A 55,661-nucleotide genomic window follows, 5' to 3' on the forward strand; every position below is an offset into this window, starting at 1 on the left:
CGTTACCCGCCTTTGCGTAACCCCTATCCCCCGGGCCCCCACCCGGTCCCGCGGGGGGGGTTGCGTGCCCCCGCCCCGCGCGGGCCGCGGCGGCTCCCGAACGGGTCCTGTGTACTGCGATGGTGCGGTCCTGCGTGCGCGGTGTCGTGCGGTGTCGTGGGACTGCGGCTCAGTGGGCCACGACACGCGCCATGGGACCGCGGTGCGGCTGCGCCGGAACGCCACGGGCGGGTTCCGGAGCGGACCTCGCTCCCGGCCCGGCCTGACGGCCGGCGGGCGCCTGGTTGCGACGCGGCTGTGCCGCCGCGCCGTTCTGGACGTCCATCACGGCGTGCGCCACGAGTCCGCCCATCGGGTCGTGCCTGATCAGATCCCGCAGCCGGGAGCGGGACGAACGTCCCTCGTTGCCCGGGTACAGGTGCTTGCCGAGGCCGACCGCGTGCGCCAGTGCGGCGAGCGCCGCGGTCCGCGGGTCCGGCGGGACGCCGGTGCGGATCGCGGAGTCCAGCCGGGCCTTGATCTCCCGGCTGATGTCGGTGTCCGTCGCCTGGTAGCGAGTCGTCGGCAGCACTCCGCACATCTGGCCCGCCACGGCATGCACCATGCCGCACCGCTCCAGATGCGAGAGGTAAATCTGGCGTAGCCCGAGACGCGGCCCGCCGATCCAGTGGACGGCCCGTACGGGAGCGCCACGCCTTCGCAGCAACTCCAACGCGCAGTCCAGTGTCGGATCTCCAGTCGGCCGTGGGGACACCACGGCGATACGATCCCCGTCAGGGGCTATCCGCCCGGCCATCGCCAGCTCCACTAGCTGTGCTCCGGCCAGACCAAGGTCGAGCGACTGCGGCTGCGCGGTGGTACCCGTGGTCGGGTCCAACGCCAGCAGAAGAAGCTCTTCCGGAATCGTTCTGCGGCTCCTGCCCATCCATGCCTCCCCGCGTGGATGAATGACAGGGTGACCCCTCTCACATTCATCTGTCGAGGGTGCGTGACCTGTTTGTAGTGGAACCAGTAGGTATGTCGTTCTCGTCTACCGCAGGAGCCAAGCCCTCTACACAGGACACTGGTACATGGTTCGGACGGCGCCGCGAGGCGGGTCCCGGGCGGGCGGTTCACGGTTCGGCAGGCGCGCGGACGGCGTGCGGCATCAGGAGGAGGCATCGGTGGCGGGCGAGTCCCCCGACAGGTCGAAGCAGCGCGAGTCGTCGGCAGAACCGACGTCGGGGAGCGCGGGCACGGTTCCCGAGGCACGTGAGTCCGGCGACTCGCGCGAGCCCCGCGATCCGCGGGTCGCCGTGGCACGGGAGGGCGGGTCGTCGGCGTCACGCGGCGGCGTCGACACGGCGACCCGGGTCTTCTCGGTACGGGACCTCAACACCGACGAGACCGACGAGACCCACAAGGCAGGCAAGGCGGACGAGGCAGGCAAGGCGGACGCGGTCAAGGAGCCCGGCGCGGGCGAGGAGCCCGAGACCGCGGAGGAGCCCAAGACCGCCGAGGTCGCCGAGACCGCCGAGGACGCCGGGGAGGAGGCTCCGGCGGCCCGGGCGGGCGGGGCCGGGACGAGCGAGGAGCCCGCGGACGCCGAGGACGCCGAGGACGCGACGGACTCGGAGGAGGCCGCGGACGCCGAGCGCTCCGCGAAGGAACCGGAGGCCCGGGAGACCGCCCAGGACGCCCCCGCGGACGCCGAGGACGCCGGGAGCGCCTCGAAGACCCCGGAAGCCGCCCCTGAGGGCGGTGACGCGCGTCTGCGAGCGGCCGTGGCCCAGTGGGTGGCCTCGGCGGACGAGAAGACCGACGGGACGAGCGCGGCCGACGCCGACGCGGACGCGGGCACTGACGCCGGCACTGACGCCGACGCGGATGCCGACGCCGACGCCGACGCCGACGCGGAGGAACGTTCCGCGAGCGTCGCCGAGGAGGCGGACCGGCCTTCGTCCGGCGAGCCGAAGGCCGACCCCCGCTCCCCCGCGAAGCCCGCGCCGAAGTGGGCCACGGCCGACAAGGCCGACGGCCCGGAGGACGCCGACGGCCCGGATGACGCCGACGGCCCGGATGACGCCGACGACTCGGACGAGCCCGACGAGGCCGCCGCGCCCGCAGACGCCGGAGCCGGCGACGAGCCGGTCGGCAAGACGGGTGACAAGGCCGACGAGCGCCCCGTCGACCAGCCCACCGCCGTCTTCAAGACCCGCCGGCCCAAGCCCGCCGTCGACCAGCCGACCACCATGCTCAAGCTCGGCGGGGCCGCCACCGCCTCCGACGCCGAGAACGCCGGGAACGCCGAGAACAAGGACGACAAGAGCGCCAAGGACGACAAGAGCGCCAAGGACGACAGGAACGGCAAGGAGGGCAAGAGCGCCGAGGAGGGCGCCAAGTCCACGGATGAGGCTCCCGCCGAGCGGACGAGCAAGTTCGTCGCGCTCAAGCCGCTCGACGAGCCCCGCGCGCCGAAGCCCGCCGTCAAGCCGTTCACGCCCCCGCAGGCCGACGTCACCGCGCTCGTGCCGCAGGTCGGGCCCGAGCGGACCACCCAGCAGCCGCTGCCTCCCAAGCCGCCGCTGGACCTGCTGGCCGAGCTGACGAACACCCCGCCGCCCCCGCCCACGCCGCTGCGCCAGCTCGGCCGGCGGCTGAAGATCTGGACGCCGCTGGTGCTCCTGCTGGTCGTCGTGTTTGCGATCGCGCAGGCCGTAAGACCGCTGCCGGCGACGGCCCTGACGCTCACCGCGAAGGACTCCTACACCTTCGAGGGCGGCAAGACGCAACTGCCCTGGCCGGGTGAGGGGCAGGGCTGGATCGACGCCGACGGCGTCGGCACGATGGGCAGCTTCGGCAAGCAGACGCCGGTGGCCATCGGCTCGGTCGCCAAGACCATGACCGCGTACATCATCCTCAGGGAACACCCGATGAAGGCCGGGGAGGAAGGTCCCGGGATCAAGATCGACGCGACGGCGGAGAAGGAGGGCGGCTACGACGTCACCGGCGACGAGTCGACGCTCAACACCGTCAAGGCCGGCCAGACCCTCACCGAGAAGCAGGCGCTGTCGGCCGTGCTGATCCCCTCCGCCAACAACATCGCGCGGCTGCTCGCGCGCTGGGACGCGGGCTCGGCGGAGGCGTTCGTGAAGAAGATGAACGCCACGGCCAAGAAGCTGGGGATGACGAACACCACGTACACCGACCCCTCGGGCCTGAAGGAGACCACCGTCTCCACGGCCGAGGACCAGGTGAAGCTCGGCCGGGCGTTCGTGAAGGTCCCGGCGCTGGTCGCCATCTCCAGCGCGGCGAGCTGGGACGACCCGTCCGGCGAGAACTGGCCCAACTACAACACGCTGCCGTTCAACATGGGCGCGATCGGCATCAAGACCGGCAGCACCACCGCGGCCGGCGGCAACCTCCTGTTCGCCTCGCGCAAGAAGGTCGACGGGCAGACGGTGACCCTCGTCGGCGCGATCCTCGGCCAGCACAAGCCGAGGATCCTGGAGACGGTCAACGCGGTCAGCCAGACGGCGCTGCTCGCCGCCCAGAAGGCGCTGACCTCGGCGAAGATCATGAAGAAGGGCGACGTCGTCGGGTACGTGGACGACAAGCTGGGGGGCCGGACGCCCGTCGTCATCACCAAGGACGTCTCGGCGGTCGGCTGGGCCGGCATGACGGTGAAGCTGTCGTTCGCCGCGAACGAGGTGCCGCACACGGCGAAGGCCGGCGCCCAGGTGGGCACGCTCACCGTCGGGGACGGCACCAGCAGCGCGGTGAAGGTGCCGGTCGCCCTGCAGTCCGACCTGACCGAGCCGGGCTTCTCGGACAAGCTGACACGTCTCGGCTGACGCCGCAGCCGGGTCCGTACCTCTCCGCACCCCGTCGGGCAGCCGCCCGGCGGGGTGCGTGCTAGCGTCGCGAAACGGGACAGGTCGCCGGTCGTGAGGGCGCAGCCGCGAGGCGGACGCGAACAGGACGCGACCGAGAACGGAAGACGGGACACGGGGAGTGCCTTCAGGTGGCCACTGCGGAGCCGACACGCGCCGACGACACAGGTCCGGGACCGGACGTCGGCCCGCGCACGAGGCTGCCCGCACCCCAGTCGGGCGAGCACGACCGTGACCCGGTGGGAGTCGGCGCGCCCGTCGCGGCGGCAGGGCCGTCGGCCGACGGCTCCGTCGTGGACCTCACGGCCGACCCCGCGGCCGACCCCGCGGCGGGACCCGTGGTAGACGTCGAGGGCCCCGCCCGGGACCGCGAGGACGACGGCCGCGAGGGCCGCGAGGACGACCGCGCGGTCGGCCCCCACACGGATCCGCCGGGCGAGGCGTCCGGCGTGAGGGCCGCCCTGGGCCGGCTGGGCAGCCGGCTGAACCAACACCTGGTGCTGTCGATGACGGCGCTGTCCGGGGTCCTGCACCTCGTCTGGTTCTTCACGTTCGCGAACAGTGGCGGCGACCTCGCGGCGCAGGACGCGTGGGCCGAGTTCGTCGGCCGGCATCCCGACTCGGCGTACAACCTCGCCTGGTACGGCGGCATGCACCCGGTGTCGTACAGCATGGTGTCGCCGTACCTGATGTCCGTGCTCGGCGTCCGGACGACGATGATGATCGCCGGAACGCTCTCGGCGGGCCTGCTCACCCTCATCCTGCTGCGCTGCCGGCCGGTGAAGAACCCGGTGTGGCCGGCGCTGGCGGGGATCTTCGCCCTGCTGTGCAACGCCGCCTCGGGGCGGGTGACGTTCGGGCTCGGCAACATGTTCGCGCTGGCCGCGGTCGCCGTCGTCTTCTGCTGGCCGCACCGCTGGCGCTACAAGCGGTGGGCGAAGGCGCTGTGCGCCGCGCCGCTCGCCGCGCTCGCCACCATGGGCTCGCCGGTCGCCGGGCTCTTCGTGGGCATCGTCGCCGTCGCGATGTTCCTGCAGAAGCGGCGGCCGGGCGCGTGGGCGCTCGGCCTCGCGCCCACGGTGGTCGTCGGCCTGTCCGCCTGGCTGTTCCCGTTCTCGGGCACCCAGCCGATGTCCTTCGGCTCGGCCTGTCTGCCGCTGCTGTCCGCGGTGGCGGTCTTCGCGGTCGTCCCGCGCGACTGGAAGACCGTGCGGATCACGGCGGCGGTGTACGGGCTCGGGGTGCTGATGGTGTGGCTCATCAGCTCGCAGATCGGGTCCAACATCACGCGGCTCGCGATGATGTTCACCGGCGTGGTGCTGATGGCCGCGTTGCCGTTCGCCGTGCCGCGCAGCCGCAAGTGGTACGTGATCGTCCTGTCGTCGCTGACGTTCGTGGGCTGGATCGGCTTCAAGTCGGTCGACGACGTGGTCCGGACGACTCCCGCGGCCTCCTGGGCGCGGGAGCTGGCCCCCCTCGTCAACGAGCTCCAGGGGGTCGGCGCGGAGAAGGGGCGGGTGGAGGTCGTCCCGGCCCGCTCGCACCGCGAGGCGTCCGCGCTCGCGCCGTACGTCAACCTGGCCCGTGGCTGGAACCGCCAGGCCGACATGGAGCGCAACCCGCTCTTCTACGACGACACCCTGAACTCCGCGAACTACCACGACTGGCTTCAGCGGTGGGCGGTGCACTTCGTCGTCGTCCCCAAGGAGGCGCTGGACGGGGACGGGGGCGAACGGGAGCGGGAGCTGGTGCAGCGGGGGCTGCCGTATCTGGAGCAGATCTGGGGCGACGCCAACTGGCAGCTGTTCCGGGTGCTGGACCCGGGCCCGCTGGCCGAGCCGAACGCGGTCGTGCAGCGGGCCGAGCAGGGCGAGATGACGATCGACGTGAAGAAGGCGGGGCGGATCCTGATCCGGATCCCGTACTCGCCGTGGCTGAGCGTGGTCGACGCGCAGGGCAAGAGCCTGAAGCCGCCGCAGGAGACCCGGGAGTCCAAGGACCGGTCCGAGGGGGAGCCGAAGACGTTCGAGAACGTCAACGGGTGCCTGTTCGAGACGCGGGAGGACGCCGAGGGCGACAAGTGGACGGTGCTGCTCGCGCCGAAGGCGGGGACCTACCGGCTGGCGGCCCCCTACCAGCTGCCGCGCGGGACGCCGTGTCCCGACGAGCTGAAGGACCGGCCCTGATCGGCCCCGACCGCTCCGATCGTCTCGATCGCCCTGATCGCCCCGCTTGCCCCGCCACCCCACTCAACCCCGCTCGTCCCGCTCGTCCCGCTCGTCCCGCTCACCCCGCGCGTCCCGCTCACCCCGCTCACCCCGCTCACCCCGCTCGCCCCGCTTGTCCCGCTCACCCCACTCGCCCCGCTCGTCCCGCTCAGCGCAGCCGGTCCACGTACCGGTCGGTGCCCGGCACCGTGGGGACGAACGGCGCGACCAGCTCCACCCGGCCCAGGCCCGACTCCGCCGTCGCCTCCTCCAGGCCGGCGAAGTGCCGGTCCCAGCAGTCCCTCGGATCCTCCTCCAGGAACCACAGCAGGGTCAGCCGGGTGTCGACGCCCTCGACCTGCCTGACGTAGGTCATGCGGTCGCCGGGCAGGGGGGTGGGGCGGAAGACGGTGACCATGGCCGTCGGGGAGCCGGCCAGCCGCCGGGGGAGGTGGCGGGCGCGCAGCCACTCCAGGAGTTCGGCGCGCTGCGCCGCCGAGTCGGCGTCGACGACCTGGAGCACCAGGCCGGCGTAGGGGTGGTCCAGGGCGTGGAAGTCGCGCGGGCCCGCCGCGCCGTCCCGGTAGACCGTCGTCTCGTGGTCCTGGAACGCCGTGAAGACGTGGGTGCGGTCCTGGTAGACGCGGGCGTCGCGGTTGAGGCGCTTGTTGATGGCGACCGTCCACTTCATGTGGTCGTCGTAGCGGCCGTCGGTGATCCAGTAGGTGGACAGGTAGCAGCCGGCGGTGACGGGCCGGGCGACCGCCGACCTCTCGGGGCGGCGCAGGAGTTGCAGGTCGCGGGTGGCGACCCATCTGCGGCCCGCGTACATCCAGGGCATGGCCATCGCGCCCGCGTAGTAGTGGTCGTCCTCGTACCAGCGGTTGTAGGCGTACTCGTGGCCGGGGTGCGGTTCGACCATGGTGATCAGGGCGTGACCGGGCCGGACCCCGTAGGGGCCGGTGGCGGCCAGTTCGGCGTACGTCTCGCTGCGGGTCTCGTCGCTCACGCGTCTTCCCCTTCCTCGGCGGCTGTCCCATACTCTGACGCTCCGTCAGATAATGCGCCAGGGCCAGGGAGGTCCCGATGTCACTGCTCAACGGCAGGACCGTCGTCGTCTCGGGGGTGGGCGCCGGGCTCGGTCACCAGGTCGCCGCCGCGGTCGTGCGGGACGGCGGGAACGCCGTGCTGGGGGCGCGGACCGAGACGAACCTCGCGAAGAGCGCGGCCGGCATCGACCCCACGGGGGCGCACACGGCGTACCGGGTCGCCGACGTCACCGACGAGGCGCAGTGCGAGGCGCTGGCGGACTTGGCGCGGGAGCGGTTCGGGGGGATCGACGCGGTGGTGCACGTGGCGGCCTGGGACTCGTACTTCGGCGGTGTCGAGGACGCCGACTTCGCCACCTGGCAGTCGGTGATCGACGTGAACCTGCTGGGCAGCCTGCGGATGACCCGGGCCTGTCTGCCGGGGCTCAGGGCGGGTGGCGGCGGGTCGGTGGTGTTCATCGGGACGCAGTCCGCGGTGGCGGCCCCCTCGCAGGTGCGGCAGGCGGCGTACGCGGCCTCCAAGGGGGCGTTGACCAGCGCCATGTACTCCCTCGCGCGCGAGCTCGGGCCGCACCGGATCCGGGTCAACACGGTCTTGCCGGGGTGGATGTGGGGGCCGCCGGTGCAGGCGTACGTGCGGTTCACCGCGCACAGCGAGGGGGTGCCGCAGGAGGAGGTGCTCGGGCGGCTCGCGGAGCGGATGGCGCTGCCCGAGCTGGCCACGGACGGGGATGTGGCGGACGCGGCGGTGTTCCTCGCCTCGGACCGGGCGCGCTCGATCACCGGACAATCGTTGCTGGTCAACGCGGGGGAGCTGATGCGTTGAGTTCACATAGATGAACGCAGGACACCATACCGAATTCTTTTACCCTCCCTTGACTCGACGGTTACTTGTCGTGTTCACGCGGCAGCGCCCACGATGAGCGCCGAGCTGAACGCCGGGCTGAACCACGGGAGGGCGCACATGAACGGTCTCGACTGGGCCGTGCTCATCGGCTATTTCGGCGTGATGGTCGCCATCGGCGTCTGGTCGCACAAGCGCGTCGACAACGTGAGCGACTTCTTCACCGCCGGCGGCAAGATGCCCTGGTGGCTGTCGGGCATCTCGCACCACATGTCGGGCTACAGCGCGGTGATGTTCACCGGGTACGCGGGCATCGCCTACACCTACGGCGTCACCTCGTTCGTCACCTGGTCCTTCCCCATCGCCCTCGGCATCGCGATCGGCTCCAAGCTGTTCGCGCCCCGCATCAACCGGCTGCGGTCCCGGCTGCGGGTGGCCTCCCCGCTGGAGTACCTGAAGAACCGCTACGACCTCAAGACCCAGCAGGCCCTCGCCTGGTCCGGGATGCTGCTGAAGATCGTGGACGTCGGGGCCAAGTGGGCCGCCATCGCGACCCTGTTGTCCGTGTTCACCGGGCTCTCCCTCAACCAGGGCATCCTCATCACCGGCGCGATCACCGCCGTCTACTGCACGATCGGCGGTCTGTGGGCGGACGCGCTGACCGAACTCGGCCAGTTCGTCATCCAGTTGCTGGCCGGCGTGGCCATGCTGATCGCCGTCGTGCTCAAGCTGAACGACAAGGGCATCGGAGTGACCGGCGCGTGGGACGAGCCCGCGCTCCAGGGCCACGACAAGCCGCTGGTCGCCCAGTACGGCACGGTGTTCCTGCTCGCCTTCCTCTTCATCAAGCTCTTCGAGTACAACGGCGGCATGCTCAACCAGGCCCAGCGGTACATGGCCACCGCCGGCCCGAAGGAGGCCGAGAGGTCGGCGCGACTGTCGGCGGTGCTGTGGCTGGTCTGGCCGCTCGTGCTGTTCTACCCGATGTGGATGTCACCGCTGCTGGTGACGTCGAACAAGCCCGACGGCTCCGACTCCTACGCCCTGATGACCGAACAGCTGCTGCCGCACGGCCTGTTGGGGCTCGTGATCGTCGGGTTCTTCTCCCACACGATGGCCATGTGCTCGTCCGACGCCAACGCCATCGCCGCCGTGTTCACCCGGGACTGCGCGCCGGTCATCTGGGCCAGGGCACGGGCGTGGAACCAGCAGTCGGGGCTGATCGCGGCGCGCGTGACGACCGTCGTCTTCCTCGGGCTGTCCATGGCGGCGGCCACCCAGGTCAACTCCCCCGCGTTCAAGGACATCATCACCGTCGTCATCAAGTGGGTGGCCGGTCTGATGGGCCCGATGGCGATCCCGATGATGCTCGGCCTGCTGCGCCCGTTCCGCCGCTCCGGCCCGACGGCGGCGCTGACCAGCTGGTCGATGGGTCTGCTGGCCTTCTGGCTGGTCAACTACCCGATCAACTGGAGCGTCGACGGCGGAGTGCCGCTCCAGTACCAGGTGTCCATCCCGCTCGCCGTGTCGCTCGTCCTCTACATCCTCATCGGCTTCCTCAAGCCGGAGGACACCCCGGAGCGGCTCGCGGTCATCGAGACCATCAACACCGACGGGGACGGCGGCGCGGCGGCCGCGGCCGACCTGCCCGGCTCGCGGGACGAGGTCCCCGCGGCGGTGAAGGACTGAACCACCACCCGCCCGGACGCCCGGCCGACGTCCGGCCGGGCGCTCGGCCCGGCCTCCCCTCCCGTCAGCTTCCCCGGGGGTAGCGGGCCAGCCAGGCGGGGGCGGCGCCGGTGGGGTTGTGGAGCGCCGGGCCCTGGGTCATCTCCAGGGCGAAGTCGTCGGCCAGCTCCAGCATCGTGGGACGGCCCTCCAGCTCGGCCAGCCAGGCCGGCGGGAGGGCCGTCTCGCCGTGCAGCGCCCCGAGGAGCCCGCCGGCCACGGCCGCGGTGGACGCCGAGGGCGCGCCATGGTTCACGGCGAGCCGCAGCCCGTGCCGGACGTCCTGCGCGACGAGAGCGCAGTAGACCGCGCCGGACACCACCGCCTCCGCGGTCCCGGCCCCCGCCAGCTCCTCCACCTCCGCCGGTCCGGGCGGCCCCTGCCGCACCGCGTCCAGCGCCTGCCGCAGCGCCTGCGACACCGGTTCGTGCCCCGGCCGCGCGGACAGCAGGGCGAGAGCCTGCCGCACCGCGCCGTCCAGGCTCTCGCCGCGGGTCAGCGCGTGCACGGTGACCGCGTACGCGCCCGCCGACAGACACGCCGTGGGGTGACCATGGGTCTGGGCCGCGCACTCCACGGCCAGTTGCATGACGAGCTGCGGCTCCCAGCCGACGAGCAGCCCGAACGGCGCCGACCGCGGCACCACCTCCGGCCCGGCCGCCTCCGGGCTCTTGGGCACGTCGAGCGTGCCCATCACCTCGTCGCCCAGCCCGAGCAGCAGGGTCCGGGTGGGATCGCGCCGGACGTAGAGCCACTCCTCCCGGGCCAGCCAGCCGTCGTCCTCGCGGCGCAGGTCGGGCCCCCAGTCGCGCTGGGTGGCGGCCCAGCGCAGATACGCCCGGTGCAGATCGGTCGGCGGGTGCCAGACTCCGGTGTCCCGGCGCACCTGGGCGCGGATGAGGCCGTCCATCGTGAAGAGGGTCAGCTGGGTGAGATGGCTGACCGCGCCGCGCCGCCCGTGGGCGGGGGCCAGGTCCACGACGCCCTCGGGCCCGTGGTCCTCCCGGATCTCGTCGACGCCCAGCCGGTCGACGGGGATGCCGAGCGCGTCCCCGACGGCCGCGCCGAGCAGCGTGCCGCGCACCCGGCTGCGGAAGTCCTGTTGTTCGGCGCGGCCCCAGACGGGCCCGGCAGTCGCACCCACCAAGTCCTCCCGGGCACCGTCCGTACGTACGACGTCCGTCACTGTAATCGAACGCCTGCGGGTTCCCGCCCCGGGCGCGGGCTGTCGGGTGGAGGGGTCATGGAGACCTGGTGGGGTAAGGACACCCGCATGACCACCCCCCTCGCACGCAGCGCGCACACCTCACGTGTGCTTCCCCTCACCGCGGCCCTGCTCACCGGTACGGTCGCCCTCTACCTGCTGCTCGTCGCCTTCGGCAACATCACCGACTTCGGCACGAACCGGCAGTTCGTGCGGCACGTGCTGGCGATGGACGACACGTTCGGGGACGACGACCTGATGTGGCGGGCGGTGACGAGCAAGGGTCTGCAGGACGCCGCCTACGTCGCGATCATCGCGTGGGAGACGGTCGCCGGGCTGGTGCTGGCCGCCGGGACCTGGTTCTGGGCGCGGCGGGACGACATACGCGGCCGTACGGTGTCGACGTACGGGCTGGTCATGGTGATGCTGCTGTTCGGGGCCGGGTTCATCGCGATCGGCGGCGAGTGGTTCGCGATGTGGCAGTCGAAGACCTGGAACGGGCTGGAGGCGGCCACCCGGGCGTTCGTGTTCGCCGGGGTGGTCCTGATCGTCAACCAGCTGCCGTCCGGGCGGGACGGCTCCCGCGTCTGACCACGGGTCCTACTCGACGACCCTGACCTTCGTCCCCGTCTCGCCGAACGCCCACAGCGCCGTGCCGTCCGCCTTCGCCATCCGGATGCCGCCGGTCTGCGTGCCGGCGGCGGCCGGGGGCGGGGAGGAGCCGTCGACCGCGTTGGAGAAGGCGATGTTCACGCCCGACGCGGCGGAGAAGTAGACGACGTGCTCGATCGGCACGCCGTCGGAGCCCGTGACGGCGTCCTTGCGCAGCGACACCGTGTAGCTGCCCACGGCGGGGTCCACCGTGCCGGGCCAGACCGTGAAGGTGCGGCGGGCCGTGTCGTCCGCGTCGACCAGCCAGACGCGGTGCTGCGCCAGGGAGTACACGACCCGGCGGCCCGTGCCCGACCTGTCGGGGACCCGGGCGGCCCGGGGGGCGGCCGACGGCTTCGGCGCGGGCGACGGCTTCGCGCTCGCGGACGCCGAGGCGCTCGGGTTCTTCACCGCGGACGCCGTCGGGTGCGGGCCGTTCTCGGCCTGCGCCGTCAGCACGACGACTGCGGCGATCGCACCGGCGGTCAGGCCGGTGACCCAGGCCCAGGAGGGAAGCCGTCGGGCAGGCACGGGCACGCATCTCCTCAGCTACGGGGCCCCACGACCACGAGGGGTCCGATCATCGTACTGTGGGGATCCCGTAGGGCTGTCCCTCAGGGCGGTCCCAGGGCTGTCCCTCAGGGCGGTCCCGGGGCTGTCCCCCGGGACCGCCCTCAGTCCAGCACCGGCAGCAGTTCCGGCAGATGCCCGTCCGACGCCGCCGCCGCCCGCTGCCGCTCCTCGGGCACCTCGCCGTACAGCGTCGTGCGCGGCCTCGCCGGACGGCCCGCCGCGTCCGCGACCGCGATCAGGTCCTTGACCGACTTGTAGGAGCCGTACGACGAGCCCGCCATCCGCGAGATCGTCTCCTCCATCAGCGTGCCGCCCAGGTCGTTGGCCCCCGAGCGGAGCATCTCCGCGGCGCCCTCCGTCCCCAGCTTGACCCAGCTGGTCTGGATGTTGGGGATGTGCGGATGCAGCAGCAGCCGGGCCATCGCCGTCACCGCCCGGTTGTCCCGCATGGTCGGGCCGGGCCGGGAGATGCCCGCCAGGTACACCGGCGCGTTGGTGTGGATGAAGGGCAGCGTGACGAACTCCGTGAAGCCGCCGGTGCGTTGCTGGATGCCGGCGAGGGTCCGCAGATGGCCCAGCCAGTGCCGGGGCTGGTCGACATGGCCGTACATCATCGTCGAGGAGGACCGGATGCCGAGTTCGTGCGCCGTCGTGACGACCTCGATCCAGGTCGCCGTGGGCAGCTTGCCCTTGGTGAGCACCCAGCGGACCTCGTCGTCGAGGATCTCGGCCGCGGTGCCGGGGATGGAGTCGAGGCCCGCCTCCTTCGCCGCCGTCAGCCACTCGCGGATCGACAGTCCGGTGCGGGTGGCGCCGTTGACCACCTCCATCGGTGAGAAGGCGTGCACGTGCATGCCGGGGACCCGCTCCTTCACCGCCTTCGCGATGTCGAAGTAGGCCGTGCCGGGCAGGTCCGGGTGGATGCCGCCCTGCATGCAGACCTCCACCGCGCCCAGTTCCCAGGCCTGCTGGGCGCGGTCGGCGACCTGGTCGAGGGAGAGGGTGTAGGCGTCGGCGTCGGTGCGGCGCTGCGCGAAGGCGCAGAAACGGCAGCCGGTGTAGCAGACGTTGGTGAAGTTGATGTTCCTGGTGACGATGTACGTGACGTCGTCGCCTACGGCCGAGCGGCGGACGTCGTCCGCGACGCGGGTCAGGGCGTCCAGGGCCGGGCCGTCGGCGTGGAGCAGGGCGAGGGCCTCGTCGTCGGTGAGCTTCGTCGGGTCGTCGGCGGCCGTCGCGAGGGCCTGGCGGACGTCGGTGTCGATGCGCTCGGGCGCCATGCCGGGGGCGGCGGCCTCGCGCAGGGCGGCCCAGTCGCCGTACACCTCGTCGAAGTCGTCCCGGCGGTCGGAGGTGCGGCCTTCGGTGTCGATGGTGCGGTGCAGGTCGGTGCGGCCGGACGGCACGAACACCTCCTCGGGCTCCTGCCAGGGGCGGCCCTCGACGACGGCGTCCGGCAGGGCGAGGCCCGTCTCCGGGTCGGCCAGCGCGCGCACGTGCGGGAGCAGCCGCGGGTCCAGCCAGGGTTCGCCGCGCCCCACGAACTCCGGGTACACGCACAGCCGTTCACGCAGCTCGAAGCCGGCCGCCGCGGACTTCTCGGCCAGCTCCTCGATCTGCGGCCAGGGCCGCTCGGGGTTCACGTGGTCGATGGTGAGGGGGGACACCCCGCCCCAGTCGTCGACACCGGCGCCGATCAGCCGCTCGTACTCGCTGTCGACGAGGTTGGGCGGGGCCTGGAGGCAGGCGGAGGGGCCCATGATGTGGCGGGCGACGGCCACCGTCGCGACCAGCTCGTCGAGTTCCGCGTCCGGCATCCCGCGCATCGCGGTGTCCGGCTTGGCGCGGAAGTTCTGGATGATCAGCTCCTGTACACCGTGGTAGGCGCGGGAGACCTTGCGCAGCGCGAACAGCGAGTCGGCCCGCTCCTCGTACGTCTCGCCGATGCCGATCAGAAGGCCGGAGGTGAAGGGGACGGAGGAGCGGCCGGCGTCCTCCAGGACGCGCAGGCGGACGGCGGGCTCCTTGTCCGGGGAGCCGTGGTGCGGGCCGCCGGGCTCGGACCACAGCCGCCTCGCGGTGGTCTCCAGCATCATGCCCATGGAGGGCGCGACGGGCTTCAGCCGCTGGAAGTCGGTCCAGGACATCACGCCCGGGTTGAGGTGCGGGAGCAGTCCCGTCTCCTCCAGGATGCGGATGGAGATGGCGCGGACGTAGGCGATGGTGTCGTCGTAGCCGTGCGCGTCGAGCCATTCCCGGGCCTCGGGCCAGCGCTCCTCCGGCTTGTCGCCGAGGGTGATGAGGGCTTCCTTGCAGCCGAGGGCCGCGCCCTTGCGGGCGATGTCGAGCACCTCGTCGGGCGACATGAACATCCCGTGCCCGGCGCGGCGGAGCTTGCCGGGGACGGTGACGAAGGTGCAGTAGTGGCACTTGTCCCGGCACAGCCGGGTCAGCGGGATGAAGACGCTCTTCGAGTAGGTGATGACGCCGGGCCGGCCGGCCGCCTCCAGGCCGGCGTCCCGCACCCGGGCGGCCGACGCGGCGAGGTCCCGCAGCGCCTCGCCGCGCGCCTGCAGCAGGACGGCGGCCTCGGCGACGTCGAGGGCGACGCCGTCCCGGGCCCGTTTGAGCGCGCGACGCATGGAGTTCTCGGTGGGGCCGCCGGGCGGGCCGGGGGTCGGGCCGGGGCCGGTACCGGAGCTCGCGGGAGTCGTCATCCTCCGAGCATACGATCACCCTTCGCGACCGAGGGGCCTGCCCGCCGACAGGACGGACCGTCCCGGCGGCTCCGTGCCGTGACGGCGTGGCGGACGAGCACCTCGCCCGCCTGCCCGAAGGTCTGCCGGAGGTCTGCCGGAGGTCTGCCGGAGGGCCTAGAGATAGGGCGCGAACGCGTCGAGCAGCCCCAGAACCTCCGCCTCGCCCTCCGGCGGCAGCTGCACGACGACCTCCTCGATGCCGAGCTCCGCGTAGTGCGCGAGCTTGCCGGGGGACGGATGGACGGCGTACGGCACGACCTGGAGGGCGGACGGATCCCGGCCCGCGTCCGCCCACGCGGAGCGCAGCACGGGCAGCGACTCGGAGAGGCCACGTCCGCCGATCGGCAGCCAGCCGTCGGCGTACTCGCAGATGTGCGCGAACAGCTTGGGACCGGCGGCCCCGCCGATCAGGGTGCGCGGACCGGTGACCGGGCCGCGCGGCTTCTGCACCGGCTTGGGGTACGCGGTGCTGGCCCGCACGCTCCCGAAGTCGCCTTCGTAGGCGGTCGGTTCGTCCGCCCACAGCGCCTGCATCAGCCGCATCCGGTCGCGGACCAGCTCGCGCCGCGTCCGCCACTGCACGCCGTGGTCGGCGGCTTCCTCGACGTTCCACCCGTAGCCGAGGCCGAGGGTGAGCCGTCCTCCGGAGAGGTGGTCCACGGTCGCGATCTGCTTGGCCAGGTCGATCGGGTCGTGCTGGGCGACGAGCGTGATGCCCGTGCCCAGACCCAGCGTCCGCGTGACGGCCGCCGCCTGGCCGAGGGCCACGAAGGGGTCGAGGGTGCGGCCGTACTCGCGGGGCAGGTCGCCGCCGGCGGGATACGGGGTGGTCCGCTCGACCGGGATGTGCGTGTGCTCGGGCAGATAGAGCCCGGCGAACCCGCGTTCCTCCAGCTCACGGGCGAGGCGGGTGGGGGTGATCGTCTCGTCGGTGAGGAAGATCGTGACGGCGATGCGCATGGGCGGCCCTTTCACTGCGTACGGCTTCGTCGACGGCGTCGTCGCCGGCGACGCCCTCATCTGTACCGGGAGACGGCACACGTGTCCATACCGACTGGTCGGCATCGCCACGGCGGGCGCGCCGGGGACGTCCGGAGCGGGCCGGGCGCCGCGCACTCAGCACTTCGGCTCGCCCCCGCAGTCCGCCCACAGCAGCTTGCCGCCCTTCGACGCCCCCAGGTACCGCAGCACCGACACGCCCACGTCGTCCGCACACGCCTTGACCAGGTGCAGGCCCCTGCCGTGCTCCGCCTCCGCCGCCGCCTGTGGCACGACACCGGGCGGGTCGCCCCTGAAGCCGGGAGGGACGCGCGGGTCCGCGTCCCAGACGGCGACGCGCACCCCGCCCGGCCGGGTCGACATCAGGCGGAGGGCGTACGGGCCCTCGGTGTGCAGGTGCGAGTTCGCCAGCAGCTCGGCCGCGAGGAGCTCGGCCGTCGGGGCCAGACCGGGCAACCCGTGAGCGGCGAGGATCAGTCTGAGGGCGCCCCTGGCGACGCCCGGTGCACGGGGATCGCGAGGAAGGTGCAGGGTGTAGTTCCAGGACGGGGTTACGGTGGCCATCGGAAGTCTCCGGTCGCTGAGGGGAGTTGGACGGGTGCCTGGTGTCGATGCCGTGGCGTCCCACGGTGCGCTTCCGGGCGGGGCGCCTGGACAAGAAGATAGAGGTCTCGCAAAGGTCCTTTGCGGGAATCCGAAGAAACTCAGCGATCTTTCCCTCGTGTGGGTGACAAGCTCCCTGAGCGAGGAGGGCACATGACGCCAAGGCCGACGCCTACGGCCCGACGTGTGCGGCTGGCGACGGAACTACGCAAGCTCCGCGAGCGGGCGGGGTTGACGTCGACGGAGGCCGCGCAGTTGCTCGGCACCAGTTCGGGCCAACTGAGCAACGTCGAGTCGGCGCGGTTCGGAGTGAGCCCGGAACGCATCCGGGCGATGGCCAACATCTACTCGTGCACGAACCAGCCGTACGTGGACGCCCTCGCCGACATGGCCGCGGAGAAGGCACGCGGCCAGTGGTGGGAGACGTACCGAGAGGTGCTGCCCTCCGGACTGCTCACCCTCGCCGAGCTGGAGCACCATGCCACAGCCATCCGCACCGCCTTCACCGCGCACATTCCGGGCATGCTGCAGACCGCCGAGCACGCCCGGGAGATCTTCAGCCACGCGATCCCGGCGCCCACCCCTCCGGAGGTCGAACACCGCGTCTCGCATCGCATCAAGCGGCAGGACGTCGTCTTCCGGACGCGCCCGATTCCGTACCGCACCGTCATCCACGAGGCGGCCCTGCACATGCGGGTCGGCGGTCGGCAGGTGGCCCGCACGCAACTCCAGCACCTCATCGACATGAGCGAGCGCGATTCCCTCACCCTGCGGGTACTCCCCTTCGAGGTCGGGGCGTTCCCGGGGTCAGGCCAATCCATCAACTATCTGTGCGGCGCCGTACCGGAGTTGGACACCGTGCAGCTCGACCAGTTCCACGGCCCGGTGCTGTTGGACGCCGAAGCCCACCTCGAGAAGTACCGCCGCCTCCTGGACGTCGTCGAAGCGGCCGCCTTGAGCCCTGATAAGTCGCGCGACCTGATCCATGTCATCGCCCAGAACCTGTGAAGGAGCCGACATGACCACTCCCGCCTGGCAGAAGTCGTCGTACTGCCAAGAAGGGGAGGCCTGCGTTCACATATCCGCCGGCCCCGACGCCGTCCTGCTGACCGAATCCGGCGACCCCGCGCAGGTCGTCCTCTCCACCAGCGGCGCCGCCTTCGCCGCCCTGCTCGACGCCGTCAGCGCACGGTCACCCGGTAGGTGATCCGCTCCGGCTCGGGCGGCGGGGTGGGGGACGGGCTCGCGCCGCCGCCGCAGGCTGCCGTCTCCGCCGTGGGGAACGTGCAGTGCAGCAGCACGATCCGGGTGCTGCCCCTGCCGGTGGCCTCGAAGGTGAAGACGAGGGAACCACCGCCGCCGACCGACTTTCCGTCGTCCGCGGACTCGTAGCGCCGGTCGGCGGTGCGCACCACCGAGGCGTCCGGCTGTGGATCGACCACGAACCAGTGCTCGCGGGTGGAGGCGTTCTCCGGCAGGGAGAGCGTGAATCGTTCGCCGACCTCGGCGGTGACGGTGGTGTCCCGCGTGGGGTGGCTCGTGGGCTCGTCCGAGCCCGACGCGCAGCCCGCCACCAGCGTGACGGCGCACAGCGCCCCCGCGACCCCGCTCGACCTGGCTGCCATCGGCTCCCCCGTCTCGATCTTGAACGCCGGGAGAGTAGCAGCCCGCCGCTTTCGTCACGCCGACGGAGCGGGGAGCATGGACGCAACGAACCTGCCCGCGAAGGAGCCCCACGGACCATGGCCCGCCCCAGCGCACACCGGGACGGCCCACCTGATGCCCGAGGACGACCCGGTCGCCCGCCTGCGCACCCTCCCCCGGGGCAACAGCGCGGCGGTACGGGCGCTGGGGACGGGACTGCTCACGGTACGGGTGGATCTGGAGAGGTGAGGATCGTCATGGGAATCGTATGGTGACGGCAGGACGGTGAACATGACGATGAGCCTGCCCGACGACGTGGCGGCCTTCGTGAAGGCCAAGGGCAACGCCTCTGCCTACACGGCCCGCATACTGCGCCGGCAGATGCTCGAGGAGGAGCTGGGAAAGTCCGAACGGGTGCGTGCGGAGGCCGGCATATTGACGACGGCCGCTGAGCCCGCCGAAAGCGAAGAGGCGACCCTGGAGCGTTGGGTCCGGGTGGCGGGCCGGTGAAACGTGGCCATGTCTACGCGCTGTCCTTCGACGGAGGGCCGGCACACGTTCTGGTGATCTCGTCCGACGCGCTCAACACCCAGCACAAGTCGGCGACGTGCGTCCTGGTCTACCCCCAGCGGGTACGGGAGCCGACGCTCGTGGACATCCCCGTGGATTCGCCCTCGGCCGGCACGATCGTGCTCGGCGAGTTCCGGACCCTGTCCGCCGTTCGGTTCACCGACGATCTGGGCCCGGTGGGCGAGCGGGTCATGCAAGCCGTCGAGATCGGACTGCGTGCCGTGCTCGGCCTGTGAGAACGGCAGGCCGGCCCAGCGGGCAGGCGGCAGGCGGCAGGCGGGCAGGCCGCGGAAGGGCCCGTCGTCCGGTCGGGGCTCACCCCGGCCAGACGATCGCCTGTACCTCGCTGTAGGCGTGCAGCGCGTACGAGCCGACGTCGCGGCCGACCCCGCTCCTCTTGAAGCCGCCGAACGGCGCCTCCATGTTGCGGCCGACGGTGTTGACGCCGACGCCGCCGGCCCGCAGCCGCCGCGCCACGCGGAAGGCGCGGGCCACGTCGGCCGACCAGACGTAGTCGATGAGGCCGTAGTCGCTGTCGTTGGCGAGGGCGATCCCCTCTTCCTCCTCGTCGAAGGGGATGACGACGACCACCGGCCCGAAGATCTCCTCCCGGGCCACCCGCATGTCGTTGGTGCAGTCGGCGAGCAGGGTCGGGGCGACGTAGAAACCCCGCTCCAGCGCAGGGCGTTCGCCACCGGTCACCACCACCGCGCCCTCCTTGCGGCCCAGTTCGACGTACGACTCCACGCGGTCCCGGTGCGCGGCCGAGATCACCGGGCCGACCACCGTGTCCGTCTCCCGCGGGTCGCCCACCTTCAACCGGCTCGCATAGGCGGCGAGTCGCTCCACCAGTCGGTCGTACACCCCGCGCTGCGCCAGCACCCGCGTCGGCGCCGTGCAGATCTGGCCGCTGTAGAAGGAGAACGTGGTGCCGATGCCGGCCACCGCCGAGGCCAGGTCCGCGTCGTCGAGGACGACCGCCGCTCCCTTGCCGCCCAGCTCCATCAGCTGGCGTCTCATCTGCCGCCCGCACACCTCGGCGATGCGCTGTCCGACGGCCGTCGAGCCGGTGAAGCTGACCATGTCGACGTCCGGCGACGACACGGCCGTCTCACCGATCCCGACGGCGCGCCCCGAGACGACGTTGACCACCCCGCGCGGCACGCCCGCCGCCTCCAGCGCCTCCGCCATCCGGTAGACGGACAGGGGGTCCTGCGGGGCCGGTTTCACCACGACCGTGTTGCCCATCGCCAGGGCGGGGGCGATCTTCCCGGCCGGGTTGGCCCACGGGTTGTTGTAGGAGGTCACGCAGGCGACGACGCCCACGGGCTGGCGGACGGCCAGCGCGCCCATGACAGCGGCCTTCCCCATCGGGCCCGCCTCGTTGATCTGCGGCGGAACCGGCCACTCGGCGGGCTCCACGTGCGCGTACCGGCGGAAGCGGGCCGCGCCCACCCCGACCTGCATGCCGCGCGCCGTCCCGGTCGTCGCGCCGGTCTCCGCCTGGGCCAGCTCGGCGTACGGCAGCAGCCGGGCCCGGATGTGGTCGGCCGCCCGGGCCAGCACCGCCGCCCGCTCCCGCGGCGGGGTGCGCGACCACGGCCCGAACGCCTCGCGTGCCGCCGCGCAGGCCGCCCGCACCTGTTCCACCGAGGCCTCGGGAGCCCAGCCGACGGTCTCCTCGGTCGCCGGGTCGACGACCTCGTGGTGACCGCCGTCCGGCTCCGTCCACTCCCCTCCCACGAACAGCGGCTGCCCGTCGGCCGTTTCCCCGCTCACCGGGTGCTCACCGTCCTGGTGTCCCGGCCCGAGCGCAGCACCCGCCCCGGCACGGCGCCCGTCACCACGTCGTCCCGGATGGCCGCCACGCCGTTGACCCAGACGGCCCGCACGCCGATCGCCCGCGAGTCCAGCCGCGGACTGTCACCCGGCAGATCGTGCACCAGGGTGGCCTTGCCCGCGTCGATCCGCTCCGGGTCGAACAGCACCAGGTCCGCATGGAAGCCCTCCTGGATCCGACCCCGTTCCCGCAGACCGAACAGTCGCGCCGGGTCGTCGGTGAGCATCTTCACCGCCTGCTCCAGACCGACCAGCCTCCGGCCGCGCAGACAGTCGCCCAGGAAGCGCGTGGTGTACGGCGCGCCGCACATGCGGTCCAGGTGCGCGCCCGCGTCGGAGCCGCCGAGCAGGACGTCCTCGTGGCTCCAGGTCTGCGCGCGCAGCGCCCACGAGTCGGGGTCGTTGTCCGTGGGCATCGGCCACAGGACCGTGCGCAGCTCGTCGGCCGCGCAGATCTCCACCAGGCAGGCGAACGGGTCGATGCCGCGTTCGGCGGCGACGTCCCGCACGACCCGTCCGGTCAGGCCCTCGTTCGCCGCGCTGTAGGTGTCGCCGACGACGTACCGCCCGAAGTCGGCCAGCCGCCGGAAGACGCCCGCCTCCCTGGAGTCGGCGCGCCGCAGCATCTCGGCCCGCACGGCCGGGTCCCGCAGTCTGTCGATCCGCTCCGGGACCGGCAGGCCGAGGATCGGCCCCCAGCCGGGGATCAGGTTCAGCGCGCAGAACGTGCCCAGGGACATGTTCATCGGCGTGAGGATCGGCATGGTGAGCGCCACGACCCTGCCGCCCGCCTTGCGGGCCCGCTCGCTCGCCAGGAGCTGGCGGGGCACCCGTTCCGGGACGGCCGCGTCGACGGTGAGGACGTTCCAGTTCAGGGGGCGGCCGGCCGCCGCGCTCATCTCCGCGAACAGGTCGATCTCGGCGTCGCTGAACTGGTCCAGGCAGCCGGCCACGATCGCCTCGATCTGGGTGCCCTCGTGCTCGCCGACGGCCCGCGACAGCGCCAGCAGCTCCGCGGGCAGGGCGTGCCGGGAGGCGACCGGCCGCCCGTCGCCGTCGGAGTGGGTGGACGACTGGGTGGTGGAGAAGCCCCACGCCCCCGCGTCCATCGCCTCGTGCAGGAGCCGCACGATCTGGGCGAGCTGCTCCTGGCTGGGCTGTCCGCCGACGGCGTCCGGCCCCATCACGTACCGGCGCAGGGCGCAGTGCCCGACCATGAATCCCGCGTTGACGGCGATCCGCCCCTCGAGGGCGTCCAGGTACTCCCCGAACCCGTGCCAGCTCCAGGGCGCGCCCTCTTCCAGCGCGACCAGGGACATGCCCTCGACCTTGGACATCATGCGGCGGGTGTAGTCGGCGTCCTCGGGGCGGTCGGGGTTGAGCGGCGCGAGGGTGAAGCCGCAGTTCCCGGCCGCGACCGTGGTCACCCCGTGGTTGAGCGAGGGGGTGGCGTACGGGTCCCAGAACAGCTGTGCGTCGTAGTGCGTGTGCGGATCGACGAACCCGGGCGCGAGCACGAGTCCGGCGGCGTCCTCGGCGGTGCGCGTCTCCTCGGCGACGGTTCCGACGACGGCGATCCGCCCGTCCCGGAGGCCGACGTCGGCGACGAAGCCGGGCGCCCCCGTCCCGTCGACGACGGTCGCGCCCTTGATGACGTGATCGAGCATGAGAGCTCCTCCTCGACTCCCCTGCGGGCGGCGCCGCTCAGGGGCGCGGGCCGAATCGATGTGCGGCTCCGCCGCGGGGGCGCGAGCGGCCACGACGGGTCGCGGCCGCGTCTCGACCCGCCTCCCCGACGGCGACCGCGCGCCCGCAGTCCGCAGTCCGCAGTCCGCAGTCCGCAGTCCGCAGCAGCGTCACGCGCCCTGGCGGAACCGCGTGGTGCGGTGCACGGGATCCGTGTCGATCTTCGGGATCACGTGCTCCCCGATCAGCCGGATCGTCTGCAGCGTCTCCTCCTTGGGCACCCCCACCGGCAGTCCGAAGGACAGCTGGTCCGCGCCGGCCTGCTCCCACCGCTTGCACTGCCGCAGCACCTCGTCCGGGTCGCCGCAGATCAACAGCTCCTCCTCGACGAGGAGTTCGACGAACTCGGCGTTGTACTCGGGCAGCGTCTCCGGCCAGACGGGGAAGCCCTCGGGGCGCGGGAAGGTGTCGTGGTAGCGGAACACCAGGGACGGCAGGTAGTGCAGTTCGCCCTCGACGGCGATGCGGATCGCCTCGTCGTGCGTCGGCGCGCAGATCGCGGTCGTCGTCACCATGACGTTGTCGTTGACGAAGTCCCCGATCGGCTCGGCGTTGACGACGGCCGTCTTGTACTGCTCCAGGACCCACTCCATGTCGGACACCTTCTGGATGCTGAAGCCCAGCACCCCGAGGCCCTTCCTCGCGGCCATCGCGTACGACGGCGGCGATCCGGCCGCGTACCACATCGCCGGGTGCGACTTCCCGTACGGCTTCGGCAGGATCTTGCGCGGGGGGAGCTGCCAGTGCTTGCCCTGGAAGCCCGCGTACTCGTCCTGGAGCCACATCTTGGGGAACTCGGCGATGGTCTCCTCCCAGATCTCCTTCGTGTAGTTCATGTCGGTGATGCCCGGGAGGAAGCCGAGGATCTCGTGGGAGCCGGCGCCGCGGCCGGAGCCGAACTCGAAGCGATTGCCGGTCAGGTGGTCGAGCATGGCGACCTTCTCGGCGACCTTGACCGGGTGGTTGACCTGCGCGAGGGGGTTGAAGATGCCCGAGCCGAGGTGGATGCGGTCGGTGGCGTGGGCGAGGTAGCCGAGGTAGACGTCGTTGGCGGAGAGGTGCGAGTACTCCTCCAGGAAGTGGTGCTCGGAGGCCCAGGCGTACTTGAAGCCGGACTTGTCCGCCTGGATGACGTACTCGGTCTCCTCCATCAGCGCCTTGTGCTCGGCGAGTGGATCGGTCTCGGCGCGCTTGCCCACGTATCCCTGTACAAAGAGCCCGAATTCCAAGGAGGTTCACCGTCCCCGGTTCTGATGTCCCATGGTTTCTGACCGGTATCTGACACACCGTCAGTTCAGCTGGCCCGACTGTCGCACCCCCCGCACGGAGGGTCAATACCTGACGTGTGGTCAGATGATGCTGACCCCGGCCAGCCATCCTCCGTCGATCACGAACGGCTGCCCGGTGATGTAGGAGGAGTCGTCGCAGGTGAGGAACAGCGCGAGCCGCGCCACCTCCTCCGGGCGGCCGATACGGCCCAGCGGCACGAGTTTGCGGTACAGCCCGTCGATGGCCTTCGCGGTCTCCTCCCGGTCCGCGTCCGGGTCCAGCAGGGAGGGGTTGGACATCGCGGTGTCGATCGCGCCCGGGCACACGGCGTTGACCCGGATGCCGCGCGGGGCGAGCTCCAGGGCCGCGACCCGGGTCAGCCCGAGGATCGCGTGCTTGGTCGCCGCGTACGCGCCCACCGCCGCCATCCCGGTCACGGCGGTGTACGAGGCCGTGTTGACGATCGTGCCCCCGTCGGCCATGACCGGCGCGGCCGTCTTCACGCCGAGGAAGCAGCCGACCTGGTTGACCCGCACCACCTGCATGAACTCGTCGAGGGGGGTGTCGGTGAGGGCGTTGAAGCGCAGGATGCCGGCGTTGTTGACGAGCCCGTCGAGGCGGCCGTGGGCCTCCTGCGCGGCGCGCACGGCCGACCGCCAGGCGTCCTCGCTGCCGACGTCGAGCGGCACGAACAGCGCGCCGATCTCCTCGGCGAGCGCCCGGCCCTGTTCCTCCAGGACGTCGGCGACGACGACCTCGGCGCCCTCCGCCCGGAACAGCCGGGCCTCCTGCTCGCCCTGTCCCCGCGCGGCCCCGGTGACGAGGACGACCCGTCCGTCGAGCTTGCCCATGGCGGCCTCCCTGGCATCGCTTCACTGGGACCGGCATCGTAGCGCCGTATCTGACGGAACGTCAGATACGTGCGCCCGTCGATCCCGGCGCCCCCGGTGCGATCACGCGCCGAGCAAGGGAGCCACCTCGGCGCCGAACGCGGCGATCTGGTCCGTTAGTTCGGCGCGACCGCGGCACCGGAAGCGGACCTGGACCTGGTCGACGCCCATCTCCCGGTAGGCGCGCAGGGACCCGGCGAGAGCCTGCGGCGAGCCGGACAGGGTGCGGCGGCCGACGTCCCAGCCGGGCGTGCCCACATAGAGCGGCTCGGCGATGGCGCCCACGGTGAACGGCCCGTCGGCGCCGGCCTCGGCGCGCAGCCGGCGGATCCGCTCGATCTGCGCGGGCAGCCGGTCCCGCGGATCGCCCTGGGGCAGCCAGCCGTCGCCCTTGAGCGCGGCCCGGCGCACCGCGGCCGGGGAGGAGCCGCCGACCCAGACGGGTACCCGGGCCTGGGCGGGGCGGGGCCGCTGCCCGAGCTCCTCGAAGTCGTACGCCTTCCCGTGGTGGGAGGGGAACTCGTCCGGGCCGAGGGCCGCGCGCAGGGCGTCGATCGTCTCGTCCAGGACCGCGCCGCGCCGCTCGAAGTCCGCGCCCAGCGCCTCGAACTCCTCCCGCACGTGCCCCGCGCCGACGCCCAGGATCAGCCGGCCTCCGCCGAGGTGGTCGAGCGTGGCGTACTGCTTGGCCGTCAGGAGCGGATGGCGCAGGCCGACGACGGCGACGTGGCTGAGCAGGCGGACGCGGGTCGTCACGGCCGCGAGGTGGGCGAGGGTGGCCACCGGGTCGTACCAGACGGTGCTCATGGCCTCGGCCAGCCGGCGCGGGATCGCCACGTGGTCGCAGGCGGCGACGTAGGCGAAGCCGGCCCGGTCGGCGGCGCGGGCGATCTCGACCAGGTCGGCGGGGCCCGCGTCGGCCTCCCAGGGCTCGGCGTAGATCGTCGACTGGGACTGGACCGGGAGCTGGATGCCGTACGCGAGGCTCACCGGGGGCTCCACAGACCGTCCTCGGTCAGCCCGAGCAGCTCGATCGCGTTGCCCCGCACGATCCGCTCGACCACGTCCGGGTCCAGGTGGCCCATCTGGGCCTCGCCGACCTCCCGGGACTTCGGCCAGGTGGAGTCGGAGTGGGGATAGTCGGTCTCGTAGAGGACGTTCCCGACACCCACGGAGTCGAGGTTGCGCAGCCCGAAGGCGTCGTCGAAGAAGCAGCCGTAGACATGGCCGGCGAACAGCTCGGACGGCGGACGGTGGACCTTGTCCGCGACCCCGCCCCAGCCCCGGTTCTCCTCCCACACCACGTCGGCGCGCTCCAGGATGTAGGGGATCCAGCCGATCTGGCCCTCCGCGTACATCACCTTCAGGTTCGGAAAACGCTCGAACTTGCCGCTCATGAGCCAGTCGACCATCGAGAAGCAGCAGTTGGCGAAGGTGATGGTGGAACCGACGGCGGGCGGGGCGTCCTCCGACGTGGACGGCATCCGGCTGCTGGAGCCGATGTGCATGGCGACGACGGTGCCGGTCTCGTCGCAGGCCGCCAGGAACGGGTCCCAGTAGTCCGTGTGCACGGACGGCAGGCCCAGGTGCGGGGGTATCTCGGAGAAGGCGACCGCGCGGACCCCGCGCTCGGCGTTGCGGCGGACCTCGGCCGCGGCAAGCTCGGCGTCCCACAGGGGGATGAGGGTGAGGGGGATCAGCCGGCCGTGGGCCTGCGGGCCGCACCACTCCTGCACCATCCAGTCGTTGTAGGCGCGCACGCACAGCAGACCCAGCTCACGGTCGGCGGCCTCGGTGAACGTCTGCCCGCAGAAGCGCGGGAAGGTGGGGAAGCAGACGGCGGACTGGACGTGGTTGACGTCCATGTCGGCGAGCCGGGAGGGCACGTCGTACGACCCCGGACGCATCTGCTCGTAGGTGATGACCTCCAGCTTGATCTCGTCCCGGCTGAAGCCGACGGCGGTGTCCAGTCGGGTGAGGGGGCGCCGCAGGTCCTCGTAGACCCACCAGTCGCCGACCGGGCCCTCGTCGCCGGGCTCGCCCATGACGGGTTTGAAGCGGCCGCCGAGGAAGGTCATCTCCTTCAGCGGCGCGCGGACTGTGCGCGGGCCGACGTCGAGGTACTTCTTCGGCAGGCGGTCCTGCCAGACGGTGCCCGGCTCCACGGTGTGGTCGTCGACGGAGATGATCAGCGGGAGCGGTGCGGTGGCCGGCGAGGCGGCGGGCGAGGCGGTCGCTGAGGTGTCCATGAAGGCACGGTAGCGCCGATCTGACGGCCCGTCAGCCAGCCTGGGGCGTCCGCCGGCGATCGACTGTGCGCGGATGGGCGCCCGCGGCGCGCGCGAGGCGGCGAACTCCCGTGAGCCGAGCTGTGATCGGCGTCTCGCGCAGCTGACGGTCCCGGCGCGGACAGGGCAAACTGGGCTGGTACTTCGGATGCCTAAAGGGAGCCCTGATGGACGACCGCGCAGAGCACGGCGGCCCACGTGTGCCGCAGCAGAGGCGCCCCGGTTCCTCCGGGGAGCCGGCCGCGCTGCGCTTCGATGTGCTCGGTCCGGTGCGCGCCCGGCGCGGCGACGAACAGCTGGCCACCGGCTCGCCCCAGCAACGCGCCTTGCTGGCCGCCCTGTTGCTGCGCGAGGGCCGGACCGCCACGGCCGCCGAGCTGATCGACGCCCTGTGGGGCGACGACCCGCCCTCGCAGGCGCTGGCGGCGGTGCGGACGTACGCCTCCCGGCTGCGCAAGGCGCTGGACCCGGGCGTCCTGGTGAGCGAGTCGGGCGGCTACGCGGTACGCGGGCTGGGCGAGGGCGCGCTGGACCTGACCGAGGCGCAGGAGCGCGCGGCCGAGGCGGAGAAGGCGAGGGCGGCCGGCGACCTGGGCCGGGCCCGGGAGGTGCTGAACCGGGCGCTGGCCCTGTGGGACGGCGAGGCGCTGGCCGGCGTCCCCGGGCCCTACGCGGAGGCCCAGCGCGTCCGGCTGGAGGAGTGGCGGCTCGGGCTGCTGGAAGCCCGGCTGGACATGGACCTGGAGCAGGGCTGCCACGCGGAGGCGGTCTCGGAGCTGACCGCGCTGACGGCGGCCTATCCGCTGCGCGAACGGCTGCGCGAGCTGCTGATGCTGGCGCTGTACCGCAGCGGCCGGCAGGCGGAGGCGCTCGCGGTGTACGCGGACACCCGGCGGCTGCTGGCGGACGAGCTGGGGGTGGACCCGCGGGCGGGACTGCGGGAGCTGCAGCGCCGCATCCTGCAGGCCGACCCGGAGCTGGCCGAGCCGTCCGCGCCGGCCGAGCAGCCCACGGTGGTGCGGGTGCGGCCCGCCCAGCTCCCGGCCACGGTGCCCGACTTCACCGGGCGCTCCGCCTTCGTGCGGGAGCTGAGCGAGGTCCTCGCGGCGGCGTCCGGGCCGGGCGACGACGACGGGGCCGGCCGGGTCATGGCCGTCTCCGCGCTGGCCGGGATCGGGGGCGTCGGCAAGACGACCCTCGCCGTGCACCTCGCCCACCAGGCGCGCTCCGCCTTCCCCGACGGACAGTTGTACGTCGACCTCCAGGGGGCGGGGGCGCGGGCGGCCGAGCCGGAGACCGTGCTCGGCTCGTTCCTGCGGGCGCTCGGCACGGCCGACTCGGCGATACCGGACTCCCTCGCGGAACGGGCCGCGCTGTACCGCTCCGTGCTGGACGGACGCCGGGTCCTGGTCCTGCTCGACAACGCGAGGGACGCCGCGCAGGTGCGGCCCCTGCTGCCGGGCACGGCGGGCTGCGCGGCGCTGGTCACCAGCCGGGTGCGGATGGTCGACCTGGCGGGCGCCCATCTCGTCGACCTGGACGTGATGTCCCCGGACGAGGCGCTGGCCCTGTTCACCCGGATCGTCGGCGAGGAGCGGGTGGCGTCGGAGCGCAAGGCCGCCCTGGACGTGGTGGCGGCCTGCGGCTTCCTGCCGCTGGCCATCCGCATCGCCGCGTCCCGCCTCGCGGCCCGCCGCACCTGGACGGTGTCCGTGCTGGCGGCGAAGCTCGCCGACGAGCGGCGCAGACTGGACGAGCTCCAGGCCGGCGACCTCGCCGTGAAGGCGACCTTCGAGCTCGGCTACGGCGCGCTGGAGCCGGCCCAGGCCCGCGCGTTCCGCCTGCTGGGCCTGGCGGACGGCCCGGACATCTCCCTCGCGGCGGCCGCCGCCGTCCTGGACCTGCCACCGGAGGACACCGAGGACCTGCTGGAATCCCTGGTGGACACCTCCCTCCTGGAGTCCGCCGCGCCGGGCCGCTACCGCTACCACGACCTGGTGCGCCTGTACGCACGGTCGTGCGCGGAACGGGACGAGGAGTCGGCCGGCGTCGGACTGTCACCCGCGCCTCTCGGCCAGCGGCGGACGGAGGCGGCGATGTCGCGGCTGCTGGACTTCTACCTGTCGACCGCGACGGGCGTCTACGCGATCGAGCGGCCCGGGGAGCGGGTGCTGGACCACCTGAGCCGCGGCAGCTACCCGGGCCTGGAGTTCCCGGACCGGGCCCAGGCGCTGGACTGGCTGTTCGCCGAGGCGAGCGGACTGTTGGCGGCGGTGCAGCAGGCCGGCACGGCGGGCATGCTGCGGCGCGCGGCCGACCTGCTCTTCGCGGCCGTCGACCTCGGGGAGTCGGGGATCAGCTCACGCCAGTACGTGCTGGCGGCCACCGCGGTGGTCACGGCCGCACAGCGGACCGGGGACGCCTACGCCGAGGGCAGGGCCCGTCTGATGCACAGTCACCTCCTGGGCGTGTCGGGCCAGTTCTCCGAGTCGGACCGTGAGGCGGGTGCGGCGCTGAAACTGGGCCTGGCCGCCGGGGACCCGGTCGTCTGCGCCCAGGCGCCCAACCAGCAGGGCATCATCGCCCTCTACACCGGCCGGCACGACGAGGCGGAGCAGCACCTCACCGAGGCGCTGGCCGCGTTCCGCGCCGACCGGAACTCGCCGGGCGAGGCCAGCGCGCTGTGCAACCTGTCCCGGGTCCATCTGGCGACCGGCCGCGTCGACAGCGCCGTCTCCCTGGCCCGGCAGGGCGTCGCCCTCTACGAGCGCGACGACACCGGCATGGCCCTGCGCCTGGCCAACGGGAAGTACGCCCTGGGGCTGGCGCTGACCAGCGCCGGGGAGATCGCTCTGGCGCTGGAGGCGCTGACCGACGCGCTCGGCATGTTCCAGGACGCCCGGCAGCAGCTGTGGCACGGCATGACCCTCTTCCGGCTCGCCGAGCTCCATCTCGCCGACCACGCCCCGGCCCGCGCCGCCGCCTGTGCGGAGCAGGCCCTCGCCGTCCTGCACGGCATCGGCGGGGACTGGCGGCGCGCCAACGTCCTGACCGCCCTCGGCCGGGGCCTGCACGGCGTCGGCCAGCTCGACCGGGCGCGGGTGTGCTGGCAGGAGGCCCTGACGGCGTTCGAGGCACTGAAGTCGCCGGAGGCGGCGGACGTACGCTCGCTGCTGGCCTCGGCGCCGGTCGGGTGAGGGGCCGCGCGGGGGCGTTCATCATTCGTTTATCGCCGTGCGGCACCGTCTGTGGTGCCGGACCGTCGCGTCGGGGGGCAGACGGCTCGGTGCGACGGCCGCGTCGCTGAGCGGGGTTTTGTGGATCAGGCCACAGGACGCCGCCCAAGGTGAACGGCCGTGCGGGAACCGCCCGGCAATCCACGGGGGTACTGCCGGGCGGCTCCCGCTCCCATCCGTTGCGTCACCGCTTCTTTTCTTTTCCTAGGAGTCACTTCATGGCCGACAACACCGGCGCCGTCAAGCCCGCCGACTTCCACGCGACGAGCGAGAAGGCGGAGACCCCGGCGGTCATCGCCGACACCCGACCGGCCGCGGACGCGGCGGGCGAGGAGATCGCCGCCAAGGACTTCCACGCCACCACCGAGCCGCTGAACGAGCCGGCCGACTTCCACGCGACCGACGAGAAGGCCTGACCGAAGGCCTGACACGAGCCACACCCGGCGGGGATCGGCCGCGGCGGCGCGGAGGGGGCGCCGCCGCGGCCGAGGCGTACGGGGAACCGGATTCGTACTCCCTCGTGTCCAGGCCAGGGAAATTAACGCAAGCATTGATGCACTGGGGGGTTCCTGCCCTTTTCACCCCTTGGAGTGATGTCCCTCCCGCCCCCGCAGCTCCCCCTTCAGCACCTTGCCGCTCGCGTTGCGGGGCAGTTCGCGGACGAACTCCACCGACCTGGGCACCTTGTAGTTCGCCATCTCGCGGCGGGCCCAGGCGATCAGGTCGTCGGCCGTCGACACCGCGCCCGCCCGCCGGACCACGTACGCCCTGCCCACCTCGCCCAGACGGGGATCGGGGACGCCGATCACGGCGACGTCGGCCACGTCCGGGTGCAGCCCGAGGAGTTGCTCTATCTCCGCCGGGTAGGCGTTGAAGCCGCCGACGATGAACATGTCCTTGATCCGGTCGGTGATGCGGAGGTTGCCCTCGGTGTCCAGGACGCCCACGTCCCCGGTGCGCAGCCAGCCGTCCGGGGTCAGCGCCTGCGCCGTCGCCGCCGGGTCCTCGTAGTAGCCGCGCATGACGGTGAAGCCCCGCACGAGCACCTCGCCCGGCCTGCCCGGGGCCGGTTCCGCGCCGCTGTCGTCGACCACCTTCACCTCGGTGCCCGGGATCGCCCGGCCCGAGGTGGCGGCGACGACGTCCGGCGCGTCGCCCCGCCGGCACATCGTGACGATGCCGCTCGCCTCCGACAGGCCGTAGGCCGTCAGCACGGTCTCGACGCCGAGTTCGCCGCGCAGCCGTTCCACCAGGCGCAGCGGGACCACGGCCGCGCCCGTCACCACCAGCCGCAGCGCCGAGAGGTCGTACCGGTCGCGGGCGGGATGGTCCAGGAGGGACTGGTGGAGCGTCGGGGGGCCGGGCAGCACCGACACCCGTTCCGAGGCCACGTGCGCCAGCACCGCGTCCACGTCGAACACCGGCTGCGGGATCATCGTCGCGCCCCGCATCAGACAGGCGATCACGCCCGCCTTGTAGCCGAAGGTGTGGAAGAAGGGGTTGACGATCAGGTAGCGGTCGCCGCGCCGCAGACCCGCGAGGTCGCTCCAGATCCCGTAGGCGCGCAGGGTCTGCGCGTGGGTGATCACCGCGCCCTTGGGGCGGCCCGTGGTGCCCGAGGTGAAGACGATGTCCGAGGGCTGGTCCCCGCGCACCGCGTCCGCGCGCCGGCGGACCTGCGCCCCTCCCACGCCCTCTCCGCTCGCCAGGAAGTCCTTCCAGGTGCGGAAGCCGACCGGGGCGTCGTCCGACAGCACGACCGCCTGTTCCAGCGCGGGCAGACCCGCCAGCGGCCCCGCCCCGGGCCCCTCCCCGGCCGCGCGCCGCAGCGACGCCACGTACGAGGTCCCGAGGAACGTACCGGTGATGAACAGCAGCCTGGCACCGCTCCGGCGCAGCACGTCCGCCGCCTCGGCGCCCTTGAAGCGCGTGTTGACCGGCACCAGCACCGCGCCGGCCGACACCGCGCCCAGGGCCGCGACCATCCACTCGGAACTGTTCGGGGCCCAGACGCCGACCCGGTCGCCCGCCTCGACGCCGTTCGCCAGACAGGCCGCCGCCGCGCGCTCCACGCGGGCGCCCAGTTCGGCGTACGAGATCCGGGTGCGGCCCTCCACCACCGCCTCGGCGTCGGCGTACCGCTCGGCGGCCGCGCGCACCAGGCCCGGAATGCTGCCCCACTCCACGTCACCGCGCATTACGAGCCTCCCCGCCAGTAGCTGACTACCCGTCAGATTAGCGGTAGCCTGACGGACTGTCAGCCGCCATATCGCATCGCGGAGGTGCGCGCAGCGTGACCCTCAAGGACGCCACCGCCATCGTCGGCATCGGCCAGACCCCCTTCGCCAAGCACCTTCCCGAGTCCGAGAAGACGCTCGCCTGCCGGGCCGTCCTCGCCGCCCTCGACGACGCCGGAATCGCGCCCGGCGAGGTCGACGCGCTCGCCAGCTACACGATGGAGGAGACGGACGAGGTCGAACTCGCCAAGGCCGTCGGCTTCGGCGACCTCACCTTCTTCAGCAAGGTGGGCTTCGGCGGCGGCGGTTCGTGCGCCACCGTCGCGCACCTCGCCGCCGCGATCGCCGCCGGACAGGCGACGGTGGGCGTGGCCTGGCGCTCGCGCAAGCGGGGCAGCGGACCCCGCCCGTGGACGAACACGGCCGTCCAACTGCCCACCCCGGCCCAGTGGACCCGGCCCTTCGGGCTGTTGCGGCCCGCCGACGAGATAGCCATGCTGGCCCGCCGCTACATGCACGAGTACGGCGCGACCCGCGACCACCTCTTCAACGTCGCCCTCGCCTGCCGCAACCGGGCCAACCAGAACCCGGCGGCGATCATGTACGAACGTCCGCTCACCCGCGAGATGTACATGACCGCCCGCTGGATCAGCGAGCCGCTCTGCCTCTACGACAACTGCCTGGAGACGGACGGCGCGTTGGCCTGCGTGATCGTCGGCAGGGAACGGGCCCGGGACTGCCGGCGACGGCCCGTCTACGTGCACTCGGCCGCCCAGGGCCTGCCCGCCCAGCACCACGGCATGGTCAACTACTGGAACGACGACCCCCTCACCGGCCCCGCCTGGACCGCGGCCAGGCACCTGTGGAAGCACGCCGACCTCACCCCCGCCGACGTCGACGTCGCCCAGATCTACGACGCCTTCACCGCCCTCGTGCCGCTCTCCCTGGAGGGATACGGCTTCTGCGGACGCGGCGAGGGAGGCGCCTTCACCGAGGGCGGCGCCCTGGAGATCGGCGGACGGCTGCCCCTGAACACCGCCGGGGGCGGGCTGAGCGAGGCCTATGTGCACGGCTTCAACCTGATCAACGAAGGCGTCAGGCAACTGCGCGGGACCAGCACCGCCCAGGTGCCGGACGCCGCCGCCTGTCTCGTCACCGCCGGCGAAGGCGTCCCGACGTCCGCCCTGCTGCTCAGGAACTGACAGTGCGAGGAGTTGACCCCACGATGCTCACCCCCGTCACCGACCCCGACGGCGCGCCCTTCTGGCGGTACGCCGCCCGGGGCGAGCTCCGCGTCCAGGCCTGCGCCGACTGCGACGAGCCCCGCTTCCCGCCCCGCCCCTGCTGCCCGCACTGCCAGTCCTTCGCGAGCGAGTGGCGGCCGGTCTCGGGACGCGGGCGGATCTGGTCCTACGTCGTCCCGCACCCGCCCCTGCTGCCGGAGTACGCGGCGCACGCCCCCTACAACGTGATCGTCGTGGAGCTGGCCGAGTCGCCCCGGATACGGCTGGTCGGAAACCTGGTGAGCGGACCGGGGGCGGCCCTGGACTCCTTCCCCCCCGACCGGGTCCGCATCGGCGCCCGCGTGCAGGTCGTCTTCGACGGCGACGGGCTCCCGCAGTGGATCCTGGAGCGGCCGTGAGCGTCCGCCTCGACGCCGACGAGGACACCGGCGTCGCCGTCGTCACCCTCGACCGGCCGGAGAAGCTCAACGCCATCGACCTCGCGACGGCCGACGAACTGCGGGACGTCTGGCGGCGGTTGCGCTTCGACGACCGCGTCCGGGCCGTCGTCCTGACCGGCTCCGGAGGGCGGGCGTTCTGCACCGGGATCGACCGGGACGCCGTCGTGCCGCAGCCCGGCTCCCCCTACATGCAGGACGATCCGCTGCTCACCGTCGGCCCCAAGGCGAACGACCTGTGGAAGCCGGTCGTCGCCGCCGTGGAGGGCATGGCCTGCGGAGGCGCCTTCTATCTGCTCGGCGAGTGCGAGTTCGTCGTCGCGGGCGCGGACGCCGTCTTCTTCGACCCGCACACCACGTACGGCATGGTCAGCGCCTACGAGTCCGTCCTGATGGCCCAGCGGATGCCGTACGGCGAGGCCGCCCGCATGATGCTGATGGGCACCGCCGAACGGATCTCCGCCCGGCGGGCCCACGCTGTCGGCCTGGTCTCCGAACTCACCGACCCCGGCGAGGCACTGGGGGCCGCCACCGCCTGCGCCACGATCGTCGCCGCGTACCCGACCACCGGCGTCCAGGGCACGGTACGGGCCCTGTGGTCGGCGACGGAGGCGGCCCGCGGGGCGGGCTGGGCCCAGGCGCCGCATCTCATCGCCCTGGGGAATCTGCGGGGCGAGGAGCAGGCGGAGTTGTTCGGGAAGCGGTCGGGCGGGAAGCCCCGGGTTCGGTGAGCGGATTCCGGATGAAGCGCACAGATCGGCGGTGGATATATACAATCGATGTTGCTCTTGAATAAAGGAGTCCAGTATGAGCGTGACGACGATCGATCTTGATGACGACGCCCTGGAGAAGGCCATGCGCGTCGCCGGCGGCGGCACCAAGAAGGACGTGGTCAATGCTGCCCTCCGCGAGTACGCCGAACGCCATGAGCGGGCCGCACTCGTGGCCAAGCACTTCCGCGCCGCCCAGCAGTGGGACCACGACGGCTGGCAGCGGCACCGCGCCGAGGACAAGCAGGGCGGTGCGTGATCCACTACCTGCTCGACTCCTCGGGCCTGTGGCGCCTGCTGCGTGAGGAGCAGCTGAGGGACGCGTGGCTGGAGACCACCACGCTCCGGGCCATCGGCTCGTGCGCCGCCCAGCGGGCCGAGTTCCGGCGCTCGGCCCGCGACGCCGTGGAGTACGAGGCCATGGGGCAGATGTTCACCGATCTCTACCCTGACGTGCCGCTGCCGAAGCGGTTGTGGGACTGGGTCGACGCGGCCCAGTACACGCTCGCCGAGCGAGGAGCCCTCGGCGCGGCCGGCCCACTCGACCTGATGATCTGTGCCACCGCCGCGCACCATGGCCTGGTCGTCCTGCACGACGACGCCGATTTCGTCACTGTCGCGCGGTTCCTGCCCGATGTCGCTGAGCGGAACGTACGCAGCGTTCCGGGCTTCTGAGGATCCGCTGACCACCGTGGGGCAGCACGTCTGCAACAGGCCCGGCACCACGTGCGCCGCGTCCTGCCCGATGGCCACCGCCCGCACCGAGGGACTTCGGCCTCCGGCTCGCCTTCGACGCCGCCGCGGGCCTGGTCCGTGTCGAGGTGGCCGACGCCGCCTCCGCGAGCCGGCCGCCCGCCGTCGCGCCCTCGCCGTGCCCCGAGGGCGGGTCCGGTCGAGGACTGCTCCTGGTGGACGCGCTGGCCGTGCGGTGGGGGTCGGCTCCCCGGCTGCCCCTGGGCAAGACGGTGGGGGCGGACGTGCCTGTGGCGGAGGCGTCGGTCCCGTGAGAGGCGTCCGGTCAGTCCGCCGGTGCGTGGGGTTCCGGGTCGCAGTGATCGACCTTCGCCGCGTCGCCCGGGGAGGACAGGTCGACCTGGACCGTCGTCGTGTCGTTCCCGGCGACGTACGCGTCCTCGGTCCCCTCCTCCACCCGCTCTGACCGGGCGTCGAGGAAGGCGACGGTCACGGTGAAGCGGGCGCCGGTCGCGTTCGGGTTGGCGACCTCGACGGTGGCGTAGGCCCTGCTCGGCGTCGCGCAGTCGATCAGGCGGACGGTGGCGTCCTGGAGCGCCGTGGACGAGCTGGACGAGCTGGACGACCCGCCGCTGCCCGAGGCGCCGCCCGTGTAGTCGTCGTCATCGTCGTAGTCGTGGTAGCGCGATCCGGAGGTGCCGCCGCTCGACGACGAGCTGTCGTGGTCCTGGCCCGAACTGCTGCACCCGCCGCCGCTGTGACTGCTGCCGTGGCCGTGGTGCCTCCCCGACGAGAAGCCGGTCAGCGCCAGTACGACGAACACCGCCACCGCGGTGAACCTGAGTCCGTGCCCCCGTCGATCCATAAGGACAGCGTAAGCAATGCCTGTCACAGCCATGTCACCGCCGGGGCACCGGCCCGTCCCCGGCGGTGGCGGCCGCCGCCGCCGTGGGGACGACCGGCTCACGCCGTCCGCGCGGTGCCGGTGCCCTTCTCCGCGTCGAGCGCGTAGACGCAGCGGTCCTTGCTGCAGGCGTACACGACGCCGTCGCGGACCACCGGGGAGCCGGTGATCTCGCCGCCGGTCGCCAGCTTCCAGCGCAGCCGGCCGTCGTCGGCCTTCAGGGTGTACAGCAGGTGGTCCGTCGAGCCGAAGTGGATCCGGCCCTCCGCGACCGCCGGGGCGCCCACGATGTCGCCGCCCGCCTGGAAGCGCCACTTGGGCGTGCCGGTGACCGCGTCCAGGGTGTAGAGCCCCTTGCCGCTGCCGACGTGCACGTGGCCGGCGGCCACCAGCACGGGGTCCACGCAGGAGCGTGCCTCCGTGGCGATGCGCCAGCGGTCGCGGCCGTCGGTGGCGTCGATGGCGTACACCGTGCCGAGGTAGTCGGCGAGGTAGACGCCGCCGCCGGTGACCGCCGGGCCGGGCACGAAGGCGGGCGGGGACAGGAAGACCGCCGGCGCCTCGAAGTGCCAGCGCACCATGCCGCTCGCGATGTCGACGGCGAGAACGCGGGTGCCGGCCGAGAGATAGACGTAGCCGTCGGAGGCGGGGGTGACACGGACCGGGACGCCGGCGCAGGAGGCGGTGTCGCCGATGGGGTACGACCAGCGCTCCTCGCCGGTGCGGGCGTCCAGGGCTCTGAGCCGGGCGTCCTGCCAGACGAAGACCGTGCCCTCGTGCAGGACCGGGCCGGCCTCCGGGGACTCGAAGTCGGTCTGGCAACCGGAGATCTCCCAGAGCTTGCGCCCGTTGGAGGCCTCCCAGCCCTGGACGCCGCCGCCGCGCGTGCCGGTGACGACCGTGCCCCGGTCGGCCTTGAGCGAGTACACCCAGGCCTCCGTCGACAGCCGCCACAGGTCGGCCCCCTCGCGGGCGTCGAGGGCGAACAGCGTGGGCCCGTCGGAGGCGTGCACGCGGCCGTCCGCGACCGCCATCGACCAGGCCACGTCCCGGGTCTTGAAACGGCGCCGGCCGGTGGCCACGTCCAGGGCGTGCACCTCGAAGGAGGTGACGTACACCAGGTCGCCGGCCACCGCGGGGGTCCCCCACACGTCGTTCGACATGCGGAACCGCCAGGGCCGCCAGCCCGCCGGGGTCTCCGCGGGCGCGCCCTGGGCGGCCGGGACGGCCGTGTCGGCGCCGTTGACGCCGGCGTGCAGGCGGGACCAGTTGGCGACCAGGCCGGGCTCGGCGACCGGCGCCTTCACGGCGGCCGTGGCGCGCACGTCGGCGACGCGCGGCCCGGGCCCGATCGGCACGGCCGCGCCCGCCAGCCGGACGGGACCGGTGTCGGGGGCGCCGACGGCCACGGGCGGCTGGGCCGTCCGGGCGAGCACCACAGGATCGTGGGACGGCGGGGGCGGCACGGCCGGCATGTTGCCCCGGCCGAGCCCCACGCCACCACCACCACCGCCACCGCCACCGCGCGGGCTCACCGGAGCCGGCTTCGCCTGCCGGCCGCCACGGCGCGTCTCGATGAGGGCGACCGCCTTCTCGGGCAGCCACGCCGACGCGGTGCCGCTGTCGTCGGAGCCGGAGCCGAAGAGGTGGGGGGCGAGCTGGGCCTGCAGGTCGGCCGGGTTGGGGCGGGCCGTGGCGTCCATCTGCATACAGGACTCGATGAGCGGACGCAGCTCGTCGGGGAGTCCCTCCAGGTCCGGGCCCTCGCGCAGCAGCATGAAGACCGTCTCGACCGGGTTGGCGCCGTGGAAGGGCGGGTGTCCGGTGGCGGCGAAGACGAGCATCGAGCCGAGCGAGAAGACGTCGCTCGCGCCGGTCACGCTGCGTGAGTCCTTCGCCTGCTCGGGCGACATGTAGGCGGGGGTGCCGACGGCCACGTTGGTCATCGTCAGACGGGTGTTCGAGACGCCGGACGCGATGCCGAAGTCGATCACCCGGGGGCCGTCCTCCACCACGAGCACGTTGGACGGTTTCAGGTCACGGTGGACCAGCCCCGCGCCGTGGATCGACTGGAGGGCCTCCGCGACGCCCGCCGCCAGCCAGCGCACCGCCTGGGCCGGCATCGGCCCGCAGTCGTTCACTATCTCTTCGAGGGAGGGCGCGGGGACGTACGCGGTGGCCAGCCAGGGCACGGCGGCACGCGGATCGGCGTCGACGACCGCGGCCGTGTAGAAGCCGGAGACCGCCCTGGCCGCCTCCACCTCGCGCGTGAAGCGCACGCGGAAGAGCTGGTCCTCGGCGAGCTCCGTGCGGACCGTCTTGATCGCCACGCGCCGGCCCGAGGCCGAACGTGCCAGATAGACCAGCCCCATGCCGCCGGCACCCAGCCGTCCCAGCACCTCGAACGGCCCGATCCGTCGAGGATCGTGCTGCGTCAGCTGATCCACCACTTGCCTGCCACCTCCCCGTACGGGCCGCGCCACCCACTTGTGTACACGGCCCCGTGCAGCGTCTCACCACCGCACCGCCGTGGCGGCACGCACCCCGATTCTTCCTGGCCGGACGGCCGGTTGCGAACCCGGGGCCAATCGGGGTGTCTCATTCCATATGCGGGCAAAAAATCCTCACCGCGGGACGAACCCGCCGGTGAGAAGGCTGTCCGGCACCCCCGTTCAACGCTGCAACAGTGCGAACGACGCCCCCTGATTGTCGGTGACGACGGCCACCGTGCCGTACGAGGCGGTGAACGGACCCGCCTGCACCCGCCCGCCCAGCCGCATCACCGCCCCCAGCGCCGCCTCGCAGTCCTCCACGCCGAAGTGGACCAGGAAGTGCGGCGGCATCATCTCCGGGAAGACGTCCGCGACCGGGGCGCGGCCGAAGTCGGGGGCCGCGCCGGGGCCGAAGAGCGCCTCGTGGAAGAGATGCCCGTAGAACGTGTTGGCGGCCTCGGTGTCCCGGGCGTAGAGCTGCGCCCAGGCGAAGGCGCCGGCCCGGTGGCGGACGCCGAAGCCCGGGTGGTCGGCGGACTGCCAGAGCCCGAAGACGGCGGCCTCGGGGTCGGCGGCGAGGGCGGCGACCCCCAGGCGGCCCACCGGCATCGGGGCCGTCACGAGCTGGCCGCCGGCCATCTGGATCCGCCGGGAGGTCGCCTCGGCGTCCGGGGTGGCGAAGTACACGGTCCAGACGGTGGGCATCCGGCCGTCGGCCTTGTGGGCCAGCGCGGCGACGGGCTCGCCGTCCAGCTCGGCCCACACGGAGTGCCCGAGGCCTTCCGGGCGCTCCTCGAAGGTCCACCCGAAGAGCTCACCGTAGAACCGCTTGCCCGCGTCCACGTCGGGGAGCTGCGCGTCCACCCAGCAGGGGACGCCCTCTGCGTACACCGATGCCCTGTTTTCGGCCATGGAGCCAAACTAACGGCGCTTCACGCAACCCGCAGACCAGGCACAGCCGCCTCCGCGCCCCCGCGCACCCCATTTGCAGTCGGCCGAATCGCGCTCCCATCACCCCTCGGTAAGCTGACGGCATGACAGGACAAGTGCGTACCGTCGACGGCCGCGTGGCCGGTCGGCGCGGGCAGGCGACGCGGCAGAAGCTGCTCGACTGCCTCAGCGAGATGCTCAGCTCCTCTCCCTACCGGGACGTCAAGGTCATCGATGTCGCCCGGAAGGCGGGCACTTCACCCGCGACCTTCTACCAGTACTTCCCGGACGTCGAGGGCGCCGTCCTGGAGATCGCCGAGCAAATGGCCGCGGAGGGGGCCGAGTTGACCGATCTGGTCGCCGGGCGTTCCTGGGTCGGCAAGGCGGGCTGGCAGACCGCTCAGGAACTCGTGGACGGCTTCCTGGAGTTCTGGCGGAAGAACGACGCGATCCTGCGCGTCGTCGACCTGGGCGCGGCCGAAGGCGACAAGCGCTTCTACAAACTCCGCATGAAGATCCTCAATTCGGTGAACAACTCCCTCTCGGACGCGGTCGCGGAGCTGCAGTCCAAGGGCCGGGTCGACAAGGACGTGAACCCGGCCGCGGTCGCCGGAGCGCTCGTCGCGATGCTCGCGGCCGTCGCCTCGCACCAGAAGGGCTTTCAGACGTGGGGCGTCAAGCAGGCTGAGCTCAAGCCGAACCTGGCGCTGCTGGTGCACCTGGGCATCACCGGGAAGAAGCCGACGAAATAGCGGCGAAGCCTGCGACGGCGCACCACTCTTACGCTCAAGTCCTGTCTGTCGGGCGGCGGTTCACCGGTCCTTCGTCCGGTCGGGCCGCCGCCTGTCGCGCTATGCGGGCAGCGCCCTGTCCTTCACCACGTGCTTCATGACCAGCGTCGACGTCAGCCGCTGCACGCCCGGCAGCGTGGCGAGCCGCTCGTCGTAGAGCCGCTGGAAGGCCGCGAGGTCGGCGGTGGCCACCCGCAGCAGGTAGTCGGGCTCACCGAACAGCCGCTGTGCGTCCAGCACGTGCTCCACCTCGCCCACCGCCCGCTCGAACTCGGCGACCGTGTCCCGGTCCTCCTGCCGCATGGAGACGAAGACCAGGGCCTCGAAGGTCAGCCCGACGGCGGCCGGCTCCACCGTCGCCCGGTAGCCGCTGATCGCCCCGGACCGCTCCAGCTCCCGCAGCCGCCGGTGGCACGGCGAGACGCTCAGCCGCACCCGCGCGGCCAGCTCGGTCACGGTCAGCCGCCCGTCCTGCTGGAGCTCGGCAAGAATCTTCCGGTCGACGTCGTCCATGAGGCGAATCTTCCCTCATATCACCGTGTTCCGTGAAAACATCGGGAACACTTTCGGCCGCATCGCGCCTAATGTCCCCGTCATGGACTCCGCAACGCTGATCTCCTTCCTCGCCGTCGACCTGCTGCTGGTCTGCGTGCCGGGCGCCGACTGGGCCTACGTGATCTCCGCGGGGCTGCGCGGCCGCTCGGTCGGCGCGGCGGTGACCGGCCTGGTCAGCGGGTACGCCCTGCACACGGCGCTGGCGGCGGCGGGCCTCGCCGTCCTGGTCGCGGGCTCGCCCGCCCTGCTCACCGGCCTGACGGCGGCGGGCGCGGCCTACCTGGTGTGGCTGGGCTGGGGGGTGCTGCGCCGGCCGGGGATCCCGCAGGCCGGTGCGGAGGTCCACCCGGACGCGACCGGCGCGGCGGGCGGGACGCGGGTGTTCCTGCGCGGGGCCACGATCAGCGGGCTGAATCCCAAGGGCCTGCTCCTCTACCTCTCGGTGCTGCCGCAGTTCCTCGCCACGGGAGACGGGGCGGGGACCGGCGCCGTCGCCGGGGGCGGCCGTCTCCCGGTCGCCGCCCAGACGGCCGTCCTCGGCGTGCTGCACATGGCGTGCTGCGCCGCCGTCTACCTGACGGTGGGCGTCCTGGCCCGCAGGCTGCTGGGCGCCCGCCCAGCGGCGGCCCGCGCGGTGACCCGCACCTCGGGCGCGGCGATGCTGGGCATCGGGGCGTTCCTGCTGATCCAGCGGGCGTTCTAGGGCGGTACGCCGGGATCGAGCGGGTCAGGCGGGCCGGTCAGGCGGCTCAGGGGTTCTCGGCGTGAGCCGGAAGACCCGGATCTCGCGCTCCACCCGCGCCTGGTACGTCGCGTACGGGGGCCAGAAAGCCAGCAGCTCCTTCCACACCGCCGCCCGCTCCTCCCCCGCCAGGAGCCGTGCTCTGACCGGGACGTCGGCGCCCTTCCAGCTGATCTCGGCGTCGGGGTGGGCGAGGAGGTTGGCCGTCCAGGCGGGGTGCCCGGTGCGCCCGAAGTTGGAGCCGACGAGGAGCCAGCTCCGGCCGCCGGGCTCGGGCATGCAGGCCAGCGGCGTCCGGCGGGGCGCACCGCTCCTCGCCCCGGTGGCGGTCAGGATCACCCCCGGCAGCATCTGGGCGCTGAGCAGCACCTTGCCCCGGGTGAGCCGGTGGACGGCCCGGTCGAGCGCGGGGATCACCCGCGGGGCGACCTTCGCGAAGGCGCGCGTCGAGGAGACCTTCTGCACCACCCGGACGCCGATCACACCGTCACCTCCGTCCGTGTGAACAGGGCCGCCCGCTCGGCGGCGTGGGCACGCAGCCGGTGTACGGGCCCGAACAGCAGCTCGTCGCCCGCGGCCCGCTTGAAGTACAGGTGGGCCTCGTGCTCCCAGGTGAAACCGATTCCGCCGTGCAGCTGGACGCCCTCGGCGGCGGCGAGACGCAGCGCCTCCAAGGCCTGGGCGAGCGCGAGCCCGCCGACGCGTTCCTCCCCGCCGCCGGGCGCGCCGGTCGCCCACGCGGCGTAGTAGGCGGCGGACCGGGCCGCCTGGAGCTGCACGTAGACGTCCGCCAGCCGGTGCTGCACCGCCTGGAACGAGCCGATCGGCCGCCCGAACTGGACGCGCTGCCCGAGGTATTCCACGGTCCGCTCCAGCACCCGCCCGGCGGCCCCCACGGCCTCGCAGGCGAGGAAGGCGGCGGCGCGGTCGCCGGCGCCGGCCAGGGCGTGCGGGACGTCGGCCCGCTCGTCCCCCAGCAGCTCGGCCCCGACGTGCCGGAGCTGCACGCGCGCCTGCGGCCTGGTCGCGTCGAGAGCGGTCTGCCGGTTCCGGACGACTCCGGCGGCGTCCCCCGCCACCAGGAACAGCAGGGTCCGCGACCGTACGAATCCCCCGGTGTGCGCGGCGACCGCGAGCAGCCCGGCGCTGTGCCCGTCGAGCACCTGCGCGGCCTCCCCGTACAGCCGCCAGCCGCCGTCGGCCGGCCGGGCCTGCACGCCCCCCGCGCGTCCCCCGCCGGACCAGTCGCCGCCCTCCCCGGTCAGGGCGAGGGCGGTGGCGAGGGCCGGTGCGGGGACGGCGAGGGCGGCGGTCAGCGTGCCGTCGGCGATCCGCGGGAGCAGACGGGCGCGCTGGGCGTCGGAGCCGAGGGCGAGGATCAGGGGTGCGGTGAGGACGGAGGTCGCGAGCAGCGGGGTGGGGGCGAGGACCCGGCCGGTTTCCTCGGCGGCGAGGGCGAGGTCGGTGGTGGGGCAGCCGACGCCGCCGTAGGCCTCCGGGAGGGCGAGGCCGGGCAGTCCGAGCTGTTCGGCCAGGGCGGTCCACAGGGCGGCATCGTGTCCGGCGGGGGTGTCGAGGGCGGCGCGCAGCTCCTCGGGGCCGCAGCGTTTGTGGAGCAGTTCGCGCAGTGTGCGGCGGATCTCGTCCTGTTCGGCGGTGAAGCCGGGGTCCATGGCCGCCCCTTCCTCCAGATCTGACGGTGCGTCATATTAGGAGTCCGGGAACGAGATGCACAGAGGGAGGTGGCCTCTCATGGCAGCGGGAACCCGAAACGTGGCCGTCGTCGGCGTCGCGCTCTCCGACTGCGGTCGGGTGGACGACGCGAGCCCCTACGCCCTGCACGCCCAGGCGGCCCGCCGGGCGCTGGCGGACGCGGGGCTGGAACGCGCGGCGGTGGACGGCTTCGCCTCCGCCGGCCTGGGCACGCTCGCCCCGGTCGAACTGGCCGACTACCTGGGCCTGCGCCCCACCTGGGTCGACTCCACCTCGGTGGGCGGCGCGACCTGGGAGGTCATGGCGGCGCACGCGGCCGACGCGATCGCCGCCGGGCACGCGAACGCCGTCCTGCTGGCGTACGGCGCGACGCCCCGGGCCGACGTCAGGGCGGGCCGCCGCACCGGCGCCTTCGCCTTCGGCGCCGGCGGCCCGCTCCAGTTCGAGGCCCCCTACGGGCACACCCTGATCGCCAAGTACGCGATGGCCGCCCGCCGCCACATGCACCGGTACGGCACGACGATCGAGCAGTTGGCGCAGGTCGCGGTGCAGACGAGGGCGAACGCGGCCCTCAACCCCGAGGCGATGTTCCGCGACCCGATCACGGTCGACGACGTCCTGTCGGGCCCGATGATCGCCGACCCGTTCACGAGACTGCACTGCTGTCTGCGCTCGGACGGCGGGGCGGCGGTCCTGCTGGCGGCCGCGGAGTACGTACGCGACTGCCGCACCGCGCCGGTGTGGATCCTCGGGACCGGGGAGCACGTGTCGCACGCCTCGATGTCCGAGTGGGACGACTTCACGCTCTCCCCGGCGGCGACGAGCGGCCGTCTGGCCTTCGAACGCGCCGGACTGCGCCCGGACGAGATGGACTTCGCCGAGATCTACGACGCGTTCACCTACATGACCCTGGTGACGCTGGAGGACCTGGGCTTCTGCGCCAAGGGCGAGGGCGGCCCGTTCGTGGAGAAGGGCAGGCTCCGGGTGACGGGCGGAGAGCTGCCCGTGAACACGGACGGAGGCGGACTGTCGGCCCAACACCCGGGCATGCGCGGCCTGTTCCTGCTGGTCGAAGCGGTACGGCAACTGCGGGGCGAGGCGGGCGCACGCCAGACGCGCGGACGCGACGGCGAACCGCCCCGCCTGGGCGTGGCCTCGGCGACCGGCGGCTGGTTCTGCTCCTCGGGGACGGTGGTGCTGGGGCGGGACTGAGTGGCCCCCGGCCATCCGGGCCGCCTGGCACCTCACCGCCGTCCGCCTGGGCGGACCCGTGGCCCTGCGCGGAGAAGGCGGACGGCAACCTTTCCGCGTCCGGCGGCCACTGGGAGACGGCAGGCGGCGCGCCTCTGTGGAGCCGGCTGCCGGACGTGCTCCGCCGACTCCCGTAAGGATCCCTCCGTGGCACCCTCCTCGCACCGACGTTCCCGCCGCCCGCAGCGGCGCTCGGGCCGTCGCGTCCCCGTCGTCGCCCTGGTGGCCGTGGCCGCCGTCGCGCTCCTGGTGTCCCTGGTCGTGGCCTTCCGCCCCGGCGGCGGGGGCGACGACGGGGCACGGACGGTCGAGCCGGCGGCCGGCGCCGGACTGAGCGGGACTCCCACGGCGAGCCAGGCGGCGTCCGCGTCCGCGTCGCCGTCGCCCGCACCGTCGTCGTCGAAGTCCCCCAGGGCTTCCGGCAGTCCGAACCCGACCGGCAAGCCCACCGCCTCGGCCACGCCGTCCTCGCGGCCCGCGGCCGGGTCCGCCGCCCGCCCGGCCTCCGGCACCGCGCCGTCGGCCGGACGCATCAGCCCCGGAACCGCCTACACCGGGGTCGCCACCGCCTACGACATCGGCGACGGCGACGGCTCCTGCTCCTACGGCCCGACGTCCGACGTCATGACCGCGGCGATGAACACCGCCGACTACGAGACGTCGAAGGCGTGCGGCGCGTACGTGTCCGTCCGCGCGGCGAGCGGGGCGTCCGTGACGGTCCGCATCACCAACGAGTGCCCGGCGCCCTGCGCGGTCGGCCAGATCGACCTCAGTCAGCAGGCCTTCGCCAAGCTGGCGCCGCTCGTGACGGGCCGGATCCCGATCACCTGGAGCCTGCTGAGCCCGGCCACGTCCGACACCGTCTCGATCCGCTACAAGACCGGTTCCACCCAGTACTGGTGCGGCATCCAGGCGATCGGCCACCGCAACCCGCTGGCCCGTCTGGAGGTCCGCACGAGCGCGGGCTGGACCCGGCTGGCGCGCACCGGCTACAACTACTTCCTCTCCGAGCAGGGCGCCGGCTGCGGCGGCCCGATCCGGCTCACCGACATCTACGGCGAGCAGCACACCGTCGAGGGGATCGCCGTCCGGGCGAACGTGGTGCAGCCGACCGGGGTCCAGTTCGCCCGGCACTGACCGGATACTCGGTGCATGGCCAAGGATCTGCACGAACTGCTGAGGACGCTGCGGGTGTGGGACCCGGAGGTGACGGAGCTGCCGCCCTTCGACCCGGAGGCGGCGCCCGCCGAACCGCTCCCCCTCTTCACGCGGTGGCTCGCCGAGGCGGTGGCGGCGGGCGAGCGGGAGCCGCACACCCCGACCCTCGCCACCGCCGACGAGGACGGCCTGCCGGACGCCCGCGTCGTGATGCTGCACGGCGCGGACGCGGACGGCTGGTCCTTCGCGTCCCACGCCACCAGCCGCAAGGGCCGCCAGCTCGCCGCCCGCCCCTACGCGGCCCTCACCTTCTACTGGCCCGTCCTCGGCCGCCAGGTCCGGGTGCGCGGCCCGGTCACCTCGGCGCCCTCCGAGGAGGCCCAGGCCGACCTGCACGCCCGCTCCACGGGCGCCCTGGCGGCCGCCCTGACCGGCAGGCAGAGCGAGATCCTGGCCTCGGTCGAGGAGCTGGCGCGAGCCTCGGAGGCCGCCTGGGAAGAGGCCCGCCGCGACCCGGCGGCGAAGTCCCCGACCTGGACGCTGTACCGGCTGCGCCCGGACGAGGTGGAGTTCTTCCAGGGCGACGGCGCCCGCCGCCACACCCGCCTGAGCTACCGGCGCTCGGGCGACTCCTGGTCCACCGACCTCCTGTGGCCCTGATCCTGGCTTCAGGACCGGTCAGGGCCGGTCAGGGCCGGCCTGGACCGGCCTGGACCGGTCAGGGCCGGTCAGGGCCGGTCAGGGCCGGTCGGTGGCACGCGGGTGCCCTGTCCCTGCAAAGGTGATCCAGCAGGTGTCGCGAGACGTGTCGAGGAGATACCGGATACGTCCGGCCGCGGCCACTTCGATCTGCCACTGCTGACAGATCCGCCCTCGGTGAGTGCCATGCGCCAGGCTGCCTTTGAGCCGGTGACGGCGGGACGTCTCAGCTGCCGGTGCGGGATCAGCGCGCATGACGGTCCAGGCGCGAAAGGTGTTCTCACCCGCCTGCTGAGCCAGGTTCTCCCAGCCCTTCGCCGCGGCCGCGTCCGCGAAGCGGACCTCCCCATGGCCTTCCGGGGCCTGCGGTGCGGCACGGTCTCCCCGACCCGCGCTCACGCGCCCTCCCGCGGGTCGGAGGCCCCTCTTCTCTCACCCGAAAGCGGGCGCCCCGGCTCCTACGTGAACTCGTGCACCGCGAAGTCCGCCACCGGGCGGTAGCCGATCCGCTGGTAGAGGCCGTTGCTCGTCGGGTTGGACAGGTCGGTGAAGAGGAGAACCTCCGCCGCGCCGGAGGCGAGCGCGGCGCGGCTCACCTCGGCCGTCGCCGCGCCCGCGTAGCCACGGCCGCGCAGCCCGGCCGGAGTGTAGACGGGGGCCACCCGGATCTGGCCGGCCACCTCGAGGGTGACGCCGGCCATGGCGACGGGCGCGCCGTCGGGTGTCTCCCAGAGGGTGATCCCGCCGTAGGCGATACGGGAGTCGGCCCAGGCCCCGCCGTCCTGCTTGGGGTGCGCGCCGACCTGGGCCGAGAACTCCCCGTACCAGCGGACGAGCAGGTCCCGGTCGGCCGCGGCGGCCACCCGCGCCCGGCCCGCGGGGGCCGGCTCGGGCGGCGTCAACTCTTCGAGTCGGTACAGGCGTTGTCGTAGGGCCAGGCGGGACGCGGTGTCCGTTCGCCGGCTCCACGCCCGGGCGAACGCGGCCGCGGTGTCGCGGTCGGCGGAGACGCCGGGGAACCGGTGGCCGGCGGCGGCCAGCGTCGCGGCGAGGGCGTCGGCCTCCTCCTCCGTCAGGGACGTGAGGTAGATCCCGTGCGGCGGCGTGCGGAAGAACACCCCGCGAACCCCGTCACCGTCCGCGTCGCCGTCACCGTCGCCCGGGGCGTCCCCGCCCAGCACGCCGAAGACGGGGTCCTCGTCGCCGTACACGTGCGGGCCCCTGCGCCGCAGGCTGTCGACGACGGTCAGCGGGACCGTGTGCAGGGCCGGGCGGGAGGCGAGGAAGTCTCCGGCCCGGTCGAGGAAGTCGTCGAGGTCACGGGTGAGATGCCAGCCGACGGGGGCTTGCGGGCGGGCGGGGCTGTCGAGGACGTCCGGGCCGTCAGCGCGTTCGGGGCTGTCGGGACCGTCGGGGATGTCAGGGCGCATGCTCCATCGTCGCGGGAGGGGGCCCGCGCCGCCCGCCATTTTCCGTGCCGTCACGGGAACTCCGGCTCCGGGTCCGTCGCCAGGCGGGCGTGCAGATGGGCGTCGCGGAAGGCGTCGCGGCGGCCCTCCTCCCACATCGCCCCGCGCAGGGTCCCCTCGTACCGGAACCCGCAGCGCCCGGCGATCCGGCAGGAGGCGCCGTGACCGGTCGCGTGCCCCAGCTCCAGTCGGTGCAGACCGACTTCGGTGAACGCCCAGCGGGCCGCGAGCAGCAGCGAGCCGGTGGCGACATGCCGGCCGCGCGCCTCGGGCAGGACCCAGTAGCCGACCCGGGCGAAGCTCAGCACCCGGTCGATCATGCTCACGGCGATCTGGCCGAGGATCGTGCCGTCGGCCGCGTCCGTGACGCAGAACGGCATGGCGCGTCCGGCGGCGACGTCCGCGCTCTTTCTCTCCAGGGAGGTCCGGGCGCCCGCGGTGTCGTCGACCGTGTGCAGCGGGGTGTTCCAGCGCCGGAACTCCGGGTCGAGGTGCCCGCGCAGCCAGGCGTCGACGTCGGCGGCGGACGCGGGGTCCCAGGCGCGCAGCCGGAGACCGTGGCCGTCGAGGACGGGAGTCGTCAGGGGCGCGGAGAGGGACTCACGGAAATCGGTCATCCGATCATTGAACACCTGTCCGGCCGGGCGTGGGCGGGTCGTCGGCCGCCGCCGCCCGGAACACCGGAGCCCCGTCCCGGAAGGCGACCGTGAGGGCCATTCCCATGCGGGGTTCGGCGTCCCCCACCAGTTCGGTCGACATCCGCGGCCCCTCGGCCAGGTCGACGACCGCCGCGACGTACGGTGTGCGCTCGCCGAAGGGCGGCAGGTCGTTGCGGTGGACGACGGACCAGGTGTAGAGGGTGGCCAGGCCGCTCGCGTCCTCCCAGGCCACGTCCTCGCTCCAGCAGTGCGGACAGAACTCGCGGGGGTAGTGGTGGGCCCGCGCGCAGGCTCCGCAGCGCCGGATGAGCAGCCGGCCCCCGGCGGCGGCTTCCCAGTAGGTGCGGGTGAAGGCGTCGGCCTCGGGGACGTCGTGCCGTGCGGAGGCCGCCATCAGAACCACCCCAGCGCGCTGTCCAGGGACCACGTCTGCCAGGCCATCCCGCCCAGCGCCACCGCAGAGATCAGCGCCATCATCGAGTTCTGCCCCTGCTCGGCCCAGTCGTGAATCATGAGGACGAGGTAGAGGAGGTTGAGGACCAGGCCGCCGGCCAGCGCGACCGGGGTGAGGAAGCCGGCGATCAGCCCGAGCCCGAGCGCCAGTTCCGCGTACACCACCACATAGGACATGACGCGCGGACGCGGCCGCACCACCACGGCGAACCCGGAACGGACGGCGGCCCAGCGGTGCTTCGCCGCCACGTCCGCGGCCCAGGCGATGCCCGCCCCCTCGGCGAACCAGGCCTTCTTGTCCTTGTGCCGCCAGCTCTCCAGCCACCACAGGCCGAGTCCGATCCGCAGCACCGCCAGCCACTCGGCCCCGTCGAGCCAGATCGCATCCATAAATCTGACGGTACGTCAGATACGCGGTTCCCGGAACCCCGCGCGTTCGCGGTGCGAGGCCGCCGCGCACCCGCCGCACAGAGGGCCCGCTCTCCTCCGTTCGCACACGACGAAGCGGTCTACGTCACCGGCTGCGCCCGCCCCTCCCCCACACGTGATCGATCCGCAACCAATTCCGGTCTTGACCGAGACCCATCAACAGCCGGCGTGATTACGCTCGCGCTCATGGAAGACTCCGCACCGCGCCCGGCCCCCCGGGCGATCACCACCGCGAACCCGGCCGACCGTCCCGTCTACGTGATCGGCGGCGGCCCCGGCGGCCTCGCCACCGCGTACGCGCTGCGTACCCAGGGCATACGCGCGGTCGTCGTGGAGAAGGCCGACGCGGTCGGGGCGTCCTGGCGGCGGCACTACGACCGGCTGCACCTGCACACCACCCGGCGGCTGTCCGCCCTGCCGGGGCTGAAGATGCCGCGCCGGTTCGGGCGGTGGGCGGCCCGCGACGACGTGGTGCGGTACCTGGAGAAATACGCCGAGGTCCATGAGCTGGAGATCGTCACCGGCGTCGAGGTCTCCCGCGTCGAGCGCACCGCCGACGGCGCCGGCTGGCTGCTGCGCGCCACCGGCGGCCGTGAGCTCGTCGGCTCGGCGGTCGTCGTCGCCACCGGGTACAACCACACCCCGTACCTGCCGGACTGGCCCGGCCGCGAGGAGTTCACCGGCGAGCTGACCCACGCCGGCGCCTACCGCGACGGCGCCCCCTACGCGGGCCGGGACGTCCTCGTCGTGGGCGCCGGCAACACCGGCGCCGAGATCGCCGTCGACCTGGTGGAGCACGGGGCCGGCCGGGTGCGGCTGGCGGTGCGCACCGTCCCGCACCTGGTGCGCCGCTCGACCGCCGGCTGGGCCGCGCAGTACAGCGGCATCCTCGTGCGCCGCCTCCCCGTCGCCCTGGTCGACCGGATCGGCCGGCTGATGGCGAAGGCGAGCATCCCCGACCTGTCCGCGCACGGGCTGCCGCGCCCGGACACCGGTCTCTACACCCGGGCCAGGCAGGGCGCGATCCCGGTGCAGGACGTCGGTCTGATCGACGCCGTGCGCAAGGGCCGCGTGGAGATCGTGGCCGCCGTGGAGCGCTTCGAGGACGGCGGCAAGGTCGTCCTCGCCGACGGGACCCGGATCTCGCCGGACGCCGTCGTCGCGGCCACCGGATACGTCCGCGCCCTGGAGGGCCTGGTCGGTCACCTCGGCGTGCTCGACGACCGGGGCAGACCCCTCGCCCACGGCGCCCGCGCCTCCGACAAGGCGCCCGGCCTCTACTTCACCGGCTTCACCACTCCCCTCAGCGGCACGCTCCGTGAGCTGTCGATCGACGCGGAGAAGATCGCGAAGGCCGTGCGCCGCACCCGACGGTGACGACGGCGGCAGCGGTAGCGGCGTCGGCATCGGCATCGGCATCGGCATCGGCATCGGCGGCAGCGTCGGCGACGGGCGCCTGTAACTGTCGGTAACTTCCTTGATTTCGCTGCCCGTTACATCTGCGCCAGATGTGGCGGGAACGTTGTCGTGCGCCCGTGCGCGGAGTCAGAATGTGAGCCCTGTTCACCTTTTTGGCTCCCGCACCTCTCGCTCCCGAAGCTCGACGGAGGACGCACGTGGCAAGTGAAAGACAGCCCACCCCCAGGATGTCCCGCCGCTCCCTGCTCGGCCGCACGGCCGCGGTGGCCGCCGGCGCCACCGCCCTCACCGCGACCGCCGCGGGTCCGGCGGCCGCAGCCGCGCGGGAGGTGGACGTCGCGATCGTCGGCGCCGGCCTGGCCGGCCTCACCGCGGCCCGTGACCTCGTCGCAGCCGGCCGCACGGTCGCCGTTCTGGAGGCCCGCGGCCGGGTGGGCGGCCGGGTCGTCAACCTCCCGCTGGCGAACGGCGGGGTCACCGAAGGCGGCGGCGAGTTCATCGGCCCGACCCAGGACCGCATCAAGGCGCTCGCCGACTCCCTCGGTGTGGCCACCTTCGCCACCTACAACACCGGCAAGAACCTCCTCTACAAGGACGGCAAGAAGACCCCGTACGCCACCGACGGCCTGCTCGGCTCGGTCCCCCCGGTCGACGCGGCCGGCCTCGCCAACGCGGCGATCGTGCAGGCCTCGCTGGACGACATGGCCAAGACGGTGCCGGTCGACGCCCCCTGGACCGCCCCGAAGGCGCAGGAGTGGGACCGGCAGACCTTCGAGACCTGGCTGCGCGCCAACGCGGTCGTCCCGTCCGCCAAGTTCCTCCTGGACGTGGCGTGCACCTCGATCTTCTCGGCCGAGCCCCGCGAACTCTCGCTGCTGTTCGTCCTCTTCTACATCGCCGCGGCCGGCAACGACTCGACGCCCGGAACCCTGGAGCGCCTCACCGAGACCGCGGGCGGCGCCCAGGAACAGCGCTTCGTCGGCGGCTCCCAGCAGGTGCCGATCAAGCTCGCCGCCACACTCGGCGACCGGGTCGTGCTGAACGCCCCGGTGCGCACCGTCACCCGGTCCGGCGCGACGTACGTGGTCACGGCCGACGGCGTCACCGTCACCGCCAAGAAGGTCGTCGTCGCCGTCCCGCCGCCGCTCGCGGCCCGCATCACGTACGACCCGCTGCTGCCCGCCGCCCGGGACCAGCTCACCCAGCGCCTGCCGATGGCCTCCGTCGGCAAGGCCATAGCGATCTACGACACCCCCTTCTGGCGGGCCGACGGCCTCAACGGCCAGGTGGTCAGCGACACCGGCGTGGTCAGCTCCACCTTCGACAACTCCCCGCCGGACGCCTCCTACGGGGCGCTGATGGGCTTCATCGAGGCCGACGAGGCGCGGGCGTACGACGCGGCGAGCGAGGCGGAGGTCAGGGCGGCCGTGCTGAAGGACTACGTGACCTACTTCGGCGCGAAAGCGGCCTCCCCGACCTCCTTCGTCCTGCAACGCTGGAACAACGAGGCCTACACCCGCGGCGGCCCCGTCTCCATCGCCGCGCCCGGCGTCCTGACCCAGTACGGTCCGGCCCTGCGCGCGCCCGTCGGCGGCATCCACTGGGCCGGCACGGAGACCTCCGTGCACTGGATGGGTTTCATGGACGGAGCGGTGCGCTCGGGCGAGCGGGTGGCGGCGGAGGTGCTCGCGGCGCTGTAGGCGGCGGGCGGGGATCCGCCCCTGCAGGCGGGCGGCCGGGGATCCGGCGCCGTAGGCGGGCGGGCGGGGATCCGTCCCTTTCTGTGTGCACGCCCATTCCTGACGGACCGTCAGTTATGTAACCTGACAGAGCGTCAGTTACTCGACGGTCACTCACGGCAGTCACACAGGAGCGGGCGGACCGATGCTTGGATCAACCCACGGCACCCTCACCACCGGCTCCCGCCGGGCCCGGGTCATCGCGTGCGGCGAAGAGCCCGGGCCCGCCGTCCACGGACGGCCGGCCCAGGCGGACGACCTCGACGTCAGCGGCCGTCCGCTGTACGCCGACGTCCCCGATCTGGACCGGTTCTTCCGGCCCGGATCCGTCGCGGTCGTCGGCGCCTCGGACGCCGAAGGACGCCCGAACACCGGTGTCACCCGGCAGCTGGTGAGCTGGGCGGAGCGGGTGGGGGCGCGGCTGCACCCCGTGCACCCCACCCGCGCGACGGTGTTCGGCCTGCCCTGCGTCGCGTCCGTCGCCGATCTGCCCGAGCAGGTCGACCTGGCGGTGCTGCTGGTCTCCGACCCGCTGCCGGTGATCGAGCGACTGGCCGACACCAAGGTGAAGTTCGCGGTCGTCTTCGCCTCCGGTTTCGCGGAGACCGGCGACGAGGGCGCGGCCGCGCAGGAACGCCTGGCGGCCGCGGTGGAACGTTCCGGCATACGGCTGCTCGGCCCCAACACCAACCTCAACGCCTTCGAACGGTTCCGCGACGACCTCACCGGGCCGGCGATCGCGCTGATCACCCAGTCCGGTCACCAGGGCCGCCCGGTCTTCGCCCTGCAGGAGCTCGGCGTGCGCCTCTCGCACTGGGCGCCGACCGGCAACGAGGCCGACCTGGAGACCGCGGACTTCCTCTCCTACTTCGCCGAGCGCCCCGAGGTCGGCGCGATCGCCTGCTACGTCGAGGGCCTCAAGGACGGCCGGTCCTTCCTGCTGGCCGCCGACCGGGCCGCCCGGCGCGGGGTGCCGGTGGTCGCGGTCAAGGTGGGCCGCACCGAGGCCGGCGCCCGTACCGCCGCCACCCACACCGGCAAGCTGACCGGCGCGGACGAGGTCGTCGACGCGGCGATGCGGCAGTACGGCGTGATCCGCGTCGACGGTCTGGACGAACTGCAGGACACGGCGACCCTGTTGGCGCGGGCCCGGCCGCCGCAGGCCCCGGGCGTGGTGATCTACTCCATCTCGGGCGGCACCGGCGCCCACGCGGCCGACCTGGCCACGGCGGCCGGCCTGGACCTGCCGGTCCTGTCGAGCGCCAAACAGGCCGAACTGCACCAGTGGATCCCCGAGTACCTGAACGTGGCCAACCCGGTGGACAACGGCGGTCACCCGGTCGGTGACTGGCGCGGCCGGAAGATCATCGACGCGATACTCGACGACCCGGCGGTGGGCGTCCTGATCTGTCCGGTCACCGGGCCCTTCCCGCCCCTCAGCGACCGTCTGGTCCAGGACCTGGTGGACGCGGCGGAACGGACGGACAAGCTCGTGTGCGTGGTGTGGGGCTCCCCGGTGGGCACCGAACCCGCCTACCGCGAGGTGCTGCTCGGCTCCTCCCGGGTGGCCACCTTCCGCACCCTGGCCAACTGCGTCTCGGCCGTCCGCGCCCATCTCGACCACCACCGTTTCGTGAGCGGTTACCGCTCCCCCTTCGACCGGGCCCCGCGCACCCCGTCCCCGTCCTTCCGCAAGGCGCAGCTGCTGATGCGCCCGGGACAGCAGTTGAGCGAGCACGCGGCCAAGCAACTGCTGCGGGCGTACGGCATCCGCGTTCCGCGCGAGCAGCTGGTCACCAGCGCGGCGGCGGCCGTGCGGGCGGCGGGGCTGGTCGGCTACCCGGTGGTGATGAAGGCCTCCGGCGGGCAGATCGCCCACAAGACCGAGCTGGGCCTGGTCAAGGTCGGGCTGACCTCGGCGAGCCAGGTCCGCGACGCCTACCGCGAGCTGACCGACGTCGCCCGCTACGAGGGCGTCGCGCTGGACGGCGTCCTGGTGTGCCAGATGGTCGAGCGGGGCGTGGAGATGGTGGTGGGCGTCACCCACGACGACCTGTTCGGGCCCACGGTCACGGTCGGGCTGGGCGGGGTCCTGGTCGAGGTCCTGCGGGACGCCGCCGTGCGCGTCCCGCCCTTCGGTGAGGACCAGGCCCGGGACATGCTGGCCGAGCTGCGCGGGAGGGCGCTGCTGGACGGCGTCCGCGGCCGGCCCCCGGCCGACGTGGACGCGCTCGTCGAGGTCGTCCTGCGGGTGCAGCGCATGGCCCTGGAACTCGGCGACGACCTGGCCGAGCTCGACGTCAACCCGCTGGTGGTCCTGGACCGGGGCCAGGGCGCGGTGGCCCTGGACGCGCTGGCGGTGTGCCGGTGAGGACCCTCTCGCGCACCCGCGGGGGCGGCGCATGACCGCGCCGGAGCCGTCGATACGCCGCAGCACCGACCGTCAGGTCACGCTGCTGACCCTCGACCGCCCCGAGGCCCTGAACGCCCTCACCCCCGACGGGCGCGACCGCCTGATCGCGCTCCTCCACGAGGCCTCGGCGGATCCGGACGTCCGGGCGGTGATCCTCACCGGCGCGGGCCGCGGTTTCTGCGCGGGAGCGGATCTGCGGGGCGGCGCCGCGCGCGGGGAGCGGGTCGCCGGCGACGTCGCCCGCACCCTGCGCCTCGGCGCCCAGCGTCTGGTCGCCGCCGTCCTGGACTGCGAGAAGCCGGTGATCGCCGCGGTGAACGGCACGGCCGCCGGACTCGGCGCGCACCTCGCGCTCGCCTGCGACCTGGTGTTGGCCGCCGAATCGGCCCGCTTCATCGAGGTGTTCGTCCGCCGCGGCCTGGTCCCCGACGGCGGCGGCGCCTACCTGCTGCCCCGCCTGATCGGCCCGCAGCGCGCCAAGGAGCTGATGTTC

The 55,661-nt window shown here is 73.0% G+C and carries 52 protein-coding genes and 1 pseudogene (1 of these 53 running past the window's edge); 27 read left to right on the forward strand and 26 right to left on the reverse strand.

The window, feature by feature from the left end:
• Positions 1–169: 169 nt before the first annotated feature.
• Positions 170–925, reverse strand: a complete 756-nt coding sequence (locus ACFVYK_RS09640; RefSeq protein WP_389770759.1) for a GPP34 family phosphoprotein — start codon at positions 923–925, stop codon at positions 170–172.
• A gap of 238 nt (positions 926–1,163) precedes the next feature.
• Here ACFVYK_RS09640 and ACFVYK_RS09645 point away from each other — a divergent pair, with 238 nt between their 5' ends.
• Positions 1,164–3,833: a D-alanyl-D-alanine carboxypeptidase gene (locus ACFVYK_RS09645; protein ID WP_389770762.1), complete on the forward strand. Its 2,670-nt coding sequence runs from the start codon at positions 1,164–1,166 to the stop codon at positions 3,831–3,833.
• Between the two features lie 170 nt (positions 3,834–4,003).
• Positions 4,004–6,058 carry an MFS transporter gene (locus tag ACFVYK_RS09650; RefSeq protein ID WP_389770764.1) on the forward strand — a complete coding sequence of 685 codons (2,055 nt, stop codon included), beginning with the start codon at positions 4,004–4,006 and terminating at the stop codon, positions 6,056–6,058.
• A 190-nt stretch (positions 6,059–6,248) separates the two neighbouring features.
• Here the strand turns inward: ACFVYK_RS09650 and ACFVYK_RS09655 are convergent, their stop codons facing one another.
• Entirely contained in the window at positions 6,249–7,088 is an 840-nt protein-coding gene (locus ACFVYK_RS09655) for a hypothetical protein (protein WP_389770768.1), read from the reverse strand.
• A 77-nt stretch (positions 7,089–7,165) separates the two neighbouring features.
• On the opposite strand from ACFVYK_RS09655, the gene ACFVYK_RS09660 reads away from it, so the two are divergent.
• Together ACFVYK_RS09660 and ACFVYK_RS09665 are read left to right on the forward strand one after the other, a co-directional pair.
• Positions 7,166–7,954: an SDR family oxidoreductase gene (locus ACFVYK_RS09660; RefSeq protein WP_389770771.1), complete on the forward strand. Its 789-nt coding sequence runs from the start codon at positions 7,166–7,168 to the stop codon at positions 7,952–7,954.
• 138 nt (positions 7,955–8,092) lie between these two features.
• On the forward strand, positions 8,093–9,661 hold the full coding sequence (locus tag ACFVYK_RS09665) for a sodium:solute symporter family protein (RefSeq protein ID WP_389770998.1): 1,569 nt from the start codon (positions 8,093–8,095) through the stop codon (positions 9,659–9,661).
• A 64-nt stretch (positions 9,662–9,725) separates the two neighbouring features.
• On the opposite strand, the gene ACFVYK_RS09670 is transcribed toward ACFVYK_RS09665, so the two are convergent.
• Entirely contained in the window at positions 9,726–10,844 is a 1,119-nt protein-coding gene (locus ACFVYK_RS09670) for an ADP-ribosylglycohydrolase family protein (protein ID WP_389770774.1), read from the reverse strand.
• A 129-nt stretch (positions 10,845–10,973) separates the two neighbouring features.
• On the opposite strand from ACFVYK_RS09670, the gene ACFVYK_RS09675 reads away from it, so the two are divergent.
• The gene (locus tag ACFVYK_RS09675; protein ID WP_389770775.1) at positions 10,974–11,495 is read left to right on the forward strand and encodes a DUF2165 domain-containing protein; all 522 of its coding nucleotides are present in this window, start codon (positions 10,974–10,976) and stop codon (positions 11,493–11,495) included.
• Between the two features lie 9 nt (positions 11,496–11,504).
• Here ACFVYK_RS09675 and ACFVYK_RS09680 read toward each other — a convergent pair whose 3' ends face one another.
• From ACFVYK_RS09680 to ACFVYK_RS09695, 4 genes are all read right to left on the reverse strand, one after another.
• Positions 11,505–12,092 carry a hypothetical protein gene (locus ACFVYK_RS09680; RefSeq protein WP_389770778.1) on the reverse strand — a complete coding sequence of 196 codons (588 nt, stop codon included), beginning with the start codon at positions 12,090–12,092 and terminating at the stop codon, positions 11,505–11,507.
• Between the two features lie 137 nt (positions 12,093–12,229).
• A complete protein-coding gene (locus ACFVYK_RS09685) occupies positions 12,230–14,845 on the reverse strand; it encodes a bifunctional FO biosynthesis protein CofGH (RefSeq protein ID WP_389770781.1) in 2,616 nt (871 codons plus the stop codon).
• Positions 14,846–15,001: 156 nt separating this feature from the next.
• Positions 15,002–15,847 carry an LLM class F420-dependent oxidoreductase gene (locus tag ACFVYK_RS09690; protein ID WP_389770784.1) on the reverse strand — a complete coding sequence of 282 codons (846 nt, stop codon included), beginning with the start codon at positions 15,845–15,847 and terminating at the stop codon, positions 15,002–15,004.
• A gap of 156 nt (positions 15,848–16,003) precedes the next feature.
• Positions 16,004–16,450, reverse strand: a complete 447-nt coding sequence (locus tag ACFVYK_RS09695; RefSeq protein ID WP_389770786.1) for an ATP-binding protein — start codon at positions 16,448–16,450, stop codon at positions 16,004–16,006.
• Between the two features lie 192 nt (positions 16,451–16,642).
• Here ACFVYK_RS09695 and ACFVYK_RS09700 point away from each other — a divergent pair, with 192 nt between their 5' ends.
• Positions 16,643–17,497, forward strand: a complete 855-nt coding sequence (locus ACFVYK_RS09700) for a helix-turn-helix domain-containing protein (RefSeq protein ID WP_389770788.1) — start codon at positions 16,643–16,645, stop codon at positions 17,495–17,497.
• Between the two features lie 10 nt (positions 17,498–17,507).
• Positions 17,508–17,696 carry a DUF397 domain-containing protein gene (locus tag ACFVYK_RS09705; protein WP_389770791.1) on the forward strand — a complete coding sequence of 63 codons (189 nt, stop codon included), beginning with the start codon at positions 17,508–17,510 and terminating at the stop codon, positions 17,694–17,696.
• Here the strand turns inward: ACFVYK_RS09705 and ACFVYK_RS09710 are convergent.
• Positions 17,671–18,114 (reverse strand): protease inhibitor I42 family protein, encoded by a 444-nt coding sequence (locus ACFVYK_RS09710; RefSeq protein WP_389770793.1) that lies wholly within the window; start codon positions 18,112–18,114, stop codon positions 17,671–17,673. The two genes, ACFVYK_RS09705 and ACFVYK_RS09710, sit on opposite strands and share 26 nt — an antisense overlap.
• Before the next feature lie 133 nt (positions 18,115–18,247).
• Between ACFVYK_RS09710 and ACFVYK_RS09715 the strand changes: the two are divergent.
• The 3 genes and pseudogenes from ACFVYK_RS09715 to ACFVYK_RS09725 form a co-directional block, all read left to right on the forward strand.
• A pseudogene (locus tag ACFVYK_RS09715) lies at positions 18,248–18,382 on the forward strand (nitroreductase family deazaflavin-dependent oxidoreductase); the annotation flags it as partial.
• Positions 18,383–18,424: 42 nt separating this feature from the next.
• Complete coding sequence (locus tag ACFVYK_RS09720; protein WP_389770795.1) at positions 18,425–18,643, forward strand: hypothetical protein; 219 nt, start codon at positions 18,425–18,427, stop codon at positions 18,641–18,643.
• On the forward strand, positions 18,640–18,939 hold the full coding sequence (locus tag ACFVYK_RS09725; RefSeq protein WP_389770798.1) for a type II toxin-antitoxin system PemK/MazF family toxin: 300 nt from the start codon (positions 18,640–18,642) through the stop codon (positions 18,937–18,939). The genes ACFVYK_RS09720 and ACFVYK_RS09725 overlap by 4 nt, the downstream gene beginning before the upstream one ends.
• Before the next feature lie 79 nt (positions 18,940–19,018).
• Here ACFVYK_RS09725 and ACFVYK_RS09730 read toward each other — a convergent pair whose 3' ends face one another.
• From ACFVYK_RS09730 to ACFVYK_RS09755, 6 genes are all read right to left on the reverse strand, one after another.
• Positions 19,019–20,482, reverse strand: coding sequence for an aldehyde dehydrogenase family protein (locus tag ACFVYK_RS09730; RefSeq protein ID WP_389770801.1), 1,464 nt, complete (start codon positions 20,480–20,482; stop codon positions 19,019–19,021).
• Entirely contained in the window at positions 20,479–22,209 is a 1,731-nt protein-coding gene (locus ACFVYK_RS09735; RefSeq protein WP_389770803.1) for an amidohydrolase family protein, read from the reverse strand. Before ACFVYK_RS09735 ends, ACFVYK_RS09730 begins: the two co-directional genes overlap by 4 nt.
• Positions 22,210–22,398: 189 nt before the next feature.
• Positions 22,399–23,517, reverse strand: a complete 1,119-nt coding sequence (locus ACFVYK_RS09740; protein ID WP_389770805.1) for an LLM class flavin-dependent oxidoreductase — start codon at positions 23,515–23,517, stop codon at positions 22,399–22,401.
• A 120-nt stretch (positions 23,518–23,637) separates the two neighbouring features.
• Entirely contained in the window at positions 23,638–24,408 is a 771-nt protein-coding gene (locus ACFVYK_RS09745) for an SDR family NAD(P)-dependent oxidoreductase (RefSeq protein ID WP_389770807.1), read from the reverse strand.
• A gap of 102 nt (positions 24,409–24,510) precedes the next feature.
• A complete protein-coding gene (locus ACFVYK_RS09750) occupies positions 24,511–25,437 on the reverse strand; it encodes an LLM class F420-dependent oxidoreductase (RefSeq protein ID WP_389770809.1) in 927 nt (308 codons plus the stop codon).
• On the reverse strand, positions 25,434–26,696 hold the full coding sequence (locus tag ACFVYK_RS09755; protein WP_389770812.1) for an amidohydrolase family protein: 1,263 nt from the start codon (positions 26,694–26,696) through the stop codon (positions 25,434–25,436). The genes ACFVYK_RS09750 and ACFVYK_RS09755 overlap by 4 nt, the downstream gene beginning before the upstream one ends.
• Before the next feature lie 206 nt (positions 26,697–26,902).
• Between ACFVYK_RS09755 and ACFVYK_RS09760 the strand changes: the two genes are divergently transcribed.
• Both ACFVYK_RS09760 and ACFVYK_RS09765 read left to right on the forward strand, forming a co-directional pair.
• Positions 26,903–29,932, forward strand: a complete 3,030-nt coding sequence (locus ACFVYK_RS09760) for a BTAD domain-containing putative transcriptional regulator (protein WP_389770814.1) — start codon at positions 26,903–26,905, stop codon at positions 29,930–29,932.
• 257 nt (positions 29,933–30,189) lie between these two features.
• Positions 30,190–30,387, forward strand: coding sequence for a hypothetical protein (locus tag ACFVYK_RS09765; RefSeq protein WP_389770817.1), 198 nt, complete (start codon positions 30,190–30,192; stop codon positions 30,385–30,387).
• 162 nt (positions 30,388–30,549) lie between these two features.
• Here ACFVYK_RS09765 and ACFVYK_RS09770 read toward each other — a convergent pair whose 3' ends face one another.
• Positions 30,550–32,169 carry a FadD3 family acyl-CoA ligase gene (locus ACFVYK_RS09770; protein WP_389770819.1) on the reverse strand — a complete coding sequence of 540 codons (1,620 nt, stop codon included), beginning with the start codon at positions 32,167–32,169 and terminating at the stop codon, positions 30,550–30,552.
• Positions 32,170–32,264: 95 nt separating this feature from the next.
• On the opposite strand from ACFVYK_RS09770, the gene ACFVYK_RS09775 reads away from it, so the two are divergent.
• From ACFVYK_RS09775 to ACFVYK_RS09800, 6 genes are all read left to right on the forward strand, one after another.
• Positions 32,265–33,410 carry a lipid-transfer protein gene (locus ACFVYK_RS09775; protein WP_389770821.1) on the forward strand — a complete coding sequence of 382 codons (1,146 nt, stop codon included), beginning with the start codon at positions 32,265–32,267 and terminating at the stop codon, positions 33,408–33,410.
• Between the two features lie 23 nt (positions 33,411–33,433).
• A complete protein-coding gene (locus ACFVYK_RS09780; RefSeq protein ID WP_389770824.1) occupies positions 33,434–33,850 on the forward strand; it encodes a Zn-ribbon domain-containing OB-fold protein in 417 nt (138 codons plus the stop codon).
• Positions 33,847–34,620: an enoyl-CoA hydratase/isomerase family protein gene (locus ACFVYK_RS09785; RefSeq protein WP_389770826.1), complete on the forward strand. Its 774-nt coding sequence runs from the start codon at positions 33,847–33,849 to the stop codon at positions 34,618–34,620. The genes ACFVYK_RS09780 and ACFVYK_RS09785 overlap by 4 nt, the downstream gene beginning before the upstream one ends.
• 76 nt (positions 34,621–34,696) lie before the next feature.
• On the forward strand, positions 34,697–34,918 hold the full coding sequence (locus tag ACFVYK_RS09790; RefSeq protein ID WP_389770829.1) for a type II toxin-antitoxin system VapB family antitoxin: 222 nt from the start codon (positions 34,697–34,699) through the stop codon (positions 34,916–34,918).
• A complete protein-coding gene (locus ACFVYK_RS09795) occupies positions 34,915–35,334 on the forward strand; it encodes a PIN domain-containing protein (RefSeq protein WP_389770831.1) in 420 nt (139 codons plus the stop codon). The genes ACFVYK_RS09790 and ACFVYK_RS09795 overlap by 4 nt, the downstream gene beginning before the upstream one ends.
• A gap of 146 nt (positions 35,335–35,480) precedes the next feature.
• Positions 35,481–35,666: a hypothetical protein gene (locus ACFVYK_RS09800; protein ID WP_389770833.1), complete on the forward strand. Its 186-nt coding sequence runs from the start codon at positions 35,481–35,483 to the stop codon at positions 35,664–35,666.
• 11 nt (positions 35,667–35,677) lie between these two features.
• Here ACFVYK_RS09800 and ACFVYK_RS09805 read toward each other — a convergent pair whose 3' ends face one another.
• The 3 genes from ACFVYK_RS09805 to ACFVYK_RS09815 all read right to left on the reverse strand — a co-directional run bounded on the left by ACFVYK_RS09805 (position 35,678) and on the right by ACFVYK_RS09815 (position 39,660).
• Positions 35,678–36,217: a hypothetical protein gene (locus tag ACFVYK_RS09805; RefSeq protein WP_389770836.1), complete on the reverse strand. Its 540-nt coding sequence runs from the start codon at positions 36,215–36,217 to the stop codon at positions 35,678–35,680.
• Positions 36,218–36,315: 98 nt separating this feature from the next.
• Positions 36,316–38,706 carry a PQQ-binding-like beta-propeller repeat protein gene (locus ACFVYK_RS09810; protein ID WP_389770839.1) on the reverse strand — a complete coding sequence of 797 codons (2,391 nt, stop codon included), beginning with the start codon at positions 38,704–38,706 and terminating at the stop codon, positions 36,316–36,318.
• Between the two features lie 222 nt (positions 38,707–38,928).
• On the reverse strand, positions 38,929–39,660 hold the full coding sequence (locus tag ACFVYK_RS09815; protein WP_389770841.1) for a VOC family protein: 732 nt from the start codon (positions 39,658–39,660) through the stop codon (positions 38,929–38,931).
• 134 nt (positions 39,661–39,794) lie between these two features.
• Here ACFVYK_RS09815 and ACFVYK_RS09820 point away from each other — a divergent pair, with 134 nt between their 5' ends.
• On the forward strand, positions 39,795–40,430 hold the full coding sequence (locus tag ACFVYK_RS09820; protein ID WP_389771001.1) for a TetR family transcriptional regulator: 636 nt from the start codon (positions 39,795–39,797) through the stop codon (positions 40,428–40,430).
• A 99-nt stretch (positions 40,431–40,529) separates the two neighbouring features.
• Here ACFVYK_RS09820 and ACFVYK_RS09825 read toward each other — a convergent pair whose 3' ends face one another.
• Complete coding sequence (locus ACFVYK_RS09825; protein WP_256920992.1) at positions 40,530–40,982, reverse strand: Lrp/AsnC family transcriptional regulator; 453 nt, start codon at positions 40,980–40,982, stop codon at positions 40,530–40,532.
• Between the two features lie 82 nt (positions 40,983–41,064).
• Here ACFVYK_RS09825 and ACFVYK_RS09830 point away from each other — a divergent pair, with 82 nt between their 5' ends.
• Positions 41,065–41,727: a LysE family translocator gene (locus tag ACFVYK_RS09830; protein ID WP_389770845.1), complete on the forward strand. Its 663-nt coding sequence runs from the start codon at positions 41,065–41,067 to the stop codon at positions 41,725–41,727.
• A 24-nt stretch (positions 41,728–41,751) separates the two neighbouring features.
• Here ACFVYK_RS09830 and ACFVYK_RS09835 read toward each other — a convergent pair whose 3' ends face one another.
• Both ACFVYK_RS09835 and ACFVYK_RS09840 read right to left on the reverse strand, forming a co-directional pair.
• Complete coding sequence (locus tag ACFVYK_RS09835) at positions 41,752–42,249, reverse strand: nitroreductase family deazaflavin-dependent oxidoreductase (protein WP_389770847.1); 498 nt, start codon at positions 42,247–42,249, stop codon at positions 41,752–41,754.
• Complete coding sequence (locus ACFVYK_RS09840; RefSeq protein WP_389770849.1) at positions 42,246–43,439, reverse strand: acyl-CoA dehydrogenase family protein; 1,194 nt, start codon at positions 43,437–43,439, stop codon at positions 42,246–42,248. Before ACFVYK_RS09840 ends, ACFVYK_RS09835 begins: the two co-directional genes overlap by 4 nt.
• A 79-nt stretch (positions 43,440–43,518) precedes the next feature.
• On the opposite strand from ACFVYK_RS09840, the gene ACFVYK_RS09845 reads away from it, so the two are divergent.
• The 3 genes from ACFVYK_RS09845 (at position 43,519) to ACFVYK_RS09855 (ending at position 46,548) form a co-directional block, all read left to right on the forward strand.
• Positions 43,519–44,691 (forward strand): acetyl-CoA acetyltransferase, encoded by a 1,173-nt coding sequence (locus ACFVYK_RS09845; RefSeq protein ID WP_389770852.1) that lies wholly within the window; start codon positions 43,519–43,521, stop codon positions 44,689–44,691.
• 186 nt (positions 44,692–44,877) lie between these two features.
• Entirely contained in the window at positions 44,878–45,867 is a 990-nt protein-coding gene (locus ACFVYK_RS09850; protein ID WP_389770854.1) for an expansin EXLX1 family cellulose-binding protein, read from the forward strand.
• Positions 45,868–45,882: 15 nt separating this feature from the next.
• Entirely contained in the window at positions 45,883–46,548 is a 666-nt protein-coding gene (locus ACFVYK_RS09855; protein ID WP_389770857.1) for a pyridoxal 5'-phosphate synthase, read from the forward strand.
• A 78-nt stretch (positions 46,549–46,626) separates the two neighbouring features.
• On the opposite strand, the gene ACFVYK_RS09860 is transcribed toward ACFVYK_RS09855, so the two are convergent.
• From ACFVYK_RS09860 to ACFVYK_RS09880, 5 genes are read right to left on the reverse strand one after another with little or no spacing between them, the layout of a single operon-like run.
• A complete protein-coding gene (locus tag ACFVYK_RS09860) occupies positions 46,627–46,986 on the reverse strand; it encodes a hypothetical protein (protein WP_389770860.1) in 360 nt (119 codons plus the stop codon).
• Positions 46,987–47,045: 59 nt separating this feature from the next.
• Positions 47,046–48,017, reverse strand: coding sequence for a GNAT family N-acetyltransferase (locus ACFVYK_RS09865; protein ID WP_389770863.1), 972 nt, complete (start codon positions 48,015–48,017; stop codon positions 47,046–47,048).
• A gap of 50 nt (positions 48,018–48,067) precedes the next feature.
• Positions 48,068–48,673, reverse strand: a complete 606-nt coding sequence (locus ACFVYK_RS09870; protein ID WP_389770865.1) for a GNAT family N-acetyltransferase — start codon at positions 48,671–48,673, stop codon at positions 48,068–48,070.
• A gap of 4 nt (positions 48,674–48,677) precedes the next feature.
• A complete protein-coding gene (locus ACFVYK_RS09875; RefSeq protein WP_389770867.1) occupies positions 48,678–49,109 on the reverse strand; it encodes a Zn-ribbon domain-containing OB-fold protein in 432 nt (143 codons plus the stop codon).
• Positions 49,109–49,558 carry a DoxX family protein gene (locus tag ACFVYK_RS09880; protein ID WP_389770870.1) on the reverse strand — a complete coding sequence of 150 codons (450 nt, stop codon included), beginning with the start codon at positions 49,556–49,558 and terminating at the stop codon, positions 49,109–49,111. Before ACFVYK_RS09880 ends, ACFVYK_RS09875 begins: the two co-directional genes overlap by 1 nt.
• A 225-nt stretch (positions 49,559–49,783) precedes the next feature.
• Between ACFVYK_RS09880 and ACFVYK_RS09885 the strand changes: the two genes are divergently transcribed.
• The 4 genes from ACFVYK_RS09885 to ACFVYK_RS09900 all read left to right on the forward strand — a co-directional run.
• Positions 49,784–50,974 (forward strand): flavin-containing monooxygenase, encoded by a 1,191-nt coding sequence (locus ACFVYK_RS09885; protein WP_389770872.1) that lies wholly within the window; start codon positions 49,784–49,786, stop codon positions 50,972–50,974.
• Between the two features lie 269 nt (positions 50,975–51,243).
• Complete coding sequence (locus tag ACFVYK_RS09890) at positions 51,244–52,716, forward strand: flavin monoamine oxidase family protein (RefSeq protein ID WP_389771003.1); 1,473 nt, start codon at positions 51,244–51,246, stop codon at positions 52,714–52,716.
• A gap of 184 nt (positions 52,717–52,900) precedes the next feature.
• The gene (locus ACFVYK_RS09895; protein ID WP_389770874.1) at positions 52,901–55,126 is read left to right on the forward strand and encodes an acetate--CoA ligase family protein; all 2,226 of its coding nucleotides are present in this window, start codon (positions 52,901–52,903) and stop codon (positions 55,124–55,126) included.
• 31 nt (positions 55,127–55,157) lie between these two features.
• Positions 55,158–55,661, forward strand: the 5' portion of a protein-coding gene (locus ACFVYK_RS09900; protein ID WP_389770876.1) for an enoyl-CoA hydratase/isomerase family protein. The gene runs 294 nt beyond the window's last position; the window shows 504 of its 798 coding nt (coding positions 1–504); the start codon lies at positions 55,158–55,160; its stop codon lies beyond the right edge, outside the window.

The organism is Streptomyces sp. NPDC058291 (genome assembly GCF_042880855.1).
Taxonomy (GTDB): Bacteria; Actinomycetota; Actinomycetes; order Streptomycetales; family Streptomycetaceae; genus Streptomyces.

Bases quoted from the DNA above. Each gene is read 5' to 3' on its own strand.
- ACFVYK_RS09640 (WP_389770759.1), bottom strand. From the start codon at position 925: ATGGGCAGGAGCCGCAGAACGATTCCGGAAGAGCTTCTTCTGCTGGCG.
- ACFVYK_RS09660 (WP_389770771.1), top strand. From the start codon at position 7,166: ATGTCACTGCTCAACGGCAGGACCGTCGTCGTCTCGGGGGTGGGCGCC.
- ACFVYK_RS09665 (WP_389770998.1), top strand. From the start codon at position 8,093: ATGAACGGTCTCGACTGGGCCGTGCTCATCGGCTATTTCGGCGTGATG.
- ACFVYK_RS09675 (WP_389770775.1), top strand. From the start codon at position 10,974: ATGACCACCCCCCTCGCACGCAGCGCGCACACCTCACGTGTGCTTCCC.
- ACFVYK_RS09685 (WP_389770781.1), bottom strand. From the start codon at position 14,845: ATGACGACTCCCGCGAGCTCCGGTACCGGCCCCGGCCCGACCCCCGGC.
- ACFVYK_RS09690 (WP_389770784.1), bottom strand. From the start codon at position 15,847: ATGCGCATCGCCGTCACGATCTTCCTCACCGACGAGACGATCACCCCC.
- ACFVYK_RS09695 (WP_389770786.1), bottom strand. From the start codon at position 16,450: ATGGCCACCGTAACCCCGTCCTGGAACTACACCCTGCACCTTCCTCGC.
- ACFVYK_RS09700 (WP_389770788.1), top strand. From the start codon at position 16,643: ATGACGCCAAGGCCGACGCCTACGGCCCGACGTGTGCGGCTGGCGACG.
- ACFVYK_RS09705 (WP_389770791.1), top strand. From the start codon at position 17,508: ATGACCACTCCCGCCTGGCAGAAGTCGTCGTACTGCCAAGAAGGGGAG.
- ACFVYK_RS09710 (WP_389770793.1), bottom strand. From the start codon at position 18,114: ATGGCAGCCAGGTCGAGCGGGGTCGCGGGGGCGCTGTGCGCCGTCACG.
- ACFVYK_RS09720 (WP_389770795.1), top strand. From the start codon at position 18,425: ATGACGATGAGCCTGCCCGACGACGTGGCGGCCTTCGTGAAGGCCAAG.
- ACFVYK_RS09735 (WP_389770803.1), bottom strand. From the start codon at position 22,209: ATGCTCGATCACGTCATCAAGGGCGCGACCGTCGTCGACGGGACGGGG.
- ACFVYK_RS09745 (WP_389770807.1), bottom strand. From the start codon at position 24,408: ATGGGCAAGCTCGACGGACGGGTCGTCCTCGTCACCGGGGCCGCGCGG.
- ACFVYK_RS09755 (WP_389770812.1), bottom strand. From the start codon at position 26,696: ATGGACACCTCAGCGACCGCCTCGCCCGCCGCCTCGCCGGCCACCGCA.
- ACFVYK_RS09760 (WP_389770814.1), top strand. From the start codon at position 26,903: ATGGACGACCGCGCAGAGCACGGCGGCCCACGTGTGCCGCAGCAGAGG.
- ACFVYK_RS09765 (WP_389770817.1), top strand. From the start codon at position 30,190: ATGGCCGACAACACCGGCGCCGTCAAGCCCGCCGACTTCCACGCGACG.
- ACFVYK_RS09770 (WP_389770819.1), bottom strand. From the start codon at position 32,169: ATGCGCGGTGACGTGGAGTGGGGCAGCATTCCGGGCCTGGTGCGCGCG.
- ACFVYK_RS09780 (WP_389770824.1), top strand. From the start codon at position 33,434: ATGCTCACCCCCGTCACCGACCCCGACGGCGCGCCCTTCTGGCGGTAC.
- ACFVYK_RS09790 (WP_389770829.1), top strand. From the start codon at position 34,697: ATGAGCGTGACGACGATCGATCTTGATGACGACGCCCTGGAGAAGGCC.
- ACFVYK_RS09805 (WP_389770836.1), bottom strand. From the start codon at position 36,217: ATGGATCGACGGGGGCACGGACTCAGGTTCACCGCGGTGGCGGTGTTC.
- ACFVYK_RS09815 (WP_389770841.1), bottom strand. From the start codon at position 39,660: ATGGCCGAAAACAGGGCATCGGTGTACGCAGAGGGCGTCCCCTGCTGG.
- ACFVYK_RS09825 (WP_256920992.1), bottom strand. From the start codon at position 40,982: ATGGACGACGTCGACCGGAAGATTCTTGCCGAGCTCCAGCAGGACGGG.
- ACFVYK_RS09830 (WP_389770845.1), top strand. From the start codon at position 41,065: ATGGACTCCGCAACGCTGATCTCCTTCCTCGCCGTCGACCTGCTGCTG.
- ACFVYK_RS09840 (WP_389770849.1), bottom strand. From the start codon at position 43,439: ATGGACCCCGGCTTCACCGCCGAACAGGACGAGATCCGCCGCACACTG.
- ACFVYK_RS09845 (WP_389770852.1), top strand. From the start codon at position 43,519: ATGGCAGCGGGAACCCGAAACGTGGCCGTCGTCGGCGTCGCGCTCTCC.
- ACFVYK_RS09855 (WP_389770857.1), top strand. From the start codon at position 45,883: ATGGCCAAGGATCTGCACGAACTGCTGAGGACGCTGCGGGTGTGGGAC.
- ACFVYK_RS09865 (WP_389770863.1), bottom strand. From the start codon at position 48,017: ATGCGCCCTGACATCCCCGACGGTCCCGACAGCCCCGAACGCGCTGAC.
- ACFVYK_RS09870 (WP_389770865.1), bottom strand. From the start codon at position 48,673: ATGACCGATTTCCGTGAGTCCCTCTCCGCGCCCCTGACGACTCCCGTC.
- ACFVYK_RS09875 (WP_389770867.1), bottom strand. From the start codon at position 49,109: ATGGCGGCCTCCGCACGGCACGACGTCCCCGAGGCCGACGCCTTCACC.
- ACFVYK_RS09880 (WP_389770870.1), bottom strand. From the start codon at position 49,558: ATGGATGCGATCTGGCTCGACGGGGCCGAGTGGCTGGCGGTGCTGCGG.
- ACFVYK_RS09885 (WP_389770872.1), top strand. From the start codon at position 49,784: ATGGAAGACTCCGCACCGCGCCCGGCCCCCCGGGCGATCACCACCGCG.
- ACFVYK_RS09890 (WP_389771003.1), top strand. From the start codon at position 51,244: ATGTCCCGCCGCTCCCTGCTCGGCCGCACGGCCGCGGTGGCCGCCGGC.
- ACFVYK_RS09895 (WP_389770874.1), top strand. From the start codon at position 52,901: ATGCTTGGATCAACCCACGGCACCCTCACCACCGGCTCCCGCCGGGCC.